The following is a 57671-nucleotide window of genomic DNA, read 5'->3' as shown; positions in this document are numbered from 1 at the left end:
GGCATTTTAATATCAATGATAGCAAAATCTATTATTTGATCGTTTACAATGCTGTTGGCTTCAAAAATATTTTCCGCTTGAAAAACATTTACAGTTGGATATTTTTGTTTTATCACATTAGATATCCCAATTCTTACAATACCGTGATCGTCGGCTAAGAGTATTTTTTTCATAACTATAATTGTGTTCCAAAAATAAAAAAAAATAAATTATTAAAAGCTATATAATTAAAAATGATTGCGTTAAATAAATATCAGGAAATAAATGAAAAATTTATAATATCTGTTCTGTATGTGCTTTTGTTTTTACTTTTTTAATAACATTTTCAATTTTGCCTGTTTCATCTATTACAAATGTAGTACGGTGTATGCCATCATATTCCTTACCCATAAATTTTTTAGGACCCCAGACTCCAAAAGCATTAATTACTTCTTTTTCTTCATCTGCAATTAAAGGAAAAGGTAATTCATATTTATTTTTAAAGTTTTGTTGTCGTTTTGCAGAGTCAGCACTCACTCCAACTATTTCATAACCTTTGGCTTGAAAGTGTTTCCAATTATCCCTTAGGTTACAAGCTTCTGCTGTACAACCTGGAGTGCTAGCTTTTGGATAAAAGAAAACAACTAGTTTTTTACCTTTGTAGTCTGCAAGTTTGTGTTCGTTTCCATCTTGATCAATTCCTTTAAAATTTGGAGCCTTATCTCCTACTTCTATTGTGGTCATATTGCTTATTTTTGTACTAAAATACACCATATGAAAAAAAGTGAACGCGTAGATTTCGTTATAAATACGTTAAATGAATTGTATCCGCACATTCCCATTCCTTTAGATCATAAAGATCCATATACTTTATTAATAGCAGTATTGATGTCTGCACAAAGTACAGATGTAAAAGTAAACCAAATTACTCCTTTGCTTTTTGCAAAAGCAGACAATCCATACGATATGGTAAAATTATCGGTCGAAGAAATTAGAGCAATTATAAAACCAGTGGGTTTATCGCCTATGAAAGCTAAAGGAATCTATGGTTTGTCAAATATTTTAATTGAAAAATATAACGGCTTAGTGCCCAAAAGTTTTGAAGCTTTAGAAGAACTTCCTGCTGTTGGACATAAAACTGCTAGCGTGGTAATGGCTCAAGCATTTGGTGTTCCCGCATTTCCTGTAGATACTCATATTCATCGTTTAATGTACCGTTGGAATTTAACGAATGGTAAAAATGTACAACAAACAGAAAAAGATGCCAAAAGATTATTCCCGAAAGAAAAATGGAATGATTTACACTTGCAAATTATTTGGTATGGTAGAGAGTATTCTCCCGCTCGTGCTTGGAATTTAGATAAAGATATCATTACTAAATCTATTGGCAGAAAACAAGTTATCCATGAATATTACAAGAAAAACAAAAAAAAGACCAATTAAAACCACGATGAAGCAATTTTATTGGTCTCTTTTTCAAATAAATGAAAACAACTAATTAATAATCAAATCCACTTGCATTCCTTTATAATTTTGAACATGCAAAGCTTTAGAGTAGTTTAAAATAAAATTTAATGTACTTTTTTTAGGCATTAAAATTTGTTTTGTAGGTGTTTTTTTAGTGTAAATTTTTCCCATAAGTTGTATTTTAATTTTTTAATACAACGCACAATTCAAACACTTATTTTACTGTCTAGTTAAAATAATATTTTTTTCTTCAACTAACTTACGTAGGTTAATTAGTGCATAACGCATTCTACCTAATGCAGTATTTATACTAACATTGGTTTGGTCTGCAATATCTTTAAAGCTCATCTCTTTGTAAATACGCATTTCTAAAACCTGTATTTGTTCTTCTGGTAATTCTTTTATTAAATTCACTAAGCTACCTTCTATTTGTTCTTTAATCAGCTCAGATTCTTTGTTTAAACTACTATCTTCAATCACCGAAAAAATATCAAACTCACCAGAGTTATCAAATTTTGGCATGCGTTTATTTTTTCTAAAATGGTCTATAATTAAGTTATGCGCAATACGCATAACCCATGGTAAGAACTTACCTTCTTCGTTATATTTATCTAATTTTAAATTTCGAACTACTTTTATAAAAGTATCTTGAAAAATATCGTTGGTAATATCGTAATCAAATACCTTGGAATAAATAAAATTAAAAACACGTTGTTGGTGCCGATTTATTAAAGCTTCTAGAGCATATTCATCTCCTGCTACATATTTTTTTACAAAAAAAGAGTCGGGCTTTTCAAAAGTCTCATGCATAACTATTACGTTTCATTATGTAAAATATACTGTTACAAATGGGTTAAGTAGTAGTTTGCTATAAGTTTTGATTTAAAATTAGGATGCTAATATATAAATACATTTGTATAGATTAAAGATATCTTAATACTTTTAACATTTAAAGTGTGCTTTTTTATTAAAATAATAGATTAAAATTTAACATGTAAGCTTAGCATTTAAAGTACTTTTATCAAATTATCAATACTTTATTTATCTGTAAGTTAAAAAAAATATTAAAACAATTCTAAAACTCAAAGTTAGAATTGGTAGTGAAAAGTAAGTTTAAAAAGAATAATTTTATTTCTGAATTTTCTATTAATAGAAAAAATTAGAATTCTCTTAAGTTTTTATGAAGTATTTAAAAGCAAGTTTCAGCAAACTAATGCTTAGCTTTGTCAAAGATTTTATACTATGTCCTCTACTCCGTTTAAAGACTTAAATGCAAAAGACTTCATCTTAATAAAGGGAGCAAAACTGCATAACTTAAAAAATATTAATGTAGCTATTCCTAGAAATAAATTAGTTGTAATTACTGGTTTATCGGGTTCTGGAAAATCTTCCTTGGCTTTCGATACTTTGTACGCAGAAGGACAACGCCGTTATGTAGAAAGTCTATCTGCTTATGCAAGACAGTTTTTAGGGAGGTTAGATAAACCTAAAGTAGATTATATAAAAGGTATTGCTCCGGCTATTGCAATCGAACAAAAAGTAAATTCTACAAACCCACGTTCTACGGTTGGCACATCAACCGAAATTTACGATTACTTAAAACTGCTTTTTGCAAGAATTGGTAAAACCTACTCGCCTATTTCTGGTAATCAAGTAAAGAAAAATACGGTTACCGATGTAATTAATTTTGTAAAGCAGATTGAAGAAAAAACAAAACTACTTTTACTCGCTCCTGTGAAGGTGAAGGAAAATCGAAGTTTCGAAAAAACAATTCAATTATTACAACAACAAGGCTTTAGTCGAATTAAAATTGAAGATGAAGTTTTTAGAATGGACGATTTAAATTTTAAAAAACAAGATACTTCTTCTTTTGAAATTGTAGTAGACCGGATTGTAGTAAAACAGGATGAAGATTTTTACAATCGTTTAGCTGATGCTGCACAAAATGCTTTTTTTGAGGGTAAAGGCGAGCTTTTTATAGAAGATTTAAAAGCAAAAAATAAAACGCATTTTAGCAATAAATTTGAATTAGATGGCATGTCTTTTCTTGAGCCAAATATTCATTTGTTTAGTTTCAATAATCCGTATGGCGCTTGTCCAACTTGCGAAGGTTACGGTGATGTAATTGGCTTAGATGAAGATTTAGTAATTCCCAATACGGGCTTAAGTATTTATCAAGAAGCTATTTTTCCTTGGCGTGGCGAAAAATTACAATGGTATAACCAACAGTTAATTGAAAAAGCCAACTTGTTTAATTTCCCTATTCATCGCCCCTACTTTCAATTATCACAAGCAGAAAAAGATGTGTTATGGGAAGGCAATCAATATTTTACTGGCTTAAATGAGTTTTTTGAAGAATTAGAATCTAAAGCATATAAAATTCAAAATCGTGTGCTATTGTCTCGTTACCGTGGTAAAACACGCTGTAAAACTTGTAAAGGGAAACGACTTCGCAAAGAAGCTGACTATGTAAAAATAAATGGATACAGCATATCTAATTTGGTAGATTTATCGATCGAAAAAATCATTCCTATTTTTAAAAACCTAGAATTAGACGAGCACGATGCTCATGTGGCAAAACGTTTATTGAAAGAAATTAACAATCGGCTTTCTTTTTTATATCAGGTAGGTTTGGGCTATTTAACACTCAATAGAAAGTCTAATTCTCTTTCTGGTGGCGAATCGCAACGCATTAATTTAGCTACTTCGCTGGGCAGTAGCTTGGTAGGTTCGATGTATATTTTAGACGAACCTTCTATTGGTTTGCATTCTAAAGATAACGAGCGTTTAATAAAAGTATTACAACATCTTCGCGATTTAGGCAACACGGTAATTGTAGTTGAACATGATGAAGAAATTATGCAAGCTGCAGATCATATTATAGATATTGGTCCGGAAGCTGGTAGTTACGGTGGTGAAGTGGTAGCCGAAGGTAATTTAACCAAAATTAAAAAGTCGAAAAGCTTAACGGCTAAATACATCAACGGGAATTTAGCTATCGAAGTTCCAAAAAAGAGAAGAAAAAGCACACGATTTGTTGAAATAAAGGGCGGAAGAGTTAATAATTTAAAGAATATAGATGTCAAAATTCCACTGGGAATTATGACTTGCATTACGGGGGTTTCAGGTAGTGGAAAAAGTACTTTGGTTAAAAATTTATTTTATCCTATTATGATGAAACATACTGGAAAATTTGGTATTAAAATCGGTCAACACGATTCGTATTCAGGTACGTATGAACACATAACCAATGTAGAATACATCGACCAAAATCCTATTGGTAAATCTTCTCGTTCTAATCCGGTTACTTACATTAAGGCTTACGACGAAATTAGAAGTTTATTTGCCAAACAAAAATTAGCTAAAATCAGACATTTTCAACCCAAACATTTTAGTTTTAATGTAGATGCTGGCCGCTGCGAAACCTGTCAAGGCGAAGGTGAAGTAACTATAGAAATGCAATTTATGGCAGATGTTCACTTAGAATGTGAAGTATGCAATGGCAAACGTTTTCAAAAAGAAGTATTAGAAGTACAGTTCGAAGGTAAATCAATTTTTGATGTATTAGAGCTTACCATCGATGATGCTATCGATTTTTTTAGTGAAAACAATCAAGCTAAATTGGTAGATAAATTGAAACCTTTGCAAGATGTTGGTTTAGGTTATGTAAAATTAGGCCAAAGTTCTTCTACTTTATCGGGTGGCGAAGCGCAACGCATCAAATTAGCATCTTTTTTAACCAAAGGAAATTCTGCCAACAAAACCTTATTTATTTTCGACGAACCAACCACTGGATTGCATTTTCATGATATTCAAAAACTATTAACTTCGTTTAATGCTTTGCTTGAAAAAGGCCATGCTTTGGTGGTTATTGAGCATAATTTAGATTTAATAAAGTGTGCTGACTATATTATAGATTTAGGTCCAGAAGGTGGAGAAAATGGTGGAAAAATTGTTGCTGAAGGAACTCCTGAGGAAGTAGTGAAGGTAAAAAATTCCTTTACAGCTCAATTTTTGGCTTCAAAATTGAAGTAATTTTAATCCTTAACCAATTTTTTAAATTTTAAGCTTATGCGTGTTTTTCTATTTATACTAATCAGCTTTAGTTGTTTAGTTAGTCGTGCTCAAAAAATGTTTAGTGTAGATTACGAATCTCAAGCAGATTTAAAGGTTTTTGTGGTTGCTTACGAATCGCAAGCTGATTTGTTAGTGTACAAACTCGATTACGAAAGCCAAGCAAAAGGAAATGAAGGCCTATGGTTTTTTGTTAATTATGAATCGCAGGCCGATAAAAAACTGTATTTTGTTGACTATGAATCGCAAGCAGATTTGAAAATTTATTTTGTGAACTACCAATCTCGCGCAGGATGGAAGTCTAAAAAGAAAAAACATTTACTGTATTAAGTTGGAGAATTTGTGAATGTGATAATTCACTTACACAAAGAAACGATCTTAAAAAAAAGACATTTGAAGAAAACTTTACGACTTACAAAGAATTTACCTTTGTTAGTAAATAAGTTTGAGAAGCTTTTTTGAAAAAAAATAAAACCAGAATCTTAAACCGAATGCCGAAGCCTTTACAAAAAACACAAAGCTCAACAGAAGAATTATTCAATTCGTTAACTCATGCCATTGCTATTCCTTTTGGTATTTACGGCTTCATTTATTTGTGGACAAATACCCAAATTACGAGTTCAATTGCTTATTTAGGAATTACCTTGTATAGTCTTTCATTTATATTGCTATTTAGTGCTTCAGCATCCTACCATATTATAAAAAATCCAAGCTTAAAAAAGAAATTAAGAATCTTAGACCACATTTCTATTTATTACTTAATTGCAGGAACTTACACACCAGTTGTTTTAATAGTTTTAGAAGAAAGCAAAGGTTGGCTTATATTTAGTTTGGTATGGAGTATTGCACTTTTAGGAACATTGATGAAGCTGTTTTTTACAGGTAAATTCGAAAAATTTTCACTTGCACTATACTTAGTCATGGGATGGTTAGTTATAATCGATATAAACAACTTAATTGAAAAAGCATCAACAACAATTCTTTTATACCTTGGCCTAGGTGGATTGTTTTATACCATCGGCGCTTATTTTTATGCCAATCATAAAATTAAATCTAACCATGTAATTTGGCATATTTTTGTATTAATAGCAGCTGTTTTTCATTTTATAATGATTGCAAAAATACTAACCCAACTCTAAATTTTATTACAATGATTATCTGTAGTAAGTTTTCAATTTACCCTTTACAATACTAACCGGGTGTTAAAAAAACAAAAGGAAATGGACAAATTATTGAAGAATCGAAATCGGTTTTAGCTCACCAAAAATATCCATTTCAGGCAATTTTGATTTAGAATTAATCAAAGAAGATACAGACAAAATTAGCATCACTACCGATGATAATCTGTTGAAATACATTCTAACTAATGTAGACAAAGGCGAATTAAGCATAGAAATAGCTAAAAAAATTAATTTAAAGCCTTCTAAAAAAATACAAATTCAAGTTCCTTTTTCTGAAATTACAACTATTGAAAAATCTGGCTTAAGAATAGTTTTTTTAAAAAAAACACAATTCCAACTAAAAAGCTAAATATCGAAGCTTCAGGTTCGGGCAATATCAATTTAATTTTAGAGATTTCTGAAGTTTTATCCATTAAAAATCAGGTTTTGTAGATATGCATCTTGAAGGTTCGGTTAAAAGCTTAATTTTAAAAACTCAGGTTCTGGTAAAATTTACATTAATTGTAAAAATGAATTGAGTGTTAAATTAAATGGTTCTCGTGATATTTATTATACTGGGAATCCAAGTGAAATCAAAAACATAATATCAGGCTCAGGTAAGGTAAGTCGCTTATAAATTCAATAAATCTCCTTCAGATTTATAAATTTCAAAACGAGAAAACAACTCTTCTTTGTACCAGTCGATTTTCCTTGTTTTTTTTATGGCTGCAACATGTTCTTTACTTCGGTAAGCAAATTCATGCAAATCTTCTTTAGAGTTCCAAATGCTGAAAGTAGCCATTTCAGTAAAAGGCACTTCACCAAAACCTTTGGTGTATATTAAACCTTTAGCTTTTAACAAAGGCTTTTGCGAAGTAGGTACAAATTTCCAAAAAGTTCGCAATTTGCTTAATTTAATACTTGCTCGTGTAATTACTGCTAGTTTTCCTGTAACTTCATAATTAGAATCTACAGGTACAAAAGGATTTTTGCCAGACCACTCTCCCCTAGCCTGAATACTGTTTAAATACAAAATTTGGTGTTGTTCAGCATGAGCAAAATACTTCTTAAATAATTTGCTTTCTGTAATATATTTTTGAGCATCTGCTTCACTTTGCCAAGTTTGTAAAAGTGCGTATACAGACCAATCTGGAAAAGGATTAAAGTTATCTTTTCCACTGCCCAAAAGCTTGTAAAATTCACATCCTTTTGTTTTTTGTAATGCTGAGTGTGCAAATTGCATCATACCAAAAGCCCAAATTTTAGAAGATAGGCTTTGGTACTTAAAAATACTTAATGTTGTAATTTGATTCATTATTGACAAAAATAGACTTCGTAGCTTGTTTTTTGGGCTTAGCAAAGGTTAAATATTCTATAGAAATGAAGAATATAAAAAAATGGAGTCATTTTTAGTAAAGCCGAATCATTAGCTTATTTTTGCCACATGAGTAAACCCAATAGAAGAAGAAAAGTATTCGAAAACGTAGAAGTTATCGATGCTGGAGCTAAAGGTAAAGCAGTTGGAAAAGCACCTGAAGGTCAGGTTATTTTCATAGACAATGCCGTACCTGGCGATATAGTAGATGTACAAACTTATAAAAAGCGTAAAGGCTATTTTCAAGCAAAAGTAACCGATTATAAAGAACTGTCATCTAAACGCACGCAACCCGTTTGTCAACATTTTGGTGTTTGTGGTGGATGCAAATGGCAAAATATGGATTACCAGCACCAACTTTTTTATAAAGAAAAAGAAGTCTTGGAAAATTTAAAACGCATTGGTAAAGTCAGTGTTGAAAACACTTTTCCTATTTTGGCTGCGCCCTCACCTTATTTTTATCGCAATAAAATGGAATTTTCGTTTAGTAGTCAACGTTGGTTAACCCAAGATGAAATTGATTCTGAAAACGAAATCGACAATAAAAATGCGCTAGGTTTTCATATTCCAGGCATGTGGGATAAGATTTTAGATATTCAAAAATGTCATTTACAAGCCGACCCGAGTAACGCTATTCGTAACGAGATCAAAAAATTTGCTACAGCGCATCAGTTGGAATTTTTCAATCCAAAAAAACAAGAAGGTTTGCTTCGTACCCTTATGATTCGTACTGCTTCAACTGGGCAAATTATGGTGTTGATTCAGTTTTTTAAAGAAGATCAATCCAAAAGAGAACTACTATTAAATCACATTCAGCAAGAATTTCCACAAATTACATCTTTGCAATACGTAATCAATTCTAAAGCTAACGATACCATTTACGATCAAGAAGTAATTTGTTTTACAGGAACACCTTATATAATAGAAGAAATGGAAGGTTTACATTTTACTATAAATGCTAAATCTTTTTACCAAACCAATTCAGAACAGGCGTATAATTTGTATCAATTAACCAGAGAATTTGCAGATTTATCTGGAAACGAACTGGTTTACGACCTATATACAGGAACAGGTACCATCGCTCAATTTGTTGCAAAAAAAGCAAAACACGTGGTAGGTATTGAAGCAGTACCAGAAGCTATAGAAGATGCAAAGGCCAATGCAAAAAACAATGCTATTAAAAATGTTAGCTTTTTTGCTGGCGACATGAAAATAATGTTTACCGATGCATTTATTGCTGAACATGGAAAACCCGATGTAATTATTACCGATCCACCTAGAGATGGAATGCACAAAGATGTGGTTGAACAAATTTTGAAAGTACAACCTAAACGTATTGTGTATGTAAGTTGTAATTCGGCTACACAAGCAAGAGATTTACAAATCTTAAGTGAAGACTACAACATAACCAAATCTAGAGCTGTCGATATGTTTCCGCAAACGCATCATGTGGAAAATGTAGTTTGTTTAGAAAAGAAGATTTAAATGAAACTAATAAAAAAACTCTTTATTTTCTCTTCCTTAGGCTTCCTTTTTTTAGGATGCGAACGCGATGATATTTGCTCAGAAGCTTTTCAGGTTACACCGCGTTTAATTATTGAATTCTACGATATTAACGAAACTGAAAGCAATAAAAATGTAAGCGATTTGAGCATTGTTGCCTTTGGCGAAGAAGATACTTTAGATTTGGGTACAACCAATCGTATTGAAATCCCACTTCGCACGGACCAAGAATCTACTCGCTATAGCTTTATAAGATTAGCAAACAATGAAGAATTTATTAATGTAGATGAAATCAATTTTTCTTATGCAAATCGTGAAATTTATGTAAATCGAGCCTGTGGTTTTAAAAGTGAATTTTTAGATTTTAGAGCTTTCCGAGTAATTGAAGATAATCCTGAAAACAATTGGATGAGAAGCCTAAGTGTACAACAAACCCAAATTGAAAATGACCAAAATGAAGACCAAGTACATCTTTTTATTTTTCATTAGTTTTTTCTTTTGTGGGCTCGACGTGTCTGCTCAAGAAAATGAAGAAGCTAACAAAAAACGCGATAGCATTGTTTATAAAGAACGCTACGGCTTAATGTTGGGTGGAGATTTATATAAACTGGCTAGAAATTTTTACGATAAAGATTACAAGGGATTTGAAGTAAATGGAGATTATAGGCTTACTAAAAAAATATGGCTTTCAGCTGAATTGGGTTACGAAGAATTGTATTTTGATGAAGCTTATCTAAATGCCAATACCTCTGGTAGCTTTATAAAACTAGGTGGCATACGTAATTTTTATACCAATTGGATTGGTATGGATAATTTGCTTTATGGTGGTTTTAGAATTGGTTTTTCAAGCTTTTCGCATGATTTAAACGAATACCGTATTACAGTAAGAGATAATTATTTTCCAGCAGATGTACGAGAAGTAAATAGAAGCTTTAACAACTTAACGGCAACTTGGACAGAGTTTCAATTGGGAATTCGGGTAGAAGTTCTTAAAAACATATACTTAGGTGCTCATGTTCAACTTAAGGTAATGATTTCGCAATCGAGTTTACCCAATTTCGAAAATTTAAATGTGCCTGGATTTAACCGAACCTATACCGATTCTAGCATTGGTGCAGGATTTGGTTATTCTGTTCGGTACTTTATTCCGTTGTATTCTAAAAAAATTAGCCAAGCCGTAGATTTTTAGCGCATGGTTTTTACCAAAAATTCTTTCAATAAGCCTTCATTAGAAAATTTTCCTGTATAAACTCCTTTACTTTTAGCATCTAAATCTCGTAAGTTGGCTAAAATTTGACTTACTTTTTTCATGGTGTAAAACTTGCTTGCTTTTACATAATCTTTCACAAAATAGTTTCCTACTCCCAACTCGCGAGATACATTTGGATTTGAGCGGTCGCTCAGCGAATGAAAAATCATTAACTTATTAAAGAAATTGAATAATTGATAAATGCTAAAAATCAAAGGGTTATTCTTAGCGTTTTGTGTAAAATAATCAGCTATTTGCTGCGCTTTAAGCTCATCGCGATCTACAATAGCATTAATTAGTTCAAAGTTATTGTAATCTTTACTAATGCCGATATTTTCTTCGACAGTATCTGGAGTGATGCGGCTGCCTAAAGGTAAAATTTGCATCAGTTTTTCTAATTCCTTACTCAGTTTAGATAAGTCAGCACCAATAAAATCAACCAACATTTTACAAGCTTTGGTATCAATACTATATTGTTTACGGGCTAAAAAAACAGGAATCCACTCTAAAGCATGATTCTCATAAACTCTTGGCGTTACAAAATAAACACCATTTTTTTTAATCTCTTTTATGGCAGTTTTTCTAGCATCTGGTTTTTTGTATTTACAACAAAAAACCAATATAGTCGACCGTTGTGGTTGCTTAGCATAAGCTTCTAAAGCATCTAAATTACGAAGCAAAGTTTGTGCTTCTCTTACAATAATAACTTGGTGTTCAGCCATCATCGGGAAACGTTTGGCACTTGCTATTACTTCGTCCATATTTACATCTTTGCCATACAAAACTTGTTGATTAAAGCCTTTTTCATCTTCATTGAGCACATTATTTTCAATAAATTTAGAAATTTCATCTACAAAAAAAGTTTCGTGTTCACCTACCAAAAAATAAATAGGTGCATATTTTTTGTTGTGTATATCTTTTAAAATTTGTTGCGCGTCTTTCATGAATAATTAAAAAATTGAGATGAAAAATTAAACTTTTTCGTTTCTTTGAAGCATGCAAAAATTGAATTTTCCGCAATATCAATTCAGATTCAAAAATACAGAAAATAAAATAGGGATATTTACACCTTTGCGTAAAAAATTTGTCATCCTTACGCCAGAAGAATGGGTAAGACAACATTGCGTGCATTTTTTAATGAATGAAAAAAAATATCCTATTACTTTATTAAACGAAGAGAAAAAAGTAAATGTGAACGGAATGTCAAAGCGCTATGATATAGTAGCTTATAAAAACAACGGAAAGGTTAAGTTAGTTGTAGAGTGTAAAGCACCCAGTGTGCAAATAACACAAACAACTTTTGACCAAATTGCTCGCTATAATTTAAGTTTAAATGCCGATTTTTTAATGCTAACTAATGGGTTAAACCACTATTTTTGCCAAATGAATTTCAAAGAAAAAACCTACACTTTTTTAAGAGATTTACCCGAATATTCAGTACTATGAAAATAGCAATCCTTATTCTTAATTGGAATGGTAAAAAGCTATTAAAGGAGTTTTTACCTAGCATTGTAAAATATGCTAAAAATTCAGCTTCAATTTATGTAGTCGATAATGCATCAACAGATGATTCTGTTTTGTTTCTTCAAAACGAATTTCCAGATGTAAAAGTTTTACAGTTATCGCAAAATTTCGGTTATGCAGAAGGTTACAATCGCGCACTTCAACAAATAGATGAAGCGTATGCTATTTTATTGAATAATGATGTAGCTTTTAAAAGCGATGTAGCCACACCACTACTAAATTTATTTGAAACGAATCAGCAAATTTCAGCAATTCAACCTAAAATTTTAGATTATAAAAAACCAGACTATTTTGAATATGCAGGTGCAGCTGGCGGTTTTATAGATTGGTTTGCTTACCCGTATTGTCGTGGCAGAGTTTTTTCAGCAATTGAAAAAGACCAAGGTCAATACAATGATGAAATACCAATATTTTGGGCGAGTGGAGCCTGTTTAGGTATTCGTGTAAAACATTTTCAGGAAGCTGGTGGCTTCGACCAAGATTATTTTGCACATATGGAAGAAATAGATTTGTGCTGGAGATTACAAAATTTAGGATATAAAATATTTTATACGCATCAAGCAGAAGTTTTTCATTTTGGCGGTGGAACATTACACAATCAAAACCCACAAAAAACCTTTTTAAATTTTAGGAATTCTTTATTCAATTTATTAAAAAATGCACCTTCAAAAAATATTTATGCAAAGCTGATAGCGAGAATGTTATTAGATGGAATTGCAGCTATTTTCTTTTTATGTAAATTACAATTTTTTCATTTTATGGCTGTGTTAAAAGCACATTTTAGTTTTTATACTCATTTTAATAAAATGAAGCAAAAACGTAAAACCAATCCTAATTCTCCTCGATATTACACTAGGTTTTCTGTAGTTTTAAGCAAATATTTTAGCTAAAAAAATATTTGTTTTAAAGAAAATCATTCTAAAGTTATCTAGTAGCACTGAAGCTTTTAAGATACATAGGTAGATACTATTTTTTTTGTATATTGACCTAAATTCAAATTATGAAATACATTTATTTGCTTTTCTTAGGAATTTTGATGAGTTGTTCTTCTTCACCTGAAAAATCAAAAAAAAATATAGAGCAAAATGAATTAATTCCTGTTGAAGTTGATTTAGCTGAAATAAAAAAACGTGGGAAACTTAAAGCCTTAACTACCTATAGCGGAACTACTTATTTTTTATACAAAGGCAAAACCATGGGTTTTGAATACGAGTTGTTGGAACGACTCTGCAAAAAATTGGATGTTGGTTTAGAAATGGTCATTGCCCAAGATGAAAATGAACTAATGGATATGCTAATTCGTGGGGAAGGCGATATTATTGCTTATGGCTACACTATTTTGAACGACCGGCAAACTAAAATTCAATTTACCGACCCTTTGTATTTGTCTAATCAAGTTTTAGTTCAACGTAAGCCTGCAAATTGGCGAAGAATGAAGCTTCACCAAATAGAAGAACAAATGGTTACCGACCCCATTCAATTAATTGGCGATACAGTTTCAGTTAAACAAAATTCATCTTATGCATCTAGATTAGCTAATTTAAACAAAGAACTTGGTGGTGAGATTTATATCGATACTATTCCTGGAACGCTCACCACCGAAGAGATTATTGCAATGGTAGCAAATGGTAAATTAAAGTACACGGTTGTAGATCAAAATATTGGTTACATCAATGCTAGCAATTATTCAAATTTAGATATTTCTACCAAGATTAGTTTTACCCAACAAATAGCTTGGGGAGTACGAAAAAACTCACCCGAATTACTAAAAGAAGTAAACAATTGGATTACTAGTTTTTCTAAAACTACCGATTATCATGTAATTTACAACAAATATTATAAAAACAAACGCAGATACAAAGCACGAGTAAAAAGTGAGTTTTATAGCATTGGTGATAATAAAATTAGTCCATACGACGAATTGATAAAAAAATATGCTGAAAAAATTGGATGGGATTGGCGCTTAGTTGCTTCTATAGCTTACCAAGAATCTCAGTTTAAGCCGCAGTCTAAATCTTGGGCTGGAGCTCGTGGTTTAATGCAAATCATGCCGGCAACAGCCGAGTCTTTAAAGATTACTGACCCAACAGATCCACAAGAAAGTTTGCGGGGTGGCACTGCCTATTTAACCGAAGTTTGGGGTAAACATGAAGACATAACCGATTCTATACAACGCATAAAATTCACTTTGGCTTCTTATAATTGTGGTTATGCTCATTTAAAAGATGCACAACGTATTGCTGAACGAAAAGGCTTACATCCGAAAATTTGGGACAATAATGTAGAATTAGCTATTTTGGATTTATCTAGCCCCAAATATTACAATAGCGAAGGAATTCGATATGGTTACGTGCGTGGCACTGAGCCTTATAACTACGTTCGCCAAATTTTTGAACGCTATGAACATTATACTACATTTATAAAAAAATAATTACTTGGTAAGTTCAAAAAGGCTTATTCCTAAAGCTTGAGCCACGTTAATACTCGAATTTTTTCCAAATAAATCAATGTGAATTTGTTGATGGCAATCTTGTAAAATTGTTGCAGGAATGCCATAATTTTCATTTCCCAACACAATGCAAACTTGCTTAGAAAATTGGGTTTGCTGAATTGATTTACTTTTGGAAGTTAATTCTAATGCAAATACGGAATATTTATCTAACTTATATGTATTAAGCGTATTAGCTAAAGAATGAATAATTTCATGTTTTATTAATTTTGAAGTATTTCGAGCTATTTTTTTAAAACGATTACTTTCTAAAAATGAAGCATTTTCTGGCGAAAGTAAAATTTTCTTAACCCCAAAAGCTTCTGCATTTCTAAAAATCATACCTAAATTGGCTGGACTTGTAATAAAGTTGCAAGCAATTACAATTTTTAAATCATGTTGTAATAAGGTAGTATTATAATGTTGTAGCTGTTCTGCCATTTTATATTATTTGGAAGGTATGATGTTGCTATTTAATACTCTACTATTTAATACTCTACTATTTAATACCTAAATTCCTACAGGTATGCTAAAGTTTCCACATAAGTACAGAAGTTATATAAAATAACATTCAGTATTAATTAGTAAATCTAAAACTTTTAATAAATTGTTTAGCTCTTCTGTTAATTTCTCCTATGTAATAAACATAATATAAACGATTTTTTCGAAGAATTGCTTTGCCTTCTACCCTATCTTTTAGATTAAATCTTTTTCTGTTTCCTACTGGTTTAAATTGAAAGAAAACAGCATCATGACCTTGGAGTTTGTCGTCTTCAAAATAATCGATAACAAAATCTAGTTCCTGTAAAGTTAAATTAACGTGCATTAACATGCTGTCCTTATGTTCTCTTGAAGTATTGTTTTTTAGACTTTCTTCATTTAAATCTGAATATTCAACTATATAAATTCCTTTATTTTCAAAATTAGTTTCAATAGAATGAAATTCTAAATATGTATCTATATGTTCTGGATTTCTTTTTCTTGCGATATAATGAAAAGGTTTTTCTGGGAATTTAGCCACAAAGTTTCCCATTCGTGATGCATATTCGCCATCGGTGGTTTTAAATAAATCGTTGTTGGGTGCTTTTTCACATCCTAAAAACACGAGGAATACAATCAAGGAAGTTAGCTTTTTCATCTGTTTGGTTTTGACATATTGAAAATTTAAATGCTTACTTAATTAGTGAACGAAAAGCCAATACTTTGTAAATCTTCCCAAAATTTCGGATAAGATTTTTCTACTACATCAGGATCTTCTATTTGAAGACTTGTTTTAGTTGCTAAAGGCGCAAAAGCCATAGCCATTCTATGATCTTGGTAAGTTTTAATCTGCACATTTTTTGCTATTGGATGTACCGATTTAAGAAGTAGTCTTTTATCATCTATTTTTACTTCGGCGCCAAATTTTTCTAATTCATTTTTTAAAGCTTGTAAGCGATCTGTTTCTTTAATTTTTAAGGTATGTAAACCGGTTAAGCTACAATTAATTCCTAGTCCCAGGCAAGTAACAGCAATGGTCTGAGCTAAATCAGGTTGCTCAATTAAATTGAATTCAATATGTTGGGGGAGTGAAAAATTAGGCTTCTTTTGAAGTGATAAAACGCCCTTATCGAGTTTGGCTTCAACTCCAAAATGTTTGTAAATTTCAATTAATTTTGCATCACCTTGCAGCGAATTGTTTTTGAAATGCTTTAAATGAAGTTGTATATTTTCTGCTAAAGCTACGATGCTAAAATGATATGAAGCCGAACTCCAATCTGATTCGATGGTATATTGTAAATTTTGAATTTGCTGTTTTGGCTTTACTACAATTAGGTTATTTTCAAAAGTGAACTCCACGCCTATTTTTTCAAGAAGTTGTAAAGTCATTTTTAAATAAGGCAAAGAAGTTATTTTGCCTTGCAATTTAATTTGTAAACCATTTTTTAATTTGGGTGCGATTAGTAAAAGTGCACTTATGTATTGACTACTAATGTTAGCGTGCAGTTCAATAACATCTTCTTGGTTGGATTTTCCGCTAATTTGTAAGGGTGGAAAGCCTTCCTTTTTAGTGTAATTAATTTCGGCACCTAGTTTTTGTAAAGCTTCAACTAGAATTTGAATGGGTCTATTTTGCATGCGTTCGCTTCCTGTTAAAACAAGGTTTTTGTTGTTAGCAAATGCAAAATAAGCGGTTAAAAAACGCATGGCTGTTCCGGCATGATGAATGTCTATTATTTCAGATTTAGACTGCAACGCCTTTTGCATAACCTGAACATCGTGTGCATCCGAAATGTTTTTCAATTGGATGTTGCTATATAATTTTTGCAATAAAAGTAACCGATTAGATTCACTTTTAGAACCAGAAATAGCAATGGAAACTTCTTTGTTTAATTGCTTTGAGTGATGAATTGTAAGCATTAGTTTTCCTCAGTATTTTTTAGCTTCCCTTTAAACTTAAAAAAACTAACAATAAAGCCATACACAAAACCGCTGCCTATATTAGCAACAAAAAAACGTAGTAAGTTGTCTTTTGCAAAACGTTGTTCGATATAAAGCGAAATATCAAAATTGAATTTTATACCGATATCTACTAAATTATAGACTACAATAAATGCAATAGATAAATATAAAACAGACTTTAAAAATCCTTTACTATGTAATATTTTAGAGAACATTATTTCAGTTTTGGGTTGGAATGATGGCGATTGTGGTCGCGTTTGGTTTTTAGATCTAATTTTTTATCGAAAGCCGTTTGCAAATCTACACCAGTTTGGTTTGCAAGACAAAGCACTACAAAAACTACATCGGCAAGCTCTTCTCCCAAGTCTTTGTTTTTATCGCTTTCTTTTTCACTTTGCTCGCCATAGCGCCTCGCAATGATTCGGGCTACTTCTCCAACTTCTTCGGTGAGTTGAGCCATATTTGTTAATTCATTAAAATAACGAACACCATGTTTTTTAATCCAATTATCTACTTCTTTTTGTGCATTTTGTATATCCATATTGCTTAAGATTTAACTAAAACTACTTTTTCATTTTCTTTATCGAGCATAGAAATATAATAATCTCTTAAATCTGGATAAATATCTGATGGTAAAGTTGCTGTAGAAATCTCTTTGGTTATATCTACTACAATTTTTCCATTATTTTCGCTCACCACATAAATAAAAGATAGTAAACCATCGGTCATAGTATAAATATTTTTTTCGGGCATATAATCTATTTTATAACCTTTTGGCAAATCAATCATTAATCGATATTTAAAATTTTTAGGATAAGTAAATTCTATAGGAAAATTACGTGTTTTTGATTTAAAGGGATTTTCTTCTGACTTTAGAAATAGTAAGGGTGAAACATAAATTTTTTCACCGATTTTCTCAACAAATCCTTCAGTTTCAGAAAATTTAAAACTTTGTACTAAAGGTTGATCTAAATTTTCTAGATTACTTTGTTTAAAATCTTCTACATTTTTCAAATCGAATTCTTCTTCATAAGTAGATATTACTTTTTCTTCTGAAGAATCATTAAAAGCATTTCGAGCATTGAGTCCAAATTGATCGAAATAATATATTCTACATTGACCAGCAAGTGATCCATCTTCATTGATTGAAGCCATAACATTGAAATTCACTTTAGACTGATGATTGGGAATTAATTTTACGGGTCTGCTGCCAGTTGGAAAAATTTCTATGCCTTCCCAATTCATAGTACGTTTGGGTAATAAATTAGGACTAGAATAGGGATCGGTGGCATCGAGTAAATAATAATTCTCACCGATAGTTACTCCAGAAATTACATAGTTAAATCCAGTTACCGTAGGGAAAAATGGAATACCATGCGAAATTGTACTACTTACCACAGGATGTGCATCAAAGCCTTTATCGCGCAACATGGCGGTTAACATGATATTGATATCAGCAGAATTTCCTTTTCCATCTTCGTAAATATCGTCTAAATCTTCACTACAGAATAATCTAGATTTTTCGTTCCATTCTACTTTAGATTTTACAAAATCTAAAATTTTATTCATCTTTTCAAAATCATCATTTACACCTTCAACATAGGCATTTAAATCGTCTTGAAAGTATCCTGTCCGTTCTAATTCTTTCGAATAACTTTCCGATTCTTTTAAGCTATTTACTACATCTTCCCAAGTAACGCTTAGGTATTCTACATCGCCTACGGCTCCTTTTCGAAAGGAACTTAATTCGTAACTAATGGAGGTAATATAATTAGAAAAATTATTTACATGACTTTCGCCTTTAACTCCTTTTAAGTTTCGAGCAATATGAGTGTCGTGCAATAAATCGAATCTTCTACCTGTAATACCGCTTAAAGCACCACTTCCATTTACTGAAGAACTTTCTACTTTATTAAAACCACGAGTTTGCGATCGATAGGATAAAAATTCTTCGGGTATAATAACTTCAAAGGTAGATTCTACCATGGGAATATTCGATTGAAAACTCCAATTGGGTAAATTTCTAATATTTGGCGATTCAACTGAATAACTGTATTCTATAATAACTCCATCTTGAATTTTAGGGAAGGTAAATTTTTTGGCATCGACATATTCATTTTTTTCGATGTCGTAAATTTCTTTATTGCGTACTTTTTCGTCATCAACTTCTCCATCTTCATCTAAAAAATACGTATTGGCTTTTATATCTTTTATCTTATCACTTACCCGATTAGTACTGCCTTTATAATAAGGAATTTCAATATTAGCTTCGTCGTAACCATCTTTGTTAAATATTTTGATTCTTCGAGTGGTTTCAATTAAATAAATCCAACCTCGGTCGGTTATTGTAAACGTAATTGTTCCTTTTTCATTTAAAACTTCGGCAGCGGCAGAAGAGTCTATTTTACTCTGCTTAGCTTCTAACATTGCAACAGTAATGTCTCCAAAATCTTTGTTTTGTGAAAAGGCCGTAAAATTGATACATAATACTAGTATGCAAGTAATTGTAAGGGGTCTCATAATTTTAGGATTGAAAACTAACTTTTGTTTGATCATGTTTTTCGATTTGATTTAAAAATTCAACAAAATCTGAATATTCAGACTTATCATACTTGTTTTTATTAAGCTTTACATAGCGTTTTACAACAAATGTATTTTCAACTTCGTTTACACTAAACTCTAATTTATAAGTTCCGAATTTAGAAATAATTTCGATATTTTCGGGAATTGCATTAGCAGATGTGTCATTTAAAACAAATACATATTCATCTTCATCTACAAATCCACGAGCTATTGAAAATGGATTTTTACGTTCATTTTTACTGGAAACGCCAAAACTAATTTTATTAAATGGTGTTACAGCAAATATTAAATCATTTCCATATTTTTTAAAGTAATTTTGAACATCTACTTTTAAGTTTTCTGTAAAAATAACTTCCTTTTTATTATTGTTAAATTGATATTCATTGATGTTTAATCGCTTTAAATGCGACCAGTAATTGGCATAATAACGCTCAATTCTTTTATAGTCTGCATCTTCTAAAAAATAATGCGATTGGTATTGTGTTCCTTGGGTTGTTATGCTTAGGTCTGCTTTTAAATTAACATCCTGAATATGTATGGTAGCCTTGGTAAATTGATGGTTATCTTCTTCAACATAAGCGGGAGTTTTTATAATTTTACTTCCACTGTTTCCAATGGCTAACACATTTCGGTTATCGGTAAAGTTTCCTAAAAAGTTAAAGGGCATTTTTTGGTTTGTACATTCCAACCAAATGTCTTCTTTATTTTCCATAGGAATATTTAAAATAACATGATTGCCTTGCATGGATGCAAAATCTTCTTGTAAATCTGAAATTTCTGAACCCGATTGTACAACACAATAATTCGACTCGATTCCTACTACTTCGAGCAAAGATTTGGTGTAGTTGGTTAAGCCTTTACAATCTCCATATTTTGTGTCGTCTACTACTTCTGCAGAAATAGGTCGCCAACCACCAATACCAATTTGCAAACTTATGTATCTTGTATTTTCTTGCACATATCGATATATAGCTTCTGCTTTCTCTTCAACACTATCTAAATTGGCTACTAAATTTTGAATGGTTTGAACTGTAGCTTGTGGCAATTGATTAACATCTGTTAATAAATTATCGTTTTGCCATTGGCCAAATGTTTCCCAATCTGAAGCTTCGCCGACTACACCTTCTAATTCAAATTTAGACAGGGCAAACCTAATTTCGGGAGTGAAATTTCTTAATGAAGGACTGTAAGGTTCTCGCTTTATAGCTGAAAGATTTTCGGCTGTAAAGCTATAAGAATTCGATGTAATTTTTTCTTGAATACGCTCGTCTACAAACTCATTTTTATGGTAACGCAGTTCGGCTTCAGAATGGTTTATAATGCTAAAACTTGTTTTTAAAGCACTTTGTTTATACATCTTTATAGGCCTAAAAGAAGGTATAAATGCTGTGTTACTAGTTTGTTTTTCGCTAGTATATACAACTTTTACTGGGTAATTTCTAGGTGTATATTCCAAATAATACAAGCGATCGTCAGAATACATGGTTCCACTAGAAACAGCAGAAACATCTTTAAAATCTCTTTTTTTAAATTTTTCTAATTGTTTTCCATTGGTATCGTAAACAATAGCTTCAAGGTCTTTAACTTTAGTATTCTTATTGTAAAATTCAACAGCATCTAGCGAAGAAAGCCCCTTTTCATTAAAAACTAAAATTTCTTTTTTAACTAGCGTATTCATTTTGTTATACGAATCGATGGTAATTAATGTTTCGTAATTTAAAATTAAAGAATTAGCATCTTCCATTAAATTTAGCGAAGTGGTGTCTAAATCTTCTTGAGCAAAAATGGAAGAACTGATTAAAATAAAAAGCAGGATTGTATTTTTCATTTATTTTCATTTATCGAAGAATTACTTCAAAAATATGAATTTAGAATTTCTTAACAAATAAAATACTAGCAATCAAGTTAAGTCTTAACCTTATATAAAAGACTATTCTCTTTTTTTTGAATCCATTATAATTGTTACGGGACCATCGTTAACTAAATTAACTTGCATCATAGCGCCGAATTTACCCGTTGCAATTTTAACGGAATACTTATCTTGAAGATGTTGAATAAAGTTTTTGTAAATTAATTCTGCTTTATCAGGTGAAGCAGCTTTTACAAAGCTGGGTCTGTTTCCTTTTTTAGTTGAAGCATGTAAAGTAAATTGACTTACAACTAATATTTCTGCTTGTACGTCTATACAGCTCAAATTCATAGCTGAGTGTTCATCAGGAAAAATCCGCATATTTACAAGTTTGCGGCTCAACCACTCAATATCATCAAAACCATCATCAGCTTCAATACCTAAAAGAACAAGTAAGCCCTGATTAATTTTACCAATTACTTGGTTTTGTACTTCAACTTTTGCTTCTTTAACGCGTTGTATAACAATTCGCATAAATTATTTTTCTCCGTAAACGTCGGTACGGTATTGTTCGTCTTCGTTATTCATGATTTGTAAATAGCTTTTGTAGCGAGAATAGGCAATTTCATCTTGTTCTAAAGCATTTTTTATAGCACATTTTGGTTCTTCAATGTGTTTACAGTTGTTAAATTTACAATTTTGTTTACGTTCAAAAAACTCTGGAAAATAGTTGCCTAATTCATTTTCATCAATATCTACAACACCAAAACCACGAATACCAGGAGTGTCGATAAGTTGTGCTCCAAAATCTAAATCGTACATTTCTGCAAATGTAGTAGTATGTTGGCCTTGCTGATGTTGCAAAGAAATGGAAGATGTTTTTAAATTTAAGCCGGGCTGAAGCGCATTGGCTAAAGTAGATTTGCCTACTCCTGAGTGGCCCGATAGCAAAACTTTTTTACCTTTCATTAAGTCTTTAACTTCGTCGATGTTTTTTCCTGTTTCTGCTGAAATTCCTACACAAGTATAACCTATGTTTCGGTATAATTCAGCTAAATACTTCATTTCGGCGAATTCTTCAATGGTGTAAGCATCTACTTTGTTAAACAAAAGTATTACTGGAATATGGTAAGCTTCGGCCGTTACTAAAAATCGATCGATAAAGGTTGTAGATGTTGTTGGTTTGTTGTAGGTTACCAATAAACAGGCTAAATCTACATTAGATGCCAAAATATGAGTTTGCTTCGATAAATTAACCGATTTGCGAATAATGTAATTTTTGCGTTCTTCAATTTCTTGAATAACACCTACTTCTTCGTCGCCTTTAGTTTCTACTTTTAGTATAACTACATCGCCAACGGCTACAGGGTTTGTACTTTTTATACCTTGAATTCTAAATTTTCCTTTAATGCGCGAAGGGTAGATCTTACCATCATCGCCTTTTACCGTGTACCAACTACCCGTAGATTTATATACAATGCCGCGTTTCTTCAAATTGATGAATTATTATTCAGCAAATATGCTTCATTTGAAGGAAAAAGCCTTTTGAAATAAGAAAAATCAATCATTTATTTTCTTTTAATAATTCAGGAAACTTTTCTTTAAACTTCATTAATCTAGGATTAGAAACCTTTTGAATGTAAGGATTATTAGGATGATATTTTTTATAATCTTGATGGTAATCTTCTGCAATCCAAAACTTCTCGAATGGCATTACTTCTGCAGCAACTAAGGAATAAGTTTGCTGCAAGTCTTCAATTTTGTTTAAAATAATTTGCTTTTGTTCTTCATTTTGATAAAAAATAATCGATCGGTATTGCGATCCGCGGTCGGGTCCTTGGCCATTAACTTGCTCGATATTTTGAGAACCAAAATACACATCTACCAGCGTTTTAAAGCTCACTTTTTCAGGATTATAAATAATCTCAACAGCTTCTGCATGGCCAGTTCTACCGGTATTACTGGCTTCGTATGTTGGATTTTCCGTATGTCCGCCAGCGTATCCAGAAATAGACTTTTTTACACCATATACACTTTCATAAATTGCTTCTACACACCAAAAACAACCACTAGCAAAATAGGCTTTGGCTAAACCATTTTCCATGGCCACTTCAACAGGTTTTACATCTTGTTTTTTAAAATTGGGCTGTTGTACTTGTGCTTCTACGCAACCAAAACAGGTAAAACTTACAAGCAACCATAAAATAAAGTATTTCATTTTCTTTTTTTCGCAAATTTAGTTGTTCAAGCTAAACTGCTAAATGTCATTTTGTTAATTATCTATCAAATTTTTAAATACAAAAAATTGAATTCAAAAAAAGTATAGAGTTTCTTTAAATTAATTACCTTTTTTTGTTGAACTTATTATGAAAAAAAATAAAAATTAATTAATGAATTTTTAATAAAAATGAAAGTTGTTAAAATAGGATTAGTAATACTTTTGCAGTTATGATAGGATTTGAAAAAGCAGATCGTCAAATGTATTTAGGATACAAGCACACACTTAAAAATTTGTATTTAAATGCATTTACCAAAGGTGTTTCTGCACAAAAAATAACAGATAGCGATGCTGAGTATTATTTGGATGCTATGTTTGATGTTGGCTACGGAATTTTTGCATTTAATCAACAACAACTAATTGCTACTTTAATCGCTACGCCACTCGATTTTGATAAAGATTGCCCTACACCTATTCTAGAGCAATTTAATAATAAACATACGCTTTACATAACTGAAGTGCTGGTAGATGAGAATTTTCGCGGAAAAGGTTTAGGAAAGCAACTCCTACAATTTTTTGAAAGCAATTTAAATGCTGACATTAATCAAGTTCTGTTGCGTGTTTGGGAAAAAAATGAAGCTGCAGTTAAATTATATGAGAAAGCAGGCTTTACTAACTGCGGAACTATTACACAAGAAAAAGTTAGACCCCAAACCAACGAAAAATTTACAATGTATAAAAATTATATGCTTAAGTTGATTTAAGCCTTATTTATGGAAGAATTTAATATTAAAACACCAAATTTAGTTGAAGGTATAAGCGACTTAAAACGACAAGAAATTTTAGATTATTTTAATCGCACCTTTGAGCTAGACACCAAATTATACGAAACTTTACAAGTTGAAGATGCATTTTATATGCGTGCAGATCCTTTGCGGCATCCACTTATTTTTTACTACGGACATACATCTTGTTTTTTCGTAAACAAATTGGTTTTAGCTGGACTTCTACCTTCGCACATTAACCCAGAATTCGAATCGATGTTTGCTATTGGTGTAGACGAAATGTCTTGGGACGATTTAAATGAGAAAAATTACAATTGGCCAAGTGTTGATGAAGTTCGATTCTACCGAAAAACCGTTCAAAAAACTGTTGCCCAATTAATAAAAGATTTGCCTTTACAACTTCCTATTAATTGGGAAAACCCATTTTGGCCGATTATTATGGGCATTGAACATCAAAACATACACATTGAAACTTCTTCTGTATTAATTAGGCAATTACCTGTAGATAAACTACAAAACGGTATTTTTAATGAAGTATATAAAGAAGATAATGAAATTCCTACAAACGAACTTCTTCCTATTAAAGGTGGAGAGATAAGTTTAGGTAAATCGCACCAACATTATTTATATGGTTGGGATTTAGAATATGGCAACCACAAAGAAACTATTGAAGATTTTAAAGTTGCTAAATACCTAGTTTCTAATGCCGAATTTTATGAATTTATAAAAGATAATGGCTACCATACTGAACAATGGTGGACCGAAGAAGGTTGGTCGTGGAAAAATTACAAACAAGCAGAACACCCCCAATTTTGGGTAAAGGAAAGCAATAGCTATAAATTACGATTAATGACGCAGGTTGTTCCGATGAAATGGAGTTTTCCTGCCGAAATTAACTATTTAGAAGCCAAAGCCTTCTGTAACTGGAAATCTGCTAAAACTTCAAAAAAATTACGATTACCAACTGAAGCAGAATGGTATAAATTAGTAAACCATTGTAAAATTAAAGATGCAGACCAATGGAATGTTGCACCTGGCAATATTAATTTAGAACACTACACATCATCCTGCCCCGTTAACAAATTTTCGTTTGGAGATTTCTTCGATGTAATGGGTAATGTTTGGCAATGGACAGAAACTCCTATTACAGGCTATGCCGGTTTTAAAGTGCATCCCTTATACGACGATTTCTCAACACCTACCTTCGATGGTAAACACAATTTAATTAAAGGTGGTTCGTGGATTTCTACGGGTAACGAAGCTACGCTACATGCACGCTATGCTTTTCGTAGGCATTTTTATCAGCATGCAGGATTTCGATATGTTGAATCTGAACAGGAGCCTGAAATTAGAGTAGATAGTTATGTAACCGACGAAGAAGTAGCTATTTCATGTGAGCAAAACTATGGTGCAAATTATTTAGGTATTGAAAAATTACCGCTTCAATTGAATGAAATACTTAAAAAACACATTGCTAATCCTTCAACTAAAAACCTGTTAGATTTGAATTGCAATACTGGCAGATTAGCTTTTGAAGCAGCTCAAAATTTCAAACAAGTTACAGCAATAGATGCATCAGCCCGTTTTATTCAACCAGCCATAGAACTGCAAAAAAATGGACTGTTGCGTTATGTGGTAAAAGATGAAGGCGATTTGCAAGTTTTTAAAGATGTTTTACTAAATAATTTAAGACTTGAAAAGCCTATCAATCCTGTGCTTTTCATGCAAGATGATGCTATGAAATTAAAAGAAAGATACAAGGATTTTGATGCTATTGTAGCTTTTAATTTATTAGAAGAATTGCAAAATCCGCAGCTCCTTTTAAACGAAATTCACAAAAGAATACGTAAAGATGGTATTTTTATACTAGGTTCTTCTTACCAGTGGAATAAAGCCATTACTCCAAAAGAAAACTGGCTAGGTGGCTTTAAAAAAGATGGAGAACCCGTAAAATCCATCGAAACGATTCAACATATTTTATCCAGCCAATTTACCTTGGTTGAAAAACCTTTCGATTTAAAGTACTTAACCAGAAAATCGAGTCGGGATTTTGATGTAATAATTTCAGAAGTAAGTATTTGGAAGAAAAAGTAAGTTTGTAAACTGAATATTTTTTTGAAACCTACTTAGGCTATCACTTTTCAAACAAAAGTTAATGTTTAGGATTATTTCCATTTAAACGGAAATAATCCTATTTTTGTATAAATGAAAGTGAGATATGCGTGTAATTTCCAATCAAATCCTAGAAATTTTTCAACCTAAAATAGAAAAATCAACTATTCTTCCTTTTATAAAAGAAGGGATTAGTGCGGGATTTCCGAGTCCAGCAGACGATTTTTTAGATTTAAGTATCGATTTAAACCAAGAGTTAATTAAGCATCCCAGTACTACATTTTATGGTAGAGTCCGTGGTGATAGCATGATTAATGCAGGTTTAAACGATGGTGACTTGCTTATTATCGATAAAAGTTTGGAGCCGAGCAATAACAAAATAGCCGTTTGTTTTATCGATGGAGAATTTACCGTAAAACGAATAGCCATAGCAAAAGATAAAATTTGGCTGGTTGCCGAAAATGAAAAATACCAACCTATTTTAGTTACCGAAGACAACGATTTTATGATTTGGGGAATTGTTACTACCGTAATTAAAAATGTAATGTAAGATGTTTGCATTGGTAGATTGTAATAACTTTTACGCATCCTGTGAACGGGTGTTTCAACCTGATTTAAATGGGAAGCCCGTTGCTATTTTATCGAATAACGATGGTTGTGTAATTGCCAGAAGCAACGAAGCCAAAGCCTTAGGAATCCCGATGGGCGCACCAGCTTTTAAATACCAAAAAATATTTGAACAACACCATATTCATGTATTTTCATCTAATTATGCCTTGTATGGCGATATGAGTGCACGTGTAATGAATTTATTGGCTGAATTTACACCTGATCTAGAAATTTATAGCATCGATGAAGCTTTTTTACAATTTATAGGCTATGAAACTTATTTCGACTTACAAAGTTTAGGAATGCAAATGAAGTACCGTGTTGAAAAAGGAACAGGTGTTCCTATTAGCGTAGGTATTGCTCCTACCAAAGCTTTGGCTAAATTAGCTAACCGAATTGCTAAAAAATTTCCAGAATACACACAAGGAATTTATGTAATGCAAACTGAAAAGCAACGCATTAAAGCTCTAAAATGGCTTAAAATTAACGAGGTTTGGGGAATTGGAAGTCAACACGCTATTCGCTTGCAAAAACACAACATCAATACTGCTTTTGACTTTACAAAATTGCCTGACGATTGGGTAAGAAAACACATGACGGTAGTAGGTTTACGCTTAAAAAAAGAATTGAGCGGTGAAGCTTGCTTAAGCTTAGAAGAAGTAGCTAATAAAAAAGCCATTGCCACTACTCGATCGTTCGATACACAATACGAAGATTTCGAATACATAAAAGAACGGGTAAGTAGTTTCGCTATTGCTTGTGGAGAAAAAATGCGCAAACAAAAAAGCTGTTGCCAAGTACTCATGGTTTTTTTGAAAACCAATAAATTTCAAGCTAATGCACCACAATATGGAAAAAGCATAACTATTAAATTAGCTTATCCTAGCAACTCTAGTATAGATTTGGTTAAGTATGCCGTTCAGGGATTAAACCAAATTTATGCAAAAGGATTTCAATACAAAAAAGCTGGTGTAATAGCTATGGGATTAACTCCTGCAAATAACAGGCAATTGGCTCTATTTAGTAAAGAAAATCCAAAACATCAGAAATTAATGAAACATGTTGATGCCTTAAACAGACGTATTGGCAATGAAAAAATAAAATTTGCTTGTCAAGATTTAAAGCGTACTTGGAAAATGCGCCAAGAGCGTTTATCGAAACGCTACACTACCAACTTAAGCGAAATAATTACTGCAAATTGCAAATAAAAAACCGCTTATATTTTTAAATGTAAGCGGTTAATTTTTATAAAGCTAAAGCAGTTTACTTTTCAAATTGCTTTAAGGTATCTGTAATAATTTTTACACAATCTAAGATTTGTTCTTCGTTAATTACCAATGGTGGTGCAAAACGAATAATATTGCCATGTGTTGGTTTTGCTAACAAGCCATTTTCTTTTAAAGCAACGCAAATGTCCCAAGCGGTAGAAGAATCTTCAGCATCGTTAATAACAATTGCATTTAATAAGCCACGACCACGAACAAGATTTACTACACTAGAATCTACTATATAACGGTTTAATTCACTTCTGAATAAATCACCTAATTTTCTGGCATTTTGCGCTAGTTTTTCATCGCGTACCACTTCTAGTGCTTCCATTGCTACCGCAGCAGCAACAGGGTTACCACCAAAAGTAGAACCGTGTTGACCAGGCTGAATTACATTCATTACTTCGTTATCGGCTAAAACAGCAGATACTGGGTAAGCTCCGCCAGATAAGGCTTTACCTAAAATTAACAAATCTGGTCGCGAATAAGTTGCTTGGCGCTCACAATGACCTTGGCAATCGCATTTTCCACAAACTGCGAGTAAAGCTCCAGTTCGAGCAATACCAGTTTGAATTTCGTCTGCCATAAATAAAACATTGTGTGCATTACACAATTCTTTTACTTTAGGAATAAAGCTGTCGGCTGGTGTGTAAACTCCTGCTTCACCTTGAATAGGCTCAATCAAAACCCCTGCTATATTTTTATTTTCTTTTAAAATTTCTTCTAAAGAATGAGTATCATCGTAGGCAATTTTTATAAATCCTGGCGTGTAAGGACCAAAGTTTTTACGTGCACCTTCATCATTACTAAACGAAATTATGGTTGTTGTTCTTCCATGAAAATTATTTTCAAAAACAACAATTTGCGCTTCAGTTTCGGCAATACCTTTTTTCTCGTAAGCCCATTTTCTACAAATTTTAATAGCAGTTTCGACCGCTTCAGCACCTGTATTCATGGGTAATAGTTTATCAAAATCAAAATACTCCGTAGCGTATTTCTCAAACACACCCAATACATTGTTATGAAAAGCCCGAGATGTAAGCGTGATAGTCTCTGCTTGTTTAGTCATGGCATTTACAATTCTAGGATGGCAATGCCCTTGATTAACAGCAGAATAAGCAGAAAGAAAATCGTAATATTTTTTATTTTCTACATCCCAAACAAAAACACCTTTACCCTTTTTTAAAACCGCTGGCAAGGGGTGGTAATTGTGTGCTCCGTGTTGGTCTTCTAATGCAATGGCTTGTTCAGAACTTGTAATGTCTTCAACTTTCATATAAGTATATTATCAAAATTAATATTTCGTAAAAATAAACAACAAAAATCTTTTTTTTGCAAAGAATCTAGAAATAAATAGGAATAATCTAATTTAATTTAGTTTTAAATAAGCGCAATTATTAATAAATTAGCTAGTTGATATTCGTCATTTTTAATGTTTATACAAATAACGAATTTTGCACTTATAAAACCAATATCAATTTATGCCAGACTCTAGAAGATATGCCTTAAAATTTCTCGTTAAGCTTAACAATAAAATTTATAAACGCATTAATTGGCAAAGCAGGCTTACTATGTTTGTAGTATCCTTATTAATTGGTTTTGCAGGTGTGTATTTGTTAAAAGACGACAGTTTTACAGATCCGCAAACTAATGTAATGTTTATTTTGTTTTTTGCTATTGCTCTTTGGGTTACCGAGGCCATTCCACCATTTGCAGTAGGTATTTTAATTGTAGGATATTTGGTTTTTAGTTTAGGTTATCAAGAAGCTGAAGATGTAAAACAATATGTCGATACTTGGTCTGATTCGGTGATATGGTTATTTTTAGGCGGCTTTTTTCTAGCAGAAGGCATGAAAAAAACTAAGCTTGATGCTGCTTTATTGCGCATAACAGTCCCTAAACTTGGTAACCAATCCAAATATATTCTTTTGGGTTTGATGATGATTACTGGAATACTTTCTATGTTAATGAGTAACACGGCAACAACTGCTATGATGATAGCCACAATTTCTCCAATACTTACTCAATTTGGTAAATCTGCACCGATTACAAAGTCTTTGCTAATCGGCATTCCAACAGCTGCAGCTATTGGTGGAATGGGAACTATTATAGGTTCAGCGCCAAATGCTATTGCTGTGGGTGCGCTAGAAGGTATTGGCATATCTATTAGTTTTATTGAATGGATGCTGATTGGTGTACCGGTTTCCTTATTGCTTATTTTTATCTTTTGGAAGGCTTTATTATTAAAATATACGTTTAAAGCGAAAACACTTTCATTAGATTTTTTAAGCAACGAACAAACCAAAATTGACGATGAAGACGATCATGGTGAAGCACAGCATCAAAAAAAACAACAACGCATCATGCTGGTTATCTTAGGCATTACATTGTTTTTTTGGCTATCTTCACAATGGACAGGGATTCCTGTGGCTATGGTATCAGGAATTCCAATTGTGGGTTTAACCATGTTGGGTATTGTAGATTCTGATGAAGTACGGCAACTTCCATGGGATACATTAATGCTTGTAGCCGGTGGTTTAGCTTTAGGTTTAGCTGTACAACAATATGGTTTAGCCGATTATTTTATAAGTTTAGTCGCTTTTGAAAATATCAACATTTATGTAATGTATTTAGTATTTGGTTTAATAACTGTAATTTTATCGAACATTATGAGTAATACAGCAACTGCAACTATTATGATTCCTATTAGTATTTCTTTAGTGCAACTTAATCAGTTAGGCAGGCCATCGGTTATGGTTTTCATTATTGCTTTGAGTGCTTCTTGTGCATTATTGCTTCCTGTTTCGACTCCACCCAATGCAATTTCGTTTAGTACGGGCATGTTAGAACAAAAAGAATTTAGATATGGTGGTGTTTTATTAGGAATATTAGGACCAATTTTAGTTATTTTGTTCGTACTACTTACAGCTCCTTTAATTTATTAAAAAATCTTAACATGATTGTACACCATTTAGGCAAACAAAACTCGCTTTTACAAGTTTTTGTAGACGAGTTACGAGATACTCAAATTCAAAAAGATAGTATGCGGTTTCGAAAAAACATCGAACGTATCGGCGAAATTTTAGCTTATGAGTTTAGTAAACAAACAAGTTATAAGCGAGTTGCCATTAAAACTCCCTTAACTAAAACGCATGCCCATAAATTTAACGAACAACCGGTTATTTGTTCAATATTAAGAGCAGGTATTGCATTGCATAATGGGGTGTTAAATTATTTAGATCGTGCTGATAATGCATTTATTTCTGCATATCGAAAAATGCATGCTAATGGAATTGATTTTAGTATTGAAGTAGAATATTTATCTACACCCGAAATTGATGGCCGCATTTTAATTATTGCTGACCCGATGTTAGCTTCTGGTAACTCAATTTGGCATGTTTTTGAAACTTTAACTAAATCTTCTAGTCCTAAAGAAATTCATATTTTTGCTGTAGTAGCAGCCCCACAAGGCATTCAATTACTAGAAGAAAAATTACCAGATCAGACCCATTTATGGATTGCTAAAATCGATGAAGGTTTAGATCATAAATCATATATAATTCCCGGTTTAGGTGATGCAGGTGATTTAGCTTATGGTAAAAAATTATAATCTTAGTAAAGAAATTACATACTCTTAAAAAAATCAATATATTAGCACTTTTAATTTTAATTATATGAAAAAAGTTACCTACCTACTCGCATTAAGCTCATTAATTTTAATGAGTTCATGTGTTTCAAAAAAGAAACTTTCGCAAGCCGAAAACAAATTAATGTCCACAGAAAGTGAACTTTCTAAAGCTAGAAATGAAGCGAGAGAATGTGGAGAAGAGTCTGAAGACTTAAAGGCTACCGTTGCAGCTTACAATCAAAAAATCAACAATCTTCAACAAGAAAGTAAAAACAAAATTGCGTTTGGTGAAGATGGTAATATCATAACAGAAAAGTCTAAGCAGAAAATGCGAAATACTTTTCAAAATATAAGCCCAGAAAGAGCTAAAGCTGCAACTTCATTAAAAGATTCTATGAATATTGCAATTGCTTACAACATAGAACAAAAAATGAAATCTACTTTTGCTAACAACGCAAATGTAGATGTTAGCACAGATGAAAATGCTGAAGGTGCTGTAGCTGCTGAAAATACTCAAAATCAATCTTCAATGGAAGGCTTAAGTGTAGACGTTAGTCATCCTGTTGTAAAAATTACCATCAACAACTCTATCTTATTTAAAAGTGGGAGTTCTTGGGTAAATGCTTCTGCTCACCCATTGATTAGTCAATTAGCAGAATTGATTAAATCTGAACCCAATATGGAAGTTTTAGTAGAAGGTCATGCAGATGCACAAAAAATAGTACCCGATTCTTATTTAGAAGACAATTGGGTGTTAGCTTCAAAAAGAGCAATTGCAGTTGTAAGGTTAATGGAAGGTAAATTTGAAGTAGATGGTGCTCAATTAATCGCATCTAGTAGAAGTTTTCATAAACCCGTTGCAGACAACGAAACTGCCGAAGGCAGAGCCAAAAACAGAAGAACAACCATTACCTTAATGCCAAATGTTGAAAAATTTATGGCATTAATCGAAGATTAAAATAATACTTTATAAGTCCTTAAAGCCCTAAGAAATCTTAGGGCTTTTTTTATTTTAATCATCATTCTAGAGCTTATTAATTTTAATATTTCACTTATTTTGATTAAAATTGAAAGTCCAACCAAACCCCAACTATGAATTTTATTTTAGTTAATATAAAAGAACTCCTTCAGGTTAGAACTTCAGCATCTAAAATCCTGAAAGGGAAAGCACTTCAAGATTTACCAACTCTAAAAAACGCTTGGCTTCATATTGAAAATGGAATTATTGTTGACTATGGTGAAATGAAAGATTTTAAAATCGATTCTAGTATAAAAAGCATTGATTGTACAGGGAAAATTGTTTTGCCTACTTGGGTAGATTCGCATACGCATTTGGTTTACGCTGGTAATCGAGAAAGCGAATTTGTTGATAAAATTAAAGGTTTATCTTATGCAGAAATTGCAGCAAAAGGTGGTGGAATCGTGAATTCTGCTCAGCAACTTCAGGAAACTTCTGAAGAAGAATTATATAAACAATCTAAAATTCGCTTGCAAGAAGTTATTGCCCAAGGCACTGGAGCAGTTGAAATAAAATCGGGTTATGGATTAACAACAGCTGCCGAAATGAAAATGCTTCGCGTAGCTAAAAAACTTCAAGAAGATTTCGATTTACCAATTAAAACTACTTTTTTAGGGGCACATGCTTTGCCTAAAAAATTCAATGGAAATACAAAAGCATACATCGATGAAGTCATCAACAAAATGCTTCCTAAAGTTGTAAACGAAAATTTAGCCGATTTTATCGATGTCTTTTGCGAAAAAGGCTATTTTGAGTTAGAAGATACAGAACGCATTATCAAAGCGGGAAAAAAATACAACTTACCTGCTAAGATTCATGTAAATCAATTTACTTCGTTTGGTGGTCTTCAACTTAGTGCAGAAGAAAATGTACTAAGTGTAGACCATTTAGAAGTTTTAACCGACGAAGACATTCAACATTTAAAAAAATCAACAACTTTACCCGTTGCTTTACCTTCATGCTCGTTTTATTTAGGAATACCCTACACACCGGCTCGTAAATTAATCGAAAATGATTTACCAGTAGTTTTAGCAAGCGATTATAATCCAGGAAGTACACCTAGTGGAAACATGAATTTTGTAATATCTTTAGCTTGCATTAAAATGAAAATGACACCCGAAGAAGCGATTAATGCAGCAACTATTAATGCAGCCTTTGCAATGCAAGTAGAAAATGAAGTAGGTAGTATTACCAAAGGAAAACGCGCAAATATTATTGTAACGCAACCCATTCATTCGTATGCATTTCTCCCCTATTCTTTTGGAAGTAATCACATAGAACAAGTTTATATTAAAGGTAATCCACAAATACACAACTCATGATCAGCCTTAACCTTTATAGCCAAAACGATGTAAAAAATTATATACAAACTCGAGTTGGCGAATCTAAATTTGGTGAAAAAATTCAATTTGTTTCATCGATTAGTGAACTGCATAACGCAACTGCTAAATATGTGTTACTAGGAATTCCTGAAGATGTTGGAATACGTGCCAATCGAGGGAAGTCTGGTGCAGCTAAAACGTGGAATGTTTTTTTAAATGCATTTTTAAACATCCAAACCAACCGGTATAATCGTCCCGAACAATTGGTTTTATTAGGCGAAGTAGACTGTAGAGCTTGGATGCAAAAAGCTGATAGCATTTCCAAATCTGACGATGCTTACTATGAAAAATTAGGAGAAATTGTTACACAAATCGATAAGGCTGTAGAAGAAATTGTTGAAGCTATTGTTTTGGCAGGAAAAATACCCATTGTAATTGGTGGTGGCCATAACAATTCCTACGGAATTATTAAAGCTTGTTCCAAAGCCTTACAAACTCCTATTAATGTGGCTAATATTGATGCTCATACCGATTTACGCCCAATGGAATTCCGACATAGCGGAAATGGATTTACCTATGCTTTAGCTGAAAATTACTTAGACCGATATAGTATTTTTGGTCTTCATAAAAATTACACGCCAGAAAGCATTTTTGAGTTAATGGATGCTAATAAAAAAATTAAGTATCATTTATTTGAAGACTGTTTACATCTTACAAGTTTAGATAAATTAGTAAAAATGAAAACTTCCTTGGACTTTTTAAAAGGTCAATTTGGAATGGAGTTAGATTGCGATGTAATTCATAATATTAACGCAAGTGCAGTTACACCTTCTGGGTTTTCATTAAATGTAATGCGCTCATTTATGAAACTCATTCGAAAACATAAAATTCACTATTTACACATTTGTGAAGCAGCTCCCAACGAACACACTTTAATCGGAAAAACACTCTCTTATCTCGTTTCCGATTTTATACGAGAAGATGGGTAAGATTAGGTTTTCATATAAAGCAACGAACATCTAATTTAGCTTGTAAAGCATTTCAAATTAAGTATCTTTACAACAAAAACTAAATGCGGTATATATTGTCTTTAATTTTAATTACTTTATTAATTTGCTGCGATAGCAAGACTAAGCCTTCTGTTAAAAAAGAAATACCTAAAGACAATACCACAGAATTATCTTATATAGAACAATTAGCCATTGCCAACGGATTTAAACACTGGGACGATGTTAAAGAACTACATTTTAGCTTTAATGTAAACAACCAAGGAAAAGAATTTAAAAGAGATTGGAAATGGCAAGTGCAGAAAGATAAAATTTTTATGAATGTTGATGGTGAAGAAGTTGGCATCGACATCAATAAAAATCCAGATCAACAAATTCATCAAGCCTTTATTAACGACACCTATTGGTTGTTGTTTCCATTTCAATTAATGTGGACCGATGGTTACGACCACGAGATTCATAAAACAGTGGTTTCTCCTTTCCATGAAAAAGAATTAACCGAATTGGTAATCCGTTTTAAAGAAGAAGGCGGTTACACTCCAGGCGATTCATACAAATTGTATGTTAATAAGGATTTTAAGATTGAAGAATGGAGTTTTTACCCAGCAGGAAGCAATGAGCCACGCATTATAAATGCATGGGATAATTATAAAACTTACGATGGAATAAACATTAGCACCGATAGAAGAAATGCAGATGGAAGTTTCCGAATTTATTTTACTGAAATAGCGATTAAAAAATGATAGATACTTTTCAAAATACCTTAGCTTATGCAAAGAAATTGGATGAACAAGATGAACTGCGAAAATTTCGTTCAGAATTTCATATCCCTAAACAAAAAAATGGAGAAGAACACATCTATTTGTGTGGAAACTCCTTAGGATTACAACCTAAACGAACTCAAAAATACATTCAGCAAGAATTAAACGATTGGGCAAATTTAGGCGTAGAAGGTCATACTGATGCCCAACATCCGTGGATGCCTTACCATGAATTTTTAAGCGAATCTATGGCTAAAATTGTGGGTGCAAAACCAAAAGAAGTGGTGGTAATGAATACCCTAACCACCAACTTGCACTTAATGATGGTTTCATTTTATCAACCCACTTCTAAACGCTATAAGATTGTAATTGAAGCCGATGCATTTCCATCCGACAAATATGCAGTAGAAAGCCAGCTAAAGTTTCATAATATCGATCCCAAAGACGGATTAATACTGTGGAAACCTAGACAAGAAGATAAGCTCTGCCATGTAGAAGATTTAGAACAAATTATACATGAACAAGGCGACGAGATTGCGTTGTTAATGATTGGTAATACCAACTACTACTCCGGGCAGTTTTATAATATGCATAAAATTACTCAACTCGGACATAAACATGGAATGCTCGTTGGTTTCGACTTAGCCCATGGGGTAGGAAATATTCAACCCAATCTGCACGAAGTGGGAGCTGATTTTGCGGTTTGGTGCACCTATAAATATTTAAATTCTGGCCCTGGAAGTTTGGGCGGTTGCTTTGTGCACGAACGCCATGCTAATAATAAAAACTTAAAACGTTTTGTAGGTTGGTGGGGACATAACAAAGCTACGCGCTTCAACATGCGGCATGAGTTTGATCCCATTTCTGGAGCAGAAGGTTGGCAATTAAGCAACCCACCAATATTGTCGATGGCAGCTATTCGTGCTTCTTTAGCAGTATTTGACGAAGCAGGTTTCAAAAATATTCGTACTAAATCGAAAAAAATTACAAGCTATTTAGAGTTTTTGGTCGATGAAATTAATCATGAAAAAATTAATATCATTACCCCAAGAAATCCGAACGAACGTGGTTGTCAACTTTCCATGCAAGTAAAAGATGCCGACAAAAACCTATTCGATGTTTTAACCGAAAAAGGTGTGGTAGCCGATTGGCGAGAACCCGATGTAATTCGAATTGCTCCTGCTCCACTCTACAATTCATATCAAGATGTTTTCAACTTTGTTGAACTCTTAAAATCACTTTTGTAATGCAAAAAAAAGAACATATACTTATTATTGGTGCAGGACTTTGCGGAAGCCTATTGGCTTTGCGTTTAGCACAACACGGTTACCAAATTGACTTAGTAGAAAAAAGACCAGACCTACGAAAAGAAGATGTTTCAGCTGGACGTTCTATTAATTTAGCATTTTCAGACCGTGGTATAAAAGGCATCAATTTAGTTGGATTAGAAAATAAAGTAAAGGAATTATGCATCCCGATGTATGGAAGAATGTTGCACGATCGCGAAGGAAACACGCAACTTTCTAAATACAGTGGAAGAGAAAATGAATACATCAATTCCATTTCACGAGGTGGCTTAAACGCACTTTTACTAGATGAAGTTGAGCAATTTAAAAATGTAAAGCTTCACTTTAAATTATCCTGTCAAGATGTTGATTTAGAGAAAACAAAAGCAGTTTTTAAAGATGAAAATAATAACGAAATTCATTTTCAAGCCAATGCTATTTTTGGTACGGATGGCGCAGGTTCGGTAGTGCGTAAAAGCATGATGCAACAACGGGATTTCTTATTTAGTTTTTCGCAAAATTTCCTTACCCATGGTTATAAAGAATTGAGTTTTCCAGCCACAGCAGAAAATAATTATGCAGCCGAAAAAGGAGCTTTGCACATTTGGCCACGGGGAGAAAATATGCTGATAGCCCTACCTAACTTAGATAAAACCTTTACGGTTACTTTATTTTTAGCTTATGAAGGTGGCGATTATAATTTCAATAATTTAACGAATCCAGAGATTGTAAAAGAATATTTTGAAAAGGAATACCCAGATGCGTTGGCTTTGATGCCAAATCTTGAAAAAGAATATTTTGAAAATCCAACTGCTCCATTAGGAACGGTTCGTTGCTCACCTTGGACCTATAACAACGCATTAATTATGGGAGATGCTGCACATGCCATTGTTCCTTTTTATGGTCAAGGTATGAATGCTTCATTTGAAGATGTAGTAGAATTTGACCAATATCTGGTGGACAGTAATTTCAATTTAGCTGAAGCTTTTCAGCAATTCAGTAAAAACCGTAAAAAGGATGCCGATGGAATAGCCGATTTAGCCTTAGATAATTTTCATGAAATGAAATCGCATACCGCGAAAGAAATCTTTCTTGAAAAACGTAAGCTAGAAATTGCTTTTGAAACTGAATTTCCTAAAGAATATGCTTCTAAGTATTCCTTAGTTACTTTTAGAGAAGATGTTTCCTATGCAGAAGCACTTCGAAAAGGAAGAGCGCAAGACCATGCTATACTTCGCTTATTGAAAAATAATCACTTAAAACAAGAAGCTTCACTGCAGGAGCAACTGCTTCAAGTTCAACAAGAAACACATATAATTTTAGAAGAACAAGAATTGCTTTAAATTTAAATTAAATGACATCAACACAAATTGCTCAAGTTTTAGATCAAGCTGCTAGAGAAGCCAAACCTGTTGCGCAAATGAGCGAAAAGGAAGGCTTTTCTTTACGTGAAGCCTATATAATTCAATTAACATCCATTCAACGAAGAATCGAGCGTGGCGAGAAAATTACAGGTTTTAAGTTAGGTTTTACCAGTAAAGCCAAAATGGAACAAATGGGTGTACATGACTTAATTTGGGGTGTTTTAACCGATGCTATGCAAATTGAAGATGAAGGAGAAATTTCATTAAGCAACTACATTCACCCTAGAGCGGAACCTGAAGTAGCTTTTTTAGTGAGTAAACCGATTGATAAAGCAATTTCGCAGGAACAAATTCCGAATTACATTAGCAAAATGGCAGTAGCTATAGAAGTTATCGACTCCCGCTATGAAAATTTTAAATTTTCTTTAGAAGATGTGGTAGCAGACAATTGTTCGTCTATAGGCTATTGCATTGGCGAATGGAAAGATGCAAAACCAATTATCAATAATTTGCCTATTGAGTTGTCTTTTAATAAAAAAACAGTTCAACAAGGAAGCACGAAAGCAATTTTAGAAAATCCATACCAATCAGTTGTAGAATTAAGCAGGTTAGCCACTGAAGCAGGTTTAAAAATCGATGAAGGTTATGTAATTTTAGCCGGTGCCGCTACAGCGGCTGAATGGATGCAAAAAGATACAAAAATAGAAGCTCATCTTCAAGATGTTGGAGAAGTTAGTTTCAATGTGAAGTAAAAATTTAAAAACTCTGTGAACTCCGTGTCTCTGTGGTGAAATATCTCAAAAAGACAAGATGACAAAGAGCATAATTGATTAACAGTATATAGATAAAAACAACACCCCATTTCAATCGATATTTCCATAAAAGGAGATGATTCCGAAAGGCTTCTTCCCTTAAGGAAGACAAGAGATGGGATTTAAAATATCAATATGAAAGGAAAAGTAGTACAAGGAAAAGCAAAACCAAGAGGTAAATTCCCACACGTAAAACGCATAGGAGATTTTATTTACGTATCAGGAACCAGTTCAAGAAGACCAGACAATAGCTTTGAAGGTGTGGAAGTAGACGAAATGGGAACAACCAATTTGGACATTAAAAAACAAACCGCTGCGGTGTTAGAGAACATCAATGACGTTTTAAAATCTGAAGGAGCCAGTTTGGAAGATGTAGTAGATGTTACTTCGTTTTTAGTGAATATGAACGACTTTAAAGGTTACAACGAAACCTATGCAGAATATTTTGATTATGAGACGGGTCCAACCAGAACCACAGTGGCTGTACATCAACTCCCCCATCCGCATTTGTTAATTGAAATTAAAGCAATTGCGTATAAAAAGATAGTAAAATAAAAATATGACAGAAAACGTAGAAATTCTTGTTCAACAAAAAAACTATTTAGCTTCTCATGAAACGGTCGGCGTTCAACAACGCATTGATTTGTTGAAGAAGCTAAAAAGCTATATCGAAAATCATGAACAGGAAATTCTTGATGCCTTGTATGCAGATTTTAAAAAGTCCCATTTTGAAGGTTATGCAACTGAATTATTGGTTACTTACAAAGAAATTAATCTTTTTATAAAGAAATTAAAGCAATGGAGCAGACCTAAGCGCGTACTCCCTACCCTATTTAATTTTCCATCTTTAGACTATATTTACCAACAAGCTTGGGGACAAGTTTTAGTTATTGCCCCTTGGAATTATCCTTTTCAATTGGCTATTAATCCTGTTTTAGCAGCTATTGCTTGTGGAAATTCGGTAATTTTAAAACCATCGGAATTAACTCCACACACGGCGAAAATTTTAGAACAAGTTTTACATGCTGTTTTTCCGAAAGAAATTGCTTACGTAATTCAAGGTGGTGCAGAAACTTCTACCTATTTATTAAAACAAAAATGGGATTATATTTTCTTTACAGGTAGTGTTCCTGTGGGTAAAATTGTAGCCAAAGCTGCTGCCGAACATTTAACGCCTGTTACTTTGGAGCTGGGCGGTAAAAACCCTTGTATTGTAGATGAAACTGCCAACTTAGCCATTGCTGCAAAACGTATTGTTTGGGGAAAACTCATTAATGCAGGTCAAACTTGCATTGCTCCTGATTATATTTTAGTTCAGAAAAAGGTAAAAGAAAAATTGGTAAAGTTGCTTATTCAAGAAATTGAATCTTCTTATACCAAACATATTGACCAATCTCCTGATTATCCTAGAATTGTTAATCCTAAGAATTTTGAACGTTTAGCTAAAATGCTTTCAAATGAAAAGCTATTATATGGTGGCCAATTAATTGAAAGTGAACTATATATCGAACCTACATTGATAGATGAACCTAATTTAGATAGTGAAGCTATGCAAGATGAAATCTTTGGTCCGATTCTTCCTATTTTAAGCTATACAGATTTCAACGAAGTAGAACATAGTATTCAACATTTTCCGCATCCGCTGTCATTATTCATTTTTTCTGAAAATGCAACTCGGGCTAAACAATGGATGCAACAATTTGAATTTGGTGGAGGCATTATTAACGATACGATTGTTCATTTTGTGAACGACCGTTTGCCTTTTGGTGGTGTTGGAAATTCGGGTATGGGTCAATATCACGGAAAACATTCTTTTGAAACTTTTACTCGTAAAAAAGCCGTGTTGCATCGAAAAACTTGGATTGATTTACCTTTCCGTTATCCGCCTTATGGCGATAAGCTTAATTTATTAAAACGAGTTAAAAGCTGGTTCACTTAAGTTGATCCATTGGAGTATAAGGATTGATGCTAAGATTTATAAATCTATTTTTTCAGTTAAGAATTAATTTTTATAAATAGAATAAATTTTCATCTGATTTAAGCACTAGTCATAAACTACCTGCAGTGCCGACCATATTTTTCAAGCATAAATTATTTGAATCTATTCTGAAATTCAGTAGACATTTTTTTCCATGAATCATTTTTCAGTATTACTAAAATGACTCCGTCTTTGGCAATAGAACCATATTTTTCCAAACCTTTAGAAGCTTTTAAAATTTTAGTTGTCTTTATCCATTCTGGTTTAAGTTCACTCAAAAAACTTTCTTTAAATTTTTTGCTTTTAGGTCTATCTTGTGTGGTTTTACCCTTAATCTTTACGACGTATAATGGATTTCTTTCAACATGACTACTACAATTTATGCTAAGCTTGGTAACTTTTCTTTTTTCAATAGAATCATTGGTTTGACAATAAGAAAGAATGGGGAAAGAAAATATTAGGATAAAAATTAAACGTAGTTTTTTCATAAGGATTAAATTTTGAAGAGATAAAAGTAATTTATTTTCAACGAATTAAAAATCAGTTTATAAATTTAAAATAATTCAATAAAACTTCATCATTCAAAGTTCTTGGAGTAAAGATTTCTAAAATTTGCGGCTTTTGGTGTTGACTAGAAAAAAGGGACTTTATAGCTTCTATACTACTCGATTTATCCTTTGCGGAAGCATATCCCCAATTGTACATTTTGGCTAAATGAGCAGCATTTAAATCGTGCGTAGTTTCAAAGTAAGTTTTATAGTACTCTTTTTCTTTTTCTCCAGGAAGAATTCTAAAAATTCCACCACCCGAATTATTAATAATAATCATTTTAAAGTTTTTAGGAATGTAATTATTCCACATAGCATTACTATCGTAAAAAAAACTTAAGTCGCCAGTTACAAAAGTAGTGGGGTGTTGATGGATTGTACTTGCACCAATTGCTGTAGAAGTGCTTCCATCAATGCCGCTTGTTCCCCGATTACAAAAAGCAGGGTTAGATGCATCTAAATCGAATAAATTAGCATAGCGAATGGTAGAACTGTTGCCAAATTGCAAATGTTCATTTTTTGGAAAAGCTTCAATTATTGCATTAAAAACCCAAAAATCTGTAAAAGCTATTTCGTTTACATAGGCTTTTCTTTTTTCTATTTGTTTGATGTGATATTTGTTCCAAGTATCAAAATAAGACGAAGATTTAGACTGCAACATCGGTACTAACTGCTTAAAAGTAGGATTTGGTTTAGCTTTTATGTGTTCTTTTAAACAGAAAAAAGTATCGTATGCTTTTTTGGAATCGATATGATAATGCGCCTTAGGAGAAAATTTTCTAAGAAAAGTCTTCATCTTTTTAGAAACAATCATCCCACCGAAAGTTAGCAAAATATCTGGCTGAAGCGATGCAAATAATTGGTTTGTATCTGCTTGAGTTTCAATTGGAGCAATAATACCATCTATACTCGAAAAAAATTTATGATGGTGAATGTTCGATGTGGCTTCTGTAAAAACCAAAGTCGCTTCATCTTCAGCAAAAAAATCAAGAAACGATTGATCGATAGAGTTTGGATGGTTTACACCGACTAATACTAATCGTTTATTGGCATTATTCCAATCTTTAACTAAATTAGTAAGTGCTAACTCCTTAACTTCAGGTTGAGAAAAATTAAATGAATTTTGTAAATGAACAGAAAGCTTATCTGTTTTTTTATACAAAGGTTCTTGAAAAGGGGCGTTAATATGTACTGGTCCTTGTTGTTGAAGACTTATTCGTAAAGCTTTGGCTAACTCAATTTCGTTGTAGTTTTGAATAGCAGACTGTGGCTGATTTTCATCGCTTTTTAAACAAGCTGAATATAGCATGTGTTTTTCCATTGCATTTTCTTGGCGAATGGTTTGACCGTCGCCAATATCGATGAGATAAGCCGGACGATCGGCAGATATTACCACTAAAGGAATATCACTATAAAAAGCTTCAGAAACAGCTGGATAATAATTTAACAAAGCAGAACCCGATGTACAAACCACAGCAGTTGGTTTTTGTGTTTGTTGTGCAATACCAAGTGCAAAAAAAGCGGCACAACGCTCGTCTACAATACTATAGGTTTTTACTTTTGGGTGGTTTGAAAAACCAATGGTTAGTGGTGCATTCCTGCTTCCTGGCGAAATAATAACGTGCTCGATTCCAGAGATCACACAACTTTCTACAATGGTTTGAGCTAATGGAATAGCTGAATAAATCTGATTCATTTTACAAAAATACAATTTGCCGTTCAATAAAAATTCAAAGCTTCTGCTCTTAAAGTACTTTTAACAAGGTTTGTGATTTATCTCCTGTTTCCTTCCATTCGTCTGTGGCATTGCTCGAAGCAGTAACTCCGCCACCCACAAATAATTGGGCTTTACGATCTTTTATTTTCATGCATCGTAAATTTACGTATAGATTAGTTTCGGCTCTACGATGCTTAATAGCTAAGGTTTCTTGATTTCGATTAGAACGGGAACGATTTTTTTCTTTCGGCAGATTAATTTCACCTAAAAAACCCGCATAAAATTCACGCTTATACTGTTCATTTTCTAAGATATAATTCTTAGCTTTTTCGGTAGGCAGTCCGCAAACTGCTGGAGTTGGATGCAAATCTAAGATTACTTGCTGTAAATCTTTCTGTTGAATTCTCGCTGAAATATCAGTATTTAAATGTACCAAATTACCAGCCTGTTTGTTATACGTTTCCGATAAGTTGCTATGCGTTGTATACTTTTTCAGCTTTTGCTGAATGTAGGTAGAAACAAATGCTTGCTCTTCTTTTTCTTTGTTGCTCCAATTGGGTTGTTTGTGTGCTTCATAAAGTCTAGTGCCTGCCAAAGCCATGGTTTTTAAATTAGATTGTGAATAATGAACTAAAGTTTCGGGAGTGGCACCAAGCCAAATACCTTCGTTAGGGTGAAACCAAATATAAACCATTGCATCTTGGTATACATACAGTAATTTTTGAAAGGTTTCGAAAGGATTTTGGTTTTTTAATGAAAGCTGAATCGGTCTCGATAAAACTATTTTTTGATATTCACCTTGCTTTAATAAGTAAATGCTTTCTGATAATAATTGAATGTAAATTCGCTTTTCATCTTCATTTTCTTCAATTGAAGTATTGCTTTTGTTGAATTCTTCAACTAACTCATTTTTAATTATTTCTGTTTCTTCGTAAACTGCTTTTTCTAAATCAAAAAAATAATTTTGTTGTGTATTATCAAATGGAAAAAAACAAAAACCAGAACTAGAAAATTTAGTAGATTCTGCTTTTGAGTCTGGCATAAAAAAAGACTGAAGTATGCCAGATTTGGGTTGTCGATATAACACAAATGGCAGCTTATTTTGGAGTTGCGAGCTTGCTTTTTTAAATAAATTTTTCATTAAAATCTTACTTTGGTAAAGCGATGGTAGTTAATTTACACATGGAAATAAGTTGTTCTTTTTGATTGGTAATTTCAATTTGCCAAACCTGTGTGGTTCTTCCTTTATGAATAAAGCTAGCTTTGGCAAATACCTTTCCATCTTTAATACTTCTTACATGGTTGGCATTGATTTCTAAACCACGAATGGAAAAGTTTTTGGTATCTAAAAAAACAAAACAGGCAGCGCTACCTACGCTTTCTGCTAGAGCTACCATAGCACCGCCATGTAAAATCCCGTCTGGTTGATGTACTTTTGGAGTTACTGGCATTTCGGCAACCAGAAAATCGTCGCCTACATCTACATAACGAATATCAAGGGTTTGCATTAAGGTATTTGGAACTACCGCATTACATCGTTCTAGAATTTGAGCCTTAGATAATTTCATCAAAAAAGTGTTTATTTGCAGCGTAAATTTACGAAAATAGCCTTGTATGCCTGCAAAAGAAAACACAATTTCTTACCAAACTACGAACTCCTACTCTACTTTAAATAGCCTTAGTGAAAACACGAATAACCTATGGATCGCTTGTCATGGATTAGGGTATTTAAGCAGGTATTTTATTCGTTATTTTCATGTTTTACATACCGACGAAAATTATGTAATTTGTCCACAAGCACCATCAAAATATTACCAAGGCAATGGTTTTAAATATGTTGGTGCATCTTGGTTAACCAAAGAGCAAACAGCTTTAGAAACAGAAAACGTGTTGAATTATTTAGATGCAATGTATCGAAATGAAAGAAACAGTTTCGAAAATAAACGTATCATTTTAATGGGCTATTCTCAGGGTGTTTCTGTTGTAATGCGTTGGATGAGCAAACGCAACATTGCATGTAATGATTTGGTTATTCATTCGGGAAGTATTCCTAAGGAATTAAAAACAACTGATTTTGATAATCATCGGGATATAAAAGTGCATTTAATCTACGGAAATAAAGATGAATACATTAATGATGACAAATTAAAGCATCAACTCAATTTCGCTAAAACCTTATTCCCAAACCAATTGAAGGTGTATGAATTTGAAGGTAAACACGAAGTAAATTCAGCTATTTTAAAAAAAATAGCCGAATCTTAACTAGTCTATTTCTTTATAATTTTTGTCATTTGAGAACGATTACCGACTTCTAATTTCAATAGATAGATACCTAATGGAAAATTTGAAAAATCGACATCTTTAATTTGATTTCCACTTTTTGTCATTACTTTTTTAGCGTTTACAGTAAAAACTTCAATTTTTGAAATAGGTTCATTTGATTCGATGTTTAATTGTGAAGAAACTGGATTAGGATAGGTTTTAAATTTAAATGCTGCTTCTAGGTTTGTACCTAAGGTACAATCTGGATTATCTTCAGCTAAAGCAATTAGATTAATGCTAGTGGTTTCAAAACAACTTAAGTTTTCAAGATTACTAATTTCTACACTTATGGTTTGTGAACTAGCAATAGTATAATTTTCTGGATTTGCTATTTCGGAAGCATTTTCATCTAGAAAAAGAATGGAGTGTGTTGTTGCATCTTGGTTTTCTCCAAACAAGGCTGCTTCAAATTCGGTTAGGTCGAAAGTTGCCAATTGGGTTTCAGCATTAATACATTCTTCTATAAGTGCAATTGGGTTTACTTCGACAGGAAAAGTCTGTAAATCGAATGCATCAATGACAAAACAATTGTCTGAATTTATATTTTGAAGTCTAATAAAAATAGTTTCTACTGCTGCATTTGTAATATAATTGCTAATATCGAAACCTTGATTTTGTAATGAGTTGGTATTGTTTTCTGCATCTTGTAAGCTATTAAAGTAAGCTACACTAAAGTCGTTTGCATTTTGAGAACCGAGCGCTTCTGCTGTATTTACGGTTAAATCGAAGCTGGTATCAAATCCAGAATTTGCACAAATTTCTAAGTTATTAAGATTATCAATTTCAGGACTTGTGTTTAATGTTAGATCAAAATTTACTTCATCGAAACAATCTCCAAAATTTGCATCAGATAAAATGGCTGTAATGCTTGTAATTTGATCAGTCACTAAAAAGCTGGTAGGGTCTTGTATTAATTCATCATCTATAAAATAATTTACTACAAATTCATTTAAATTGGGAGTAGCATTAACTTCATCATCATAATCAGTTAAATTAATAGTCAGACTTGTTTCGCCAGGAAGCGTACAAAAATCAGTATCTTGTGGTTCATTGGCAATGATGTTGTTGCTATCTTGTAAAGTAAAAAAATCGACAGAAAAACAACTTGGATCAAGTGCATTTTCGATACGTACAAACATAAACTGCTGAAAGTTATCTAGATTAAAAACTGTAGGATCAAAGCCAGCATCGGTAACTGAATTGATACCTGCATTCGCTTCAGGTAGCGTAAAATGATAAGTAATATTGTAGCTTCCTTCTTGATTACCAATGACTAAATCATCATTTAAAGTTAAATTAAACGTGGTTTCTTCATCATTTGCCGAACAGGCTATAATATCTTGCACAACTTCAACCTGTGGATTTTCAAAAGCTTGTATCGTAAATGCTTCAATATTCACACAAAATCCAGTTATATTCGGGTTTAATCGGATTATATTGCGAATTTCAATGCTTAATTCTTCAAAAGTATTGGTTGGATAATTTTCTTCATTAAAGATATTATTGCCTATTTGATTGCCTTCTTCATCAAAAACATCATAATTTCTATTGGCTATATCTAAGTTATTGTTGTTTACAACTAAAGTTTCAGTTAAGTCAAATACAGCAGTTCCATCTTCGTTAGCACATTTTGTGATATCCGTTGAATCAAAATCGTTATTGTTGCTTTGGTAGGTACTAAAGGTAAAGCTTGTGGTATCAAAACAACTTGAACCATCAGCAAACTGAATGCGCGCAACAAGATTAGTTGTAAAAAGTGTATTTACATTGCTTTGCAAATCGTAATTTTCAGGATTAGCTATTGCGTTCACATTATTGTTAGCGTCTTGCTCATTTTCAAAATAGCTTACAATAAAACTACCTTCTTGGTTTCCAATAATAGAATCGTCAAGAAAAGTAAGATCGTAAGTAGGTCCACTTTCGCAATCGATATAATGTGGAACTAATATTCCAAAAAAATTGAACCCAGGATTGTTAGCGACAGGAGTTTCATTTGTTATCAATAAAAAAGTAGAATTATCAAAATTGCTTGGGTCTGCATCTTCCACCACATTAACCCAAACTTGGGCTAAACCAAAATCTCCAGTAGAATAATTTGATGGATTGGAGATTGCATTACTGATGTTGTTATTGTTGGAGTCTGCCTGATTGTCGAAATAATAAACACTGTATAAATTGGGGTCTAATCCATTCAGTACATTTTCGTTATTAAAAGTTAAATCGAAATTCTCTGATGGATCTTGAAAGCATTCGGTAATATTTACTGGATTTCCTATTTCAATATTTGCAGATACAGATAGATTTATAGTAAAAAATAAAACGATAAGTAATTTTGAAACTAGTAGATTTCCAGACATATTTTTAGTTTATATTTAGCAATTTAATAATAAAACAACTTAGTTATTAAATATCCTACTGTAAACCTTAATTAATAGTGTTCATTAAACAATTTTAAACACGATGTTTTATGAAAATCTATCGGAATAAATTTAAAAAATAAGCCTACCAGAATTGGAGTATTTAGTAGTTTTAACAAGAATTGCCTTAAAATAATGAGTGATTATTTTAACCATACGAATAAAAGAGAAGTAAATAAAGCCTTTGCAGTATTTAAATGGAAAATAATTTTTATTGAAAAGGAAAAAACTCAAAACCAAACTTGAAATCTTTTCATGATTGATTAGGTTGAATAAACCAAGCTTTTATATCCATTATTCCGCTATGAATAATTTTTATAAAAAAGCTGGGGTTTTTTATACTTAATTATTTTACAAACTGAATACTTAATGGGTAATAAATGGGTTTATTATTACTGGCGTTAACTGCATTAACAATAGGAAAAACCAGAGCTAATATGCCGATAGCAAAGTAAATTACAAATCCAACTAAAATAAACAAAAGTGGTATGGCTACAATACTGTATACAATCATGCTAAGTTGAAAGTTGACAATTTTCTTGCCGTGTTCATCCAAATCTATAATCTCGTCTTTTTTAGTCAACCAAATGACCAACGGAACTATTAAGCCGCCAAAGCCAGTAACAAACGTAAGTAGTTGTAAAACGTGAGTTATAACAAGTAATTGGTTATCTTCTCGTTGTACTTGATGTACTGTGTTCATACCATTATCATTTGTTATATAAGTAGAAAAACATGTGAAAATGTTACATTAAAAAATTAAAACTTCTTCAGCATCCAGACCGTACAAGAAAAATGTCCTGTGTTTCCTAGTCGGTAATTTATATATTCAAATCCGTTTTTTACATATAATTTTTGCGCCGCTTTCATGCTAGGCAAGGTTTCAATATAAACTGCTTTAAAATTATTTTCTTTAGCAAAATTTAAGCATTGGTCCATCATCATCTGTCCCCAACCTTTGCCTCTTGCTTCATCTAGAAAATACATTTTCTGAAGCTCACAAATCTCAGAATCTTCAGCAGATAAAGGAGCAATTCCTGCACCACCAACTGTTTTAGAATTGATTTCAAATAGATAATAATTACTTCTATTATCTTGATAATCTTTATTTAAGCAATCTAGGCTTGGATCGGCATAAGCTGTGCCTACTTTAGGAACGCCAAGCCCTAATAAAACTTCACGTATTAATCGAGCTACAATTGGATTATCTTCTTCCTGAATTGAACGGATTTTTATAGAATTCATTTATTTTATAATGCTATTTTTGCGGGCGTGAATATAAACGAAAAATACATAAAACGCTGCTTAGAATTAGCCGAAAATGGACTAGGCAACACCTATCCAAATCCCTTGGTTGGTGCAGTTGTTGTTCACGAAAATAAAATTATTGGCGAAGGTTGGCATCAGCAAGCAGGCAAAGCCCATGCCGAAGTAAATGCCATTACTCAAGTTAAAAATGAAAAACTTTTAAAAGATGCTACCATCTATGTAAATCTTGAACCTTGCAGTCATTTTGGAAAAACACCACCTTGTAGCGATTTAATTATTGCAAAAGGAATCAAAAAAGTGGTCATTGGGATGCTCGATCCTTTTGAGAAAGTAGCTGGTCGTGGAATCAAAAAGTTAGTAGATGCTGGCTGTCAAGTTCAGGTTGGCGTTTTAGAAAATGAATGTAAAGTACTTAACCAACGCTTTTTGACCTATCATTTACAAAAAAGACCTTACATCATTTTAAAATGGGCAGCTTCGCAAGATGGATTTTTAAGTCCGTATCTTTTTCCTGAAAAACCAGAAAAACCAGCTCCAGTGTGGATTACAGACAAGCAATCTAAACAATTGGTGCACCTATGGCGTAGCCAAGAACAAGGAATTTTAGTCGGTGCAAATACAGTTTTAGCCGACAGTCCGAGTTTAACCACACGATTATGGAAAGGAAATAATCCAACACGAATAATTGTTGACCCAAATTTAAAATTGAAATCCAATGCAAAGGTTTTTCAAATTGAAGGAAAATGCATTTGGATTCACGATCAACAAATACAACAAAAAACGACTCTTCATCACGTTGTTAGTGAAGCTATAGATTTTAAAAGTAATGTCTTGCATCAACTTATGCAAATTGCCTATAAACACGAAATACAATCTTTAATCGTAGAAGGTGGTGCTTTTACATTACATCAATTTATTGAAGCTCAATTGTGGGATGAAGCGCGAGTTTTTATCGGAAAAAGCGTTTTTCAAAAAGGAACTCCTGCGCCTACTTTACCCAAAAGCAAACTTATAGAAGAAAAAAAAATAAATCAAGACCAACTAAAAATATATAGAAATGATTAAAACCTTATTGTTCGATTTTGGAGACGTTTTTTTAACCTTAGATAAGTTTGCTACGCAAACACATCTTAAACGCTTCGGAATAACTGAATTTAACAAGGAAATGCTCATTAAAAATGAAGCTTATGAAATGGGCTTACTTCCAACTAAAGATTTTATTGCATACTATACCGAAAAATTTCCACAATTAAGTGAATTGGATTTTATACATGCTTGGAATTCTATTTTAGTCGATTTCCCAACACATAAATTAGAATTTATAAAAAACTTAGCTGCCGATAATCAATTTGAATTGATTTTATTAAGCAATACTAATGAATTACACATTCAATGGGTTGAAGAAAATATTGCTGTTTTTTCTGAATTTAAGGCCTGCTTTGATGCATTTTATCTTTCGCATGAAATTGAATTACGCAAGCCAGATGAAGCTATTTACAAGTTCATTCTGAATAATCATTTAAGAAAACCAGAAGAAATTCTGTTTGTAGACGATACCAAAGCCAATACCGAAGCTGCAGCTAAACTTGGATTTAAAACATGGCATCTTAAAACTGGCGAGCAAGATGTAGTAGATTTATTTAATGTAAATTGGCACTTAATTTAATTTCTTTTGATTTACTTAGCACTCAGCATACTTTCATCAAGCTTAATTTACCTTGTTTTTAAACTTTTAGGTAAATTTCAAGTAAAAACTTTACATGCGCTAATTTTTAATTACATCACTGCATTTTTAATTGGTTTGGGAACCCATTCTAATGAATTTCAACTTCATCGCATTTTTGAGAAAGAATGGTTTTATGGAAGTTTAATTTTAGGCTTCCTTTTTATTGTGGTATTCAGTTTAATGGTAAAAACCACACAAGAATTAGGAATGTCTGTGGTTTCTGTAGCTAGTAAAATGAGTGTGGCAATTCCTGTTCTTTTTGTAATTTGGTATTACAATGAGCCGCTTAACCATTATAAAATTGCTGGAATAGCTCTGGCACTTGTTGCTGTTTTACTGGTTTCCATAAAAAAGAAAACCAATATTAAATTGGGTTTATTTAGTGTTTTACTTCCATTTTTAGTCTTTTTTGGAAGCGGAATAATCGAAACTAGTATTAAATTTTTAGAACAGGATTATGTTAGCCATACAGATGTTGGAAATTTTTCGTTAGTTATTTTCTTTTTTGCGGCCTGTTTTGGTTTCTTGTTTTGGTTTTTTAAAAGTTTGAAAGCTAAATCTAGTGATCGTTTCCAGTTCAAGGAAATTTTAGGCGGAATAGCTCTTGGTATTCCTAATTTTTACTCTATTTTCTTTTTTATTTCTGCTTTAAAAAGTGAAGTTTTTCCATCTTCACTTTTGTTCGTAGTTAATAATGTTAGCATTGTCGTGTTGTCAACTTTACTAGGTATAGTATTTTTTAAGGAAAAGCTTACAGTTAAGAATTGGATTGGAATTGCAGTTGCAGTTGCTAGTATTGCTCTTATTTATTTTACTTCAGACCTGATTGTTGCATAACAATAATGAATTATATTAGACCTGTCACTCCGCAAAATTCCCAAAAGAAATTGATGCGGAGTCTCGTGTTATGAAAACGCAAATCAAGTTCGATTCTACATTTAGGTTGAATTTATAAGATTTCGCGTCGCTACGCGGAATGACAGTTTTGATGGGTGGTTTTGATTTTATGTTCTACTCCGAAATTTTAAATTTCATACAATCAAGCAACTAAATTTAATTTGCATCTGCTTGATAAAGCGATTTTACAATGCCATCAACCAAGCCAATTTTAGGTACATATACATTTTTAGCTTTGCTAAATTTCATGGCAGTTAAATAAATTTTGGTTGCAGGAATAATTACATCGGCACGGTCTTGATTTAAGCCTAATTGAACTATGCGCTCTTCGTAGGTTAGTGAATTTAATAATTGGTAATACGAGCTTAAATAAAAATAAGACAAAGGTTTACCCATTTTTTTACCACTGTTTTTAAAAATGTTGTTGATGTTTCCACCAGAACCTATTAATTGAATGGATGAAAAATCCTTGGTATTGGTCTTAATCCAAGCTTCAAAACTTTGCCAATCTTCTTCTGAAACTAGGTTATTCAGTAAGCGTACGGTTCCAATTTTAAAAGATTTAGATGTATGCGTTTTTCCTTTATGATAAATAGTCAGCTCTGTACTTCCACCACCTACATCTACATACAAGTAAGTAGATTCTGTGTTAATTAAGTCGTGTAAATCTGTTGCAGCAATAATAGCAGCTTCATCATCGCCGTTAATAATTTCAATATTGATTCCTGTTTTGGCTAAAATTTCTTCAGCTAGTTGGGCTCCATTTTCTGCATCGCGCATTGCAGAAGTTGCACAAGCTCGATACTTTGTAATTTGATGCAATTCCATTAGCGACTTATACGATTGCATAGCCTTCAACATTCGTTTATAATTGCTTTCTGAAATAACCTTGTCTACAAAAACATCTGAGCCTAAACGTATAGGAATACGAACTAAGGATGTTTTTTTAAAAAGAGTTGGTTTATTTTCTGGAGTGGTTACAGTAGAAATTAACAACCTTATGGCGTTCGAACCAATATCTATAGCAGCGTATTTTTCAATTTTAAGCATAGAAATATTAGGTGTTTTGTTTTTGTAAATAATAATCGTAGGTAGCAAATTGGCTTCTTACTTCTTTTCCTTTGATTTTTTTATAAGTGTTTTTTCCTTTTGAAAAATCTCTAGCTTTTATATTTTCATTCCAGCAAATATCGAAGGTGTCTAAAAGTTGTTGTTTAATATCCTTATCGTAAATAGGGCAGCTAATTTCTACACGATGATCTAAATTTCGAGTCATTAAATCGGCAGAAGAAATAAAAATTTTAGGATTACCTGCATTTTCAAAAATATACAATCTAGGGTGTTCTAAAAATTTATCAACTACGCTGATAGCTTCAATATTTTCGCTCATTCCTTTCACTCCAGGAATTAAACAATTAATTCCACGTATAATCAATTGAATCGCTAAACCTGCTCTACTAGCTTCATATAATTTATCAATCATTAAATAGTCTGAAAGTGAATTCACTTTAAATTTAATTCCCGCTGGTTTGCCATTTTTATGGTTATCGATTTCATAATCTATCATTTCTTCAAATCGCTCTCTAGTGTAATGCGGACTAACTATTAAATGCTTGTATTTTTTTACTTTATAATTGACTTCAAAAAACTCAAATACTTTTTTTATGTCTTTTAAAATTCCTTGATCAGCTGTAAATAAGGTATAATCGGTATAAATCTTAGCGGTATTTTCGTTAAAATTCCCTGTACTAATAAAACCATAACGTTTTACTTTTTCATTTTCTAATCGTTCAATGAAGCAAGCTTTTGCATGCACTTTTAAGCCTGTAACTCCAAAAATTAAATGAATACCTTCTCGCTGCATACGCTCAGCATATTTAATATTATTAGCTTCGTCAAAACGGGCTTGCAACTCAATAGAAACTACTACCTTCTTACCATTTTTAGCCGCATTTATTAATGAACTAGCAATGTGAGAAACTTCGGCTAAGCGATAAATAGTTATGCCTATAAATTTCACTTTTGGGTCTAAAGCGGCTTCTCTTAAAAACTTTACTACGTATGAGAAAGTTTGGTAGGGCGCGTACAATAAATAATCTTTTTGCTCGATACTGCGCAGCAAACTCCCCTGTAAACTTAAACCTTCAATAGGAAGTGGATTTATTTTTTCGTACAATAAATGCTTAGAGCCTAAATCGGGAAATTTCATGTAATCTCGACGATTGTGGTACCTACCACCTGGAATAATGCTATCTTCATTTTCAATTTGCATTTTTTCCAGCATAAAATCTAAGGTATCTTGATCGATTGTACTATCGTATACAAAACGAACTGGGTCGCCATCTACCCGATCTTTTACACCTTCCATTATTTTTTCAATATAACTTTTATTGAAATCGCCTTCTAAATCTAATTGGGCATCTCTAGTAATTTTAATCATGTGTGCCGAAATGCTCTCATAATTAAAAATATTAAAAATGCTATCTAAGTTAAAGCGAATTAAATCGTCTAAAAGTATAATGTATTTTTTTGAATTTTCTGAAGGAATAACCACAAAGCGATTTACGCTTGAAGGAATTTCAATGAGAATGTATCTATTTTCAAATTTTTTACCTTTTTTTTGAATCATTTTTACACTTAGGTAAGCAGCAGAATCTTTTAATTTAGGTACATCGTCTAAATCATTCAACATAATCGTAACTAAGGCTGGGCTTACTTTTTGCAGAAAATAATCGCGTAAAAATTGAGCTTGGGTTTCATCAACTTCATCTTCTTTTATAATGTAGATATCATGATCTTTTAGCTGATGCTGAATTTTACTTAAAATTTCTAAACTGTCGGCTTGTTGTTTAATTACAATTTGGGTAATTTCTTTTAGCAATCTACTTGGACTAATACCACCGAGTAATCTTTTTCCTTTTCCATCTGTACTATTCTCAATGCGTTTGATAGCAGCATAGCGAACCCGAAAAAATTCATCTAAATTATTAGAAAAAATTCCTAAAAATCGAAGTCGTTCAATCAAAGGAACGCTTGTATCTTCGGCTTCTTGCAAAACACGTTCGTTAAATTGCAACCAACTTAATTCTCTATTGATGTACTTGTTTTGTTTGTTCATTAATCGCGTAAATTTTTAGGAAAAATAGATAAGCTCAATTTTGCATTTTTAATCGTATTCCAATTTTTAGCTTTAAATTGAAGCTCAACTAAGCCTGTGGTTGGTAAATTGTCGATGCTAGCATCTTCACAAAAGTAATTAATCAATTGCGTATAAGCTGGATTATGACCAACAAGTAAAATATTGTCGGAAGCATCAGGCAAATTTAACACAAGTTGTACAACTTCACTTGCATCAAAAGTGTAAAATTCTTCTTTAATATGAAAGGCTTCTACCCTATCTTTTAATTTTTCAGCAAAGAGTTTGGCAGTGGTTTGCGCACGGATTGCAGGACTGCTATACATTGTAAAAAAATAGTTGTTTTCGTTCTGAAATGCATTTGCAACTTGCTCCACATCTTCAAAAGCTCTTGATTTTAAAGGTCTTTTTTTGTCAGGTAGATTATTGTCCCATGCCGATTTACCATGTCGAAGTAAAATAAGTCGTTTCATAAATTAAGGAGCTAAACGTTCAATTTTCCAATATAAATCGGGTGTTAGCGTGTACAAAAACCGATCGTGTAAACGGTTTGGCCTACCTTGCCAAAATTCAATAGATAGTGGTTTAACCACAAATCCGCCCCAGTTTTTAGGTCGTTCTGGAGTTTCATTTTTATACGTTTCTTCTAATTTTTTTAGGTTGTTTTCTAATATTGAACGATTTTCTATTACATTACTTTGGTTGGAAGCCATCGCACCTAATTGACTTCCTAAAGGTCGCGAAGAAAAATAATTGTCAGAAACCTGATCGGGAACTTTCTTAGCTTTGCCTTTTATAATGACTTGCCGCTCGGTATTAGCCCAAAAAAAAGATAAACAAACTTTGGGATTGGCTAAAATAGCTTTGCCTTTTTCACTTTCGTAATTGGTATAAAACACAAATCCATTTTCGTCGTAAGATTTTAGTAAAACTACCCTAGTTTTAGGAAAGCCGTCTTCACCAATACTAGAAACACTCATGGCATTGGCTTCATCAATTCCACCGGCTTCATCTACGTCATAAAACCATTTTCTGAATTGCATCAATGGATTCTCATCCAAATTTTCTCGAATTAATTCTGCCTTTTCGTAAATTTTTCGGTAATTGTGTAAGTCCTGTTTCATGTTACGCAATTTAAGAGATTTTCACTTGATTTTGATTAAGCTTTTGTGAAAATGTTTTTGAAGATTAAAGCTAGTTTAGCCTTGACAAAATATTCATAAAAAGGAATTGCTCTCGGAGTAAACTATTTACTTTGTAAAAAAAAGATGCAAAAAAATGTATTAGGAACAACACTAAAATCATGTTCCACCGATCCAATGACAGGAGTTTTACGAGACGGTTTTTGTAGTTATGTCTCACAAGATAATGGTTTGCATATTATTGCTGCTCAAGTAACTGAAGGTTTTTTAACATGGAATAAAGTGCGTGGAAACGATTTAATTACACCTAAACCCCAATGGAATTTCCCGGGTTTAAAACCTGGCGATTGGTGGTGTGTTTGCATGGGTGTTTGGTTAAAAAGTAAGGAAGCTGGACATGGATTGCACATCAAACTAGAATCTTGTCATGAAAAAGTTTTAGATTACGTTAGTTTAGAAGACTTGAAAATTTGGGCTGTTTGAGAATGAGTTCTTGTTGAATAGTGAATGGTGAATAGTTATTAGTGAATAGTTATTAGTGAATAGTTATTAGTGAATAGTTATTAGTGAATAGTTATTAGTGAATAGTTATTAGTGAATAGTTATTAGTGAATAGTTATTAGTGAATAGTTATTA

General features: G+C 32.5%; 59 protein-coding genes (1 of these 59 running past the window's edge). 31 read left to right on the top strand and 28 right to left on the bottom strand.

What is annotated here, in order from left to right; translation table 11 throughout:
- Positions 1-173 carry the start of a response regulator gene (locus tag IEV63_RS09390; RefSeq protein WP_188406553.1) on the bottom strand. Its footprint begins 448 nt before the window's first position, so 173 of the gene's 621 nt are visible here — the first part of the coding sequence; the start codon lies at positions 171-173; its stop codon lies beyond the left edge, outside the window.
- 100 nt (positions 174-273) lie between these two features.
- Entirely contained in the window at positions 274-723 is a 450-nt protein-coding gene (bcp, locus tag IEV63_RS09385) for a thioredoxin-dependent thiol peroxidase (RefSeq protein WP_188406552.1), read from the bottom strand.
- Between the two features lie 30 nt (positions 724-753).
- Between bcp and IEV63_RS09380 the strand changes: the two genes are divergently transcribed.
- Positions 754-1422 carry an endonuclease III domain-containing protein gene (locus IEV63_RS09380; protein ID WP_188406551.1) on the top strand — a complete coding sequence of 223 codons (669 nt, stop codon included), beginning with the start codon at positions 754-756 and terminating at the stop codon, positions 1420-1422.
- A gap of 51 nt (positions 1423-1473) precedes the next feature.
- On the opposite strand, the gene IEV63_RS09375 is transcribed toward IEV63_RS09380, so the two are convergent.
- Both IEV63_RS09375 and IEV63_RS09370 read right to left on the bottom strand, forming a co-directional pair.
- Positions 1474-1617 (bottom strand): hypothetical protein, encoded by a 144-nt coding sequence (locus tag IEV63_RS09375; protein ID WP_188406550.1) that lies wholly within the window; start codon positions 1615-1617, stop codon positions 1474-1476.
- Between the two features lie 48 nt (positions 1618-1665).
- Complete coding sequence (locus tag IEV63_RS09370) at positions 1666-2256, bottom strand: RNA polymerase sigma factor (protein ID WP_188406549.1); 591 nt, start codon at positions 2254-2256, stop codon at positions 1666-1668.
- A 432-nt stretch (positions 2257-2688) separates the two neighbouring features.
- Here IEV63_RS09370 and uvrA point away from each other — a divergent pair, with 432 nt between their 5' ends.
- The 4 genes from uvrA to IEV63_RS13140 all read left to right on the top strand — a co-directional run bounded on the left by uvrA (position 2689) and on the right by IEV63_RS13140 (position 7050).
- On the top strand, positions 2689-5481 hold the full coding sequence (gene uvrA / locus IEV63_RS09365; protein WP_188406548.1) for an excinuclease ABC subunit UvrA: 2793 nt from the start codon (positions 2689-2691) through the stop codon (positions 5479-5481).
- Positions 5482-5517: 36 nt separating this feature from the next.
- A complete protein-coding gene (locus tag IEV63_RS09360) occupies positions 5518-5850 on the top strand; it encodes a 7(1) septoil knot domain-containing protein (protein ID WP_188406547.1) in 333 nt (110 codons plus the stop codon).
- A 161-nt stretch (positions 5851-6011) separates the two neighbouring features.
- Positions 6012-6659, top strand: coding sequence for a PAQR family membrane homeostasis protein TrhA (trhA, locus tag IEV63_RS09355; RefSeq protein ID WP_188406546.1), 648 nt, complete (start codon positions 6012-6014; stop codon positions 6657-6659).
- 100 nt (positions 6660-6759) lie between these two features.
- A complete protein-coding gene (locus tag IEV63_RS13140) occupies positions 6760-7050 on the top strand; it encodes a GIN domain-containing protein (protein ID WP_188406636.1) in 291 nt (96 codons plus the stop codon).
- Positions 7051-7311: 261 nt separating this feature from the next.
- On the opposite strand, the gene IEV63_RS09345 is transcribed toward IEV63_RS13140, so the two are convergent.
- On the bottom strand, positions 7312-7995 hold the full coding sequence (locus tag IEV63_RS09345) for a DUF3291 domain-containing protein (protein WP_188406545.1): 684 nt from the start codon (positions 7993-7995) through the stop codon (positions 7312-7314).
- Positions 7996-8124: 129 nt separating this feature from the next.
- On the opposite strand from IEV63_RS09345, the gene rlmD reads away from it, so the two are divergent.
- The 3 genes from rlmD to IEV63_RS09330 are packed head-to-tail and all read left to right on the top strand — an operon-like array spanning position 8125 to position 10747.
- A complete protein-coding gene (gene rlmD / locus IEV63_RS09340; RefSeq protein WP_188406544.1) occupies positions 8125-9540 on the top strand; it encodes a 23S rRNA (uracil(1939)-C(5))-methyltransferase RlmD in 1416 nt (471 codons plus the stop codon).
- On the top strand, positions 9541-10047 hold the full coding sequence (locus IEV63_RS09335; protein WP_188406543.1) for a DUF6452 family protein: 507 nt from the start codon (positions 9541-9543) through the stop codon (positions 10045-10047).
- Positions 10013-10747 carry a DUF6048 family protein gene (locus tag IEV63_RS09330; protein WP_188406542.1) on the top strand — a complete coding sequence of 245 codons (735 nt, stop codon included), beginning with the start codon at positions 10013-10015 and terminating at the stop codon, positions 10745-10747. The genes IEV63_RS09335 and IEV63_RS09330 overlap by 35 nt, the downstream gene beginning before the upstream one ends.
- Here the strand turns inward: IEV63_RS09330 and holA are convergent.
- Complete coding sequence (gene holA, locus IEV63_RS09325; RefSeq protein ID WP_188406541.1) at positions 10744-11751, bottom strand: DNA polymerase III subunit delta; 1008 nt, start codon at positions 11749-11751, stop codon at positions 10744-10746. The two genes, IEV63_RS09330 and holA, sit on opposite strands and share 4 nt — an antisense overlap.
- 52 nt (positions 11752-11803) lie before the next feature.
- On the opposite strand from holA, the gene IEV63_RS09320 reads away from it, so the two are divergent.
- From IEV63_RS09320 to IEV63_RS09310, 3 genes are all read left to right on the top strand, one after another.
- Entirely contained in the window at positions 11804-12253 is a 450-nt protein-coding gene (locus IEV63_RS09320) for a type I restriction enzyme HsdR N-terminal domain-containing protein (protein ID WP_188406540.1), read from the top strand.
- Complete coding sequence (locus IEV63_RS09315) at positions 12250-13221, top strand: glycosyltransferase family 2 protein (protein ID WP_188406539.1); 972 nt, start codon at positions 12250-12252, stop codon at positions 13219-13221. The genes IEV63_RS09320 and IEV63_RS09315 overlap by 4 nt, the downstream gene beginning before the upstream one ends.
- Positions 13222-13331: 110 nt before the next feature.
- Positions 13332-14762: an MltF family protein gene (locus tag IEV63_RS09310; protein ID WP_188406538.1), complete on the top strand. Its 1431-nt coding sequence runs from the start codon at positions 13332-13334 to the stop codon at positions 14760-14762.
- On the opposite strand, the gene IEV63_RS09305 is transcribed toward IEV63_RS09310, so the two are convergent.
- From IEV63_RS09305 to msrA, 10 genes are all read right to left on the bottom strand, one after another.
- A complete protein-coding gene (locus IEV63_RS09305) occupies positions 14763-15260 on the bottom strand; it encodes a TrmH family RNA methyltransferase (protein ID WP_188406537.1) in 498 nt (165 codons plus the stop codon).
- A gap of 136 nt (positions 15261-15396) precedes the next feature.
- Positions 15397-15957: a hypothetical protein gene (locus IEV63_RS09300; protein WP_188406536.1), complete on the bottom strand. Its 561-nt coding sequence runs from the start codon at positions 15955-15957 to the stop codon at positions 15397-15399.
- Between the two features lie 38 nt (positions 15958-15995).
- The gene (aroA, locus tag IEV63_RS09295; protein WP_188406535.1) at positions 15996-17219 is read right to left on the bottom strand and encodes a 3-phosphoshikimate 1-carboxyvinyltransferase; all 1224 of its coding nucleotides are present in this window, start codon (positions 17217-17219) and stop codon (positions 15996-15998) included.
- Positions 17219-17476 carry a hypothetical protein gene (locus tag IEV63_RS09290; protein ID WP_188406534.1) on the bottom strand — a complete coding sequence of 86 codons (258 nt, stop codon included), beginning with the start codon at positions 17474-17476 and terminating at the stop codon, positions 17219-17221. Before IEV63_RS09290 ends, aroA begins: the two co-directional genes overlap by 1 nt.
- On the bottom strand, positions 17476-17802 hold the full coding sequence (locus tag IEV63_RS09285) for a nucleotide pyrophosphohydrolase (protein ID WP_188406533.1): 327 nt from the start codon (positions 17800-17802) through the stop codon (positions 17476-17478). Before IEV63_RS09285 ends, IEV63_RS09290 begins: the two co-directional genes overlap by 1 nt.
- Positions 17803-17807: 5 nt before the next feature.
- On the bottom strand, positions 17808-19781 hold the full coding sequence (locus tag IEV63_RS09280; RefSeq protein ID WP_188406532.1) for a transglutaminase family protein: 1974 nt from the start codon (positions 19779-19781) through the stop codon (positions 17808-17810).
- Between the two features lie 4 nt (positions 19782-19785).
- Positions 19786-21672: a DUF3858 domain-containing protein gene (locus tag IEV63_RS09275; RefSeq protein WP_188406531.1), complete on the bottom strand. Its 1887-nt coding sequence runs from the start codon at positions 21670-21672 to the stop codon at positions 19786-19788.
- 102 nt (positions 21673-21774) lie between these two features.
- Positions 21775-22227 carry a D-aminoacyl-tRNA deacylase gene (gene dtd, locus IEV63_RS09270; protein WP_188406530.1) on the bottom strand — a complete coding sequence of 151 codons (453 nt, stop codon included), beginning with the start codon at positions 22225-22227 and terminating at the stop codon, positions 21775-21777.
- A gap of 3 nt (positions 22228-22230) precedes the next feature.
- Positions 22231-23187, bottom strand: a complete 957-nt coding sequence (rsgA, locus tag IEV63_RS09265; protein ID WP_188406529.1) for a ribosome small subunit-dependent GTPase A — start codon at positions 23185-23187, stop codon at positions 22231-22233.
- Between the two features lie 70 nt (positions 23188-23257).
- On the bottom strand, positions 23258-23911 hold the full coding sequence (gene msrA / locus IEV63_RS09260) for a peptide-methionine (S)-S-oxide reductase MsrA (RefSeq protein WP_188406528.1): 654 nt from the start codon (positions 23909-23911) through the stop codon (positions 23258-23260).
- Between the two features lie 230 nt (positions 23912-24141).
- On the opposite strand from msrA, the gene IEV63_RS09255 reads away from it, so the two are divergent.
- The 4 genes from IEV63_RS09255 to IEV63_RS09240 all read left to right on the top strand — a co-directional run bounded on the left by IEV63_RS09255 (position 24142) and on the right by IEV63_RS09240 (position 28625).
- Positions 24142-24675: a GNAT family N-acetyltransferase gene (locus tag IEV63_RS09255; RefSeq protein ID WP_188406527.1), complete on the top strand. Its 534-nt coding sequence runs from the start codon at positions 24142-24144 to the stop codon at positions 24673-24675.
- Positions 24676-24684: 9 nt separating this feature from the next.
- A complete protein-coding gene (ovoA, locus tag IEV63_RS09250; RefSeq protein WP_188406526.1) occupies positions 24685-26790 on the top strand; it encodes a 5-histidylcysteine sulfoxide synthase in 2106 nt (701 codons plus the stop codon).
- A 124-nt stretch (positions 26791-26914) separates the two neighbouring features.
- Positions 26915-27358, top strand: coding sequence for a LexA family protein (locus IEV63_RS09245; protein WP_188406525.1), 444 nt, complete (start codon positions 26915-26917; stop codon positions 27356-27358).
- 1 nt (position 27359) lies between these two features.
- Positions 27360-28625, top strand: a complete 1266-nt coding sequence (locus IEV63_RS09240; RefSeq protein ID WP_188406524.1) for a Y-family DNA polymerase — start codon at positions 27360-27362, stop codon at positions 28623-28625.
- 55 nt (positions 28626-28680) lie between these two features.
- Here the strand turns inward: IEV63_RS09240 and rocD are convergent, their stop codons facing one another.
- Positions 28681-29961: an ornithine--oxo-acid transaminase gene (rocD, locus tag IEV63_RS09235; protein ID WP_188406523.1), complete on the bottom strand. Its 1281-nt coding sequence runs from the start codon at positions 29959-29961 to the stop codon at positions 28681-28683.
- A gap of 295 nt (positions 29962-30256) precedes the next feature.
- On the opposite strand from rocD, the gene IEV63_RS09230 reads away from it, so the two are divergent.
- The 11 genes from IEV63_RS09230 to IEV63_RS09180 all read left to right on the top strand — a co-directional run bounded on the left by IEV63_RS09230 (position 30257) and on the right by IEV63_RS09180 (position 41822).
- Positions 30257-31630, top strand: a complete 1374-nt coding sequence (locus IEV63_RS09230; protein ID WP_229737224.1) for an SLC13 family permease — start codon at positions 30257-30259, stop codon at positions 31628-31630.
- A gap of 11 nt (positions 31631-31641) precedes the next feature.
- On the top strand, positions 31642-32295 hold the full coding sequence (upp, locus tag IEV63_RS09225; RefSeq protein ID WP_188406521.1) for a uracil phosphoribosyltransferase: 654 nt from the start codon (positions 31642-31644) through the stop codon (positions 32293-32295).
- A gap of 64 nt (positions 32296-32359) precedes the next feature.
- Positions 32360-33271, top strand: coding sequence for an OmpA/MotB family protein (locus IEV63_RS09220; RefSeq protein ID WP_188406520.1), 912 nt, complete (start codon positions 32360-32362; stop codon positions 33269-33271).
- 134 nt (positions 33272-33405) lie between these two features.
- A complete protein-coding gene (hutI, locus tag IEV63_RS09215) occupies positions 33406-34653 on the top strand; it encodes an imidazolonepropionase (RefSeq protein ID WP_188406519.1) in 1248 nt (415 codons plus the stop codon).
- Positions 34650-35642, top strand: coding sequence for a formimidoylglutamase (locus tag IEV63_RS09210; RefSeq protein ID WP_188406518.1), 993 nt, complete (start codon positions 34650-34652; stop codon positions 35640-35642). Before hutI ends, IEV63_RS09210 begins: the two co-directional genes overlap by 4 nt.
- An 83-nt stretch (positions 35643-35725) precedes the next feature.
- Positions 35726-36403: a hypothetical protein gene (locus IEV63_RS09205; RefSeq protein ID WP_188406517.1), complete on the top strand. Its 678-nt coding sequence runs from the start codon at positions 35726-35728 to the stop codon at positions 36401-36403.
- Complete coding sequence (gene kynU / locus IEV63_RS09200) at positions 36400-37668, top strand: kynureninase (RefSeq protein WP_188406516.1); 1269 nt, start codon at positions 36400-36402, stop codon at positions 37666-37668. Before IEV63_RS09205 ends, kynU begins: the two co-directional genes overlap by 4 nt.
- The gene (locus tag IEV63_RS09195; protein ID WP_188406515.1) at positions 37668-39050 is read left to right on the top strand and encodes an FAD-dependent oxidoreductase; all 1383 of its coding nucleotides are present in this window, start codon (positions 37668-37670) and stop codon (positions 39048-39050) included. The genes kynU and IEV63_RS09195 overlap by 1 nt, the downstream gene beginning before the upstream one ends.
- An 11-nt stretch (positions 39051-39061) precedes the next feature.
- A complete protein-coding gene (locus IEV63_RS09190; protein ID WP_188406514.1) occupies positions 39062-39823 on the top strand; it encodes a 2-keto-4-pentenoate hydratase in 762 nt (253 codons plus the stop codon).
- A gap of 195 nt (positions 39824-40018) precedes the next feature.
- The gene (locus IEV63_RS09185; protein ID WP_188406513.1) at positions 40019-40438 is read left to right on the top strand and encodes a RidA family protein; all 420 of its coding nucleotides are present in this window, start codon (positions 40019-40021) and stop codon (positions 40436-40438) included.
- 4 nt (positions 40439-40442) lie between these two features.
- Complete coding sequence (locus IEV63_RS09180; RefSeq protein ID WP_188406512.1) at positions 40443-41822, top strand: aldehyde dehydrogenase; 1380 nt, start codon at positions 40443-40445, stop codon at positions 41820-41822.
- Between the two features lie 152 nt (positions 41823-41974).
- Here IEV63_RS09180 and IEV63_RS09175 read toward each other — a convergent pair whose 3' ends face one another.
- Genes IEV63_RS09175 through IEV63_RS09160 form a run of 4 tightly spaced genes read right to left on the bottom strand, consistent with a single transcriptional unit; the run spans position 41975 to position 45694 of the window.
- Positions 41975-42349, bottom strand: coding sequence for a hypothetical protein (locus tag IEV63_RS09175; RefSeq protein WP_188406511.1), 375 nt, complete (start codon positions 42347-42349; stop codon positions 41975-41977).
- A gap of 52 nt (positions 42350-42401) precedes the next feature.
- Positions 42402-44105: a 2-succinyl-5-enolpyruvyl-6-hydroxy-3-cyclohexene-1-carboxylic-acid synthase gene (gene menD, locus IEV63_RS09170; RefSeq protein ID WP_188406510.1), complete on the bottom strand. Its 1704-nt coding sequence runs from the start codon at positions 44103-44105 to the stop codon at positions 42402-42404.
- A 49-nt stretch (positions 44106-44154) separates the two neighbouring features.
- A complete protein-coding gene (locus tag IEV63_RS09165) occupies positions 44155-45267 on the bottom strand; it encodes a chorismate-binding protein (RefSeq protein ID WP_188406509.1) in 1113 nt (370 codons plus the stop codon).
- 7 nt (positions 45268-45274) lie between these two features.
- A complete protein-coding gene (locus tag IEV63_RS09160) occupies positions 45275-45694 on the bottom strand; it encodes a PaaI family thioesterase (RefSeq protein ID WP_188406508.1) in 420 nt (139 codons plus the stop codon).
- Between the two features lie 46 nt (positions 45695-45740).
- Between IEV63_RS09160 and IEV63_RS09155 the strand changes: the two genes are divergently transcribed.
- Entirely contained in the window at positions 45741-46388 is a 648-nt protein-coding gene (locus tag IEV63_RS09155; protein ID WP_188406507.1) for an alpha/beta hydrolase, read from the top strand.
- 5 nt (positions 46389-46393) lie between these two features.
- On the opposite strand, the gene IEV63_RS09150 is transcribed toward IEV63_RS09155, so the two are convergent.
- The 3 genes from IEV63_RS09150 to IEV63_RS09140 form a co-directional block, all read right to left on the bottom strand.
- Positions 46394-48805, bottom strand: a complete 2412-nt coding sequence (locus tag IEV63_RS09150) for a T9SS type A sorting domain-containing protein (protein ID WP_188406506.1) — start codon at positions 48803-48805, stop codon at positions 46394-46396.
- Positions 48806-49211: 406 nt separating this feature from the next.
- Entirely contained in the window at positions 49212-49568 is a 357-nt protein-coding gene (locus IEV63_RS09145) for a DUF4870 domain-containing protein (RefSeq protein ID WP_188406505.1), read from the bottom strand.
- Positions 49569-49624: 56 nt separating this feature from the next.
- Positions 49625-50110 carry a GNAT family N-acetyltransferase gene (locus tag IEV63_RS09140; RefSeq protein ID WP_188406504.1) on the bottom strand — a complete coding sequence of 162 codons (486 nt, stop codon included), beginning with the start codon at positions 50108-50110 and terminating at the stop codon, positions 49625-49627.
- Between the two features lie 27 nt (positions 50111-50137).
- Between IEV63_RS09140 and ribD the strand changes: the two genes are divergently transcribed.
- From ribD to IEV63_RS09125, 3 genes are read left to right on the top strand one after another with little or no spacing between them, the layout of a single operon-like run.
- Positions 50138-51199, top strand: a complete 1062-nt coding sequence (gene ribD, locus IEV63_RS09135; protein ID WP_188406503.1) for a bifunctional diaminohydroxyphosphoribosylaminopyrimidine deaminase/5-amino-6-(5-phosphoribosylamino)uracil reductase RibD — start codon at positions 50138-50140, stop codon at positions 51197-51199.
- Positions 51192-51800: an HAD-IA family hydrolase gene (locus IEV63_RS09130; protein ID WP_188406502.1), complete on the top strand. Its 609-nt coding sequence runs from the start codon at positions 51192-51194 to the stop codon at positions 51798-51800. Before ribD ends, IEV63_RS09130 begins: the two co-directional genes overlap by 8 nt.
- A 6-nt stretch (positions 51801-51806) precedes the next feature.
- Positions 51807-52697: an EamA family transporter gene (locus IEV63_RS09125; RefSeq protein ID WP_188406501.1), complete on the top strand. Its 891-nt coding sequence runs from the start codon at positions 51807-51809 to the stop codon at positions 52695-52697.
- A gap of 216 nt (positions 52698-52913) precedes the next feature.
- Here the strand turns inward: IEV63_RS09125 and IEV63_RS09120 are convergent, their stop codons facing one another.
- Genes IEV63_RS09120 through pdxH form a run of 4 tightly spaced genes read right to left on the bottom strand, consistent with a single transcriptional unit; the run spans position 52914 to position 57017 of the window.
- On the bottom strand, positions 52914-53807 hold the full coding sequence (locus tag IEV63_RS09120; RefSeq protein ID WP_188406500.1) for a Ppx/GppA phosphatase family protein: 894 nt from the start codon (positions 53805-53807) through the stop codon (positions 52914-52916).
- Between the two features lie 7 nt (positions 53808-53814).
- On the bottom strand, positions 53815-55875 hold the full coding sequence (ppk1, locus tag IEV63_RS09115; protein ID WP_188406499.1) for a polyphosphate kinase 1: 2061 nt from the start codon (positions 55873-55875) through the stop codon (positions 53815-53817).
- Positions 55875-56366 (bottom strand): SixA phosphatase family protein, encoded by a 492-nt coding sequence (locus tag IEV63_RS09110; RefSeq protein ID WP_188406498.1) that lies wholly within the window; start codon positions 56364-56366, stop codon positions 55875-55877. The genes ppk1 and IEV63_RS09110 overlap by 1 nt, the downstream gene beginning before the upstream one ends.
- Positions 56367-56369: 3 nt before the next feature.
- On the bottom strand, positions 56370-57017 hold the full coding sequence (gene pdxH / locus IEV63_RS09105) for a pyridoxamine 5'-phosphate oxidase (RefSeq protein WP_188406497.1): 648 nt from the start codon (positions 57015-57017) through the stop codon (positions 56370-56372).
- Positions 57018-57161: 144 nt separating this feature from the next.
- Between pdxH and IEV63_RS09100 the strand changes: the two genes are divergently transcribed.
- A complete protein-coding gene (locus tag IEV63_RS09100) occupies positions 57162-57518 on the top strand; it encodes a DUF2237 family protein (protein ID WP_188406496.1) in 357 nt (118 codons plus the stop codon).
- Positions 57519-57671 lie beyond the last annotated feature (153 nt).

It is taken from the genome of Psychroflexus salis, assembly GCF_014640175.1.
Taxonomy (GTDB): Bacteria; Bacteroidota; Bacteroidia; order Flavobacteriales; family Flavobacteriaceae; genus Psychroflexus; species Psychroflexus salis.
This window is presented reverse-complemented; position numbering and strand designations above follow the sequence as displayed.

Excerpts from the sequence above, each read along its gene's own strand:
- IEV63_RS09205 (WP_188406517.1), top strand. The coding sequence starts at position 35,726 with ATGCGGTATATATTGTCTTTAATTTTAATTACTTTATTAATTTGCTGC.
- IEV63_RS09110 (WP_188406498.1), bottom strand. The coding sequence starts at position 56,366 with ATGAAACGACTTATTTTACTTCGACATGGTAAATCGGCATGGGACAAT.
- IEV63_RS09245 (WP_188406525.1), top strand. The coding sequence starts at position 26,915 with ATGCGTGTAATTTCCAATCAAATCCTAGAAATTTTTCAACCTAAAATA.
- IEV63_RS09335 (WP_188406543.1), top strand. The coding sequence starts at position 9,541 with ATGAAACTAATAAAAAAACTCTTTATTTTCTCTTCCTTAGGCTTCCTT.
- msrA (WP_188406528.1), bottom strand. The coding sequence starts at position 23,911 with ATGAAATACTTTATTTTATGGTTGCTTGTAAGTTTTACCTGTTTTGGT.
- IEV63_RS09190 (WP_188406514.1), top strand. The coding sequence starts at position 39,062 with ATGACATCAACACAAATTGCTCAAGTTTTAGATCAAGCTGCTAGAGAA.
- IEV63_RS09150 (WP_188406506.1), bottom strand. The coding sequence starts at position 48,805 with ATGTCTGGAAATCTACTAGTTTCAAAATTACTTATCGTTTTATTTTTT.
- trhA (WP_188406546.1), top strand. The coding sequence starts at position 6,012 with ATGCCGAAGCCTTTACAAAAAACACAAAGCTCAACAGAAGAATTATTC.
- IEV63_RS09180 (WP_188406512.1), top strand. The coding sequence starts at position 40,443 with ATGACAGAAAACGTAGAAATTCTTGTTCAACAAAAAAACTATTTAGCT.
- IEV63_RS09175 (WP_188406511.1), bottom strand. The coding sequence starts at position 42,349 with ATGAAAAAACTACGTTTAATTTTTATCCTAATATTTTCTTTCCCCATT.
- dtd (WP_188406530.1), bottom strand. The coding sequence starts at position 22,227 with ATGCGAATTGTTATACAACGCGTTAAAGAAGCAAAAGTTGAAGTACAA.
- IEV63_RS09330 (WP_188406542.1), top strand. The coding sequence starts at position 10,013 with ATGAAGACCAAGTACATCTTTTTATTTTTCATTAGTTTTTTCTTTTGT.
- IEV63_RS09210 (WP_188406518.1), top strand. The coding sequence starts at position 34,650 with ATGATCAGCCTTAACCTTTATAGCCAAAACGATGTAAAAAATTATATA.
- IEV63_RS09230 (WP_229737224.1), top strand. The coding sequence starts at position 30,257 with ATGTTTGTAGTATCCTTATTAATTGGTTTTGCAGGTGTGTATTTGTTA.
- hutI (WP_188406519.1), top strand. The coding sequence starts at position 33,406 with ATGAATTTTATTTTAGTTAATATAAAAGAACTCCTTCAGGTTAGAACT.
- kynU (WP_188406516.1), top strand. The coding sequence starts at position 36,400 with ATGATAGATACTTTTCAAAATACCTTAGCTTATGCAAAGAAATTGGAT.
- IEV63_RS09290 (WP_188406534.1), bottom strand. The coding sequence starts at position 17,476 with ATGTTCTCTAAAATATTACATAGTAAAGGATTTTTAAAGTCTGTTTTA.
- IEV63_RS09275 (WP_188406531.1), bottom strand. The coding sequence starts at position 21,672 with ATGAAAAATACAATCCTGCTTTTTATTTTAATCAGTTCTTCCATTTTT.
- menD (WP_188406510.1), bottom strand. The coding sequence starts at position 44,105 with ATGAATCAGATTTATTCAGCTATTCCATTAGCTCAAACCATTGTAGAA.
- IEV63_RS09300 (WP_188406536.1), bottom strand. The coding sequence starts at position 15,957 with ATGAAAAAGCTAACTTCCTTGATTGTATTCCTCGTGTTTTTAGGATGT.
- IEV63_RS09345 (WP_188406545.1), bottom strand. The coding sequence starts at position 7,995 with ATGAATCAAATTACAACATTAAGTATTTTTAAGTACCAAAGCCTATCT.
- IEV63_RS09375 (WP_188406550.1), bottom strand. The coding sequence starts at position 1,617 with ATGGGAAAAATTTACACTAAAAAAACACCTACAAAACAAATTTTAATG.
- IEV63_RS09185 (WP_188406513.1), top strand. The coding sequence starts at position 40,019 with ATGAAAGGAAAAGTAGTACAAGGAAAAGCAAAACCAAGAGGTAAATTC.
- uvrA (WP_188406548.1), top strand. The coding sequence starts at position 2,689 with ATGTCCTCTACTCCGTTTAAAGACTTAAATGCAAAAGACTTCATCTTA.
- IEV63_RS09220 (WP_188406520.1), top strand. The coding sequence starts at position 32,360 with ATGAAAAAAGTTACCTACCTACTCGCATTAAGCTCATTAATTTTAATG.
- IEV63_RS09285 (WP_188406533.1), bottom strand. The coding sequence starts at position 17,802 with ATGGATATACAAAATGCACAAAAAGAAGTAGATAATTGGATTAAAAAA.
- bcp (WP_188406552.1), bottom strand. The coding sequence starts at position 723 with ATGACCACAATAGAAGTAGGAGATAAGGCTCCAAATTTTAAAGGAATT.
- IEV63_RS09120 (WP_188406500.1), bottom strand. The coding sequence starts at position 53,807 with ATGCTTAAAATTGAAAAATACGCTGCTATAGATATTGGTTCGAACGCC.
- ppk1 (WP_188406499.1), bottom strand. The coding sequence starts at position 55,875 with ATGAACAAACAAAACAAGTACATCAATAGAGAATTAAGTTGGTTGCAA.
- IEV63_RS09160 (WP_188406508.1), bottom strand. The coding sequence starts at position 45,694 with ATGAAATTATCTAAGGCTCAAATTCTAGAACGATGTAATGCGGTAGTT.
- IEV63_RS09240 (WP_188406524.1), top strand. The coding sequence starts at position 27,360 with ATGTTTGCATTGGTAGATTGTAATAACTTTTACGCATCCTGTGAACGG.
- IEV63_RS09130 (WP_188406502.1), top strand. The coding sequence starts at position 51,192 with ATGATTAAAACCTTATTGTTCGATTTTGGAGACGTTTTTTTAACCTTA.
- aroA (WP_188406535.1), bottom strand. The coding sequence starts at position 17,219 with ATGCTTACAATTCATCACTCAAAGCAATTAAACAAAGAAGTTTCCATT.
- IEV63_RS09165 (WP_188406509.1), bottom strand. The coding sequence starts at position 45,267 with ATGAAAAATTTATTTAAAAAAGCAAGCTCGCAACTCCAAAATAAGCTG.
- upp (WP_188406521.1), top strand. The coding sequence starts at position 31,642 with ATGATTGTACACCATTTAGGCAAACAAAACTCGCTTTTACAAGTTTTT.
- IEV63_RS09140 (WP_188406504.1), bottom strand. The coding sequence starts at position 50,110 with ATGAATTCTATAAAAATCCGTTCAATTCAGGAAGAAGATAATCCAATT.
- IEV63_RS09195 (WP_188406515.1), top strand. The coding sequence starts at position 37,668 with ATGCAAAAAAAAGAACATATACTTATTATTGGTGCAGGACTTTGCGGA.
- IEV63_RS09100 (WP_188406496.1), top strand. The coding sequence starts at position 57,162 with ATGCAAAAAAATGTATTAGGAACAACACTAAAATCATGTTCCACCGAT.
- ovoA (WP_188406526.1), top strand. The coding sequence starts at position 24,685 with ATGGAAGAATTTAATATTAAAACACCAAATTTAGTTGAAGGTATAAGC.
- IEV63_RS09155 (WP_188406507.1), top strand. The coding sequence starts at position 45,741 with ATGCCTGCAAAAGAAAACACAATTTCTTACCAAACTACGAACTCCTAC.
- IEV63_RS09305 (WP_188406537.1), bottom strand. The coding sequence starts at position 15,260 with ATGGCAGAACAGCTACAACATTATAATACTACCTTATTACAACATGAT.
- IEV63_RS09280 (WP_188406532.1), bottom strand. The coding sequence starts at position 19,781 with ATGAGACCCCTTACAATTACTTGCATACTAGTATTATGTATCAATTTT.
- IEV63_RS09360 (WP_188406547.1), top strand. The coding sequence starts at position 5,518 with ATGCGTGTTTTTCTATTTATACTAATCAGCTTTAGTTGTTTAGTTAGT.
- IEV63_RS09145 (WP_188406505.1), bottom strand. The coding sequence starts at position 49,568 with ATGAACACAGTACATCAAGTACAACGAGAAGATAACCAATTACTTGTT.
- rlmD (WP_188406544.1), top strand. The coding sequence starts at position 8,125 with ATGAGTAAACCCAATAGAAGAAGAAAAGTATTCGAAAACGTAGAAGTT.
- IEV63_RS09370 (WP_188406549.1), bottom strand. The coding sequence starts at position 2,256 with ATGCATGAGACTTTTGAAAAGCCCGACTCTTTTTTTGTAAAAAAATAT.
- IEV63_RS09255 (WP_188406527.1), top strand. The coding sequence starts at position 24,142 with ATGATAGGATTTGAAAAAGCAGATCGTCAAATGTATTTAGGATACAAG.
- IEV63_RS09380 (WP_188406551.1), top strand. The coding sequence starts at position 754 with ATGAAAAAAAGTGAACGCGTAGATTTCGTTATAAATACGTTAAATGAA.
- IEV63_RS09310 (WP_188406538.1), top strand. The coding sequence starts at position 13,332 with ATGAAATACATTTATTTGCTTTTCTTAGGAATTTTGATGAGTTGTTCT.
- IEV63_RS09320 (WP_188406540.1), top strand. The coding sequence starts at position 11,804 with ATGCAAAAATTGAATTTTCCGCAATATCAATTCAGATTCAAAAATACA.
- rocD (WP_188406523.1), bottom strand. The coding sequence starts at position 29,961 with ATGAAAGTTGAAGACATTACAAGTTCTGAACAAGCCATTGCATTAGAA.
- pdxH (WP_188406497.1), bottom strand. The coding sequence starts at position 57,017 with ATGAAACAGGACTTACACAATTACCGAAAAATTTACGAAAAGGCAGAA.
- IEV63_RS09315 (WP_188406539.1), top strand. The coding sequence starts at position 12,250 with ATGAAAATAGCAATCCTTATTCTTAATTGGAATGGTAAAAAGCTATTA.
- holA (WP_188406541.1), bottom strand. The coding sequence starts at position 11,751 with ATGAAAGACGCGCAACAAATTTTAAAAGATATACACAACAAAAAATAT.